Source organism: Brevundimonas sp., assembly GCF_044239655.1.
Lineage (GTDB): Bacteria > Pseudomonadota > Alphaproteobacteria > Caulobacterales > Caulobacteraceae > Brevundimonas.
The window spans coordinates 1-42,502 of the sequence record NZ_JBIIAY010000010.1 but is presented as its reverse complement, the minus strand read 5'-3'; the positions used below and the strand labels follow the sequence as shown (position 1 = coordinate 42,502).

General features: G+C 67.8%; 32 protein-coding genes and 1 pseudogene. 15 read left to right on the top strand and 18 right to left on the bottom strand.

Going from position 1 to position 42,502, the window contains the following annotated elements:
• Positions 1-130, top strand: a 130-nt coding sequence (locus ACILQR_RS02730; RefSeq protein ID WP_395649978.1) for a DNA-3-methyladenine glycosylase I, incomplete at its 5' end; no start/stop codon positions are given.
• Between the two features lie 59 nt (positions 131-189).
• Positions 190-810, top strand: coding sequence for a ribonuclease HII (locus ACILQR_RS02725; RefSeq protein ID WP_395649975.1), 621 nt, complete (start codon positions 190-192; stop codon positions 808-810).
• An 8-nt stretch (positions 811-818) separates the two neighbouring features.
• On the opposite strand, the gene ACILQR_RS02720 is transcribed toward ACILQR_RS02725, so the two are convergent.
• Positions 819-3,830 (bottom strand): DUF6298 domain-containing protein, encoded by a 3,012-nt coding sequence (locus tag ACILQR_RS02720; RefSeq protein ID WP_395649974.1) that lies wholly within the window; start codon positions 3,828-3,830, stop codon positions 819-821.
• 140 nt (positions 3,831-3,970) lie between these two features.
• Between ACILQR_RS02720 and ACILQR_RS02715 the strand changes: the two genes are divergently transcribed.
• The 3 genes from ACILQR_RS02715 (at position 3,971) to ACILQR_RS02705 (ending at position 7,965) form a co-directional block, all read left to right on the top strand.
• Positions 3,971-5,593, top strand: a complete 1,623-nt coding sequence (locus ACILQR_RS02715; RefSeq protein WP_395649973.1) for a family 43 glycosylhydrolase — start codon at positions 3,971-3,973, stop codon at positions 5,591-5,593.
• Between the two features lies 1 nt (position 5,594).
• Positions 5,595-7,190, top strand: coding sequence for a pectate lyase (locus ACILQR_RS02710; RefSeq protein WP_395649972.1), 1,596 nt, complete (start codon positions 5,595-5,597; stop codon positions 7,188-7,190).
• A 109-nt stretch (positions 7,191-7,299) separates the two neighbouring features.
• Positions 7,300-7,965: a hemolysin III family protein gene (locus ACILQR_RS02705; RefSeq protein WP_395649971.1), complete on the top strand. Its 666-nt coding sequence runs from the start codon at positions 7,300-7,302 to the stop codon at positions 7,963-7,965.
• An 18-nt stretch (positions 7,966-7,983) separates the two neighbouring features.
• Here ACILQR_RS02705 and hflX read toward each other — a convergent pair whose 3' ends face one another.
• The 7 genes from hflX to ACILQR_RS02670 form a co-directional block, all read right to left on the bottom strand.
• Entirely contained in the window at positions 7,984-9,291 is a 1,308-nt protein-coding gene (hflX, locus tag ACILQR_RS02700) for a GTPase HflX (protein WP_395649970.1), read from the bottom strand.
• A gap of 300 nt (positions 9,292-9,591) precedes the next feature.
• Positions 9,592-9,837: an RNA chaperone Hfq gene (hfq, locus tag ACILQR_RS02695; RefSeq protein ID WP_013269198.1), complete on the bottom strand. Its 246-nt coding sequence runs from the start codon at positions 9,835-9,837 to the stop codon at positions 9,592-9,594.
• A 140-nt stretch (positions 9,838-9,977) separates the two neighbouring features.
• Positions 9,978-10,838 (bottom strand): D-amino-acid transaminase, encoded by an 861-nt coding sequence (locus ACILQR_RS02690; RefSeq protein WP_395649969.1) that lies wholly within the window; start codon positions 10,836-10,838, stop codon positions 9,978-9,980.
• Entirely contained in the window at positions 10,838-12,247 is a 1,410-nt protein-coding gene (locus tag ACILQR_RS02685) for a sigma-54-dependent transcriptional regulator (protein WP_395649968.1), read from the bottom strand. The genes ACILQR_RS02690 and ACILQR_RS02685 overlap by 1 nt, the downstream gene beginning before the upstream one ends.
• Before the next feature lie 11 nt (positions 12,248-12,258).
• Positions 12,259-14,526 carry an ATP-binding protein gene (locus tag ACILQR_RS02680; protein ID WP_395649967.1) on the bottom strand — a complete coding sequence of 756 codons (2,268 nt, stop codon included), beginning with the start codon at positions 14,524-14,526 and terminating at the stop codon, positions 12,259-12,261.
• A complete protein-coding gene (dusB, locus tag ACILQR_RS02675; protein WP_395649966.1) occupies positions 14,523-15,578 on the bottom strand; it encodes a tRNA dihydrouridine synthase DusB in 1,056 nt (351 codons plus the stop codon). The genes ACILQR_RS02680 and dusB overlap by 4 nt, the downstream gene beginning before the upstream one ends.
• A 64-nt stretch (positions 15,579-15,642) precedes the next feature.
• Entirely contained in the window at positions 15,643-16,062 is a 420-nt protein-coding gene (locus ACILQR_RS02670; protein WP_395649965.1) for an MAPEG family protein, read from the bottom strand.
• A 110-nt stretch (positions 16,063-16,172) separates the two neighbouring features.
• Between ACILQR_RS02670 and ACILQR_RS02665 the strand changes: the two genes are divergently transcribed.
• Positions 16,173-17,327 (top strand): bifunctional 2-C-methyl-D-erythritol 4-phosphate cytidylyltransferase/2-C-methyl-D-erythritol 2,4-cyclodiphosphate synthase, encoded by a 1,155-nt coding sequence (locus ACILQR_RS02665; RefSeq protein WP_395649964.1) that lies wholly within the window; start codon positions 16,173-16,175, stop codon positions 17,325-17,327.
• 44 nt (positions 17,328-17,371) lie between these two features.
• Here ACILQR_RS02665 and ACILQR_RS02660 read toward each other — a convergent pair whose 3' ends face one another.
• Both ACILQR_RS02660 and ACILQR_RS02655 read right to left on the bottom strand, forming a co-directional pair.
• A complete protein-coding gene (locus ACILQR_RS02660) occupies positions 17,372-17,581 on the bottom strand; it encodes a hypothetical protein (protein WP_395649963.1) in 210 nt (69 codons plus the stop codon).
• 4 nt (positions 17,582-17,585) lie between these two features.
• Positions 17,586-19,889 (bottom strand): fused MFS/spermidine synthase, encoded by a 2,304-nt coding sequence (locus ACILQR_RS02655; RefSeq protein WP_395649962.1) that lies wholly within the window; start codon positions 19,887-19,889, stop codon positions 17,586-17,588.
• Between the two features lie 98 nt (positions 19,890-19,987).
• Here ACILQR_RS02655 and ACILQR_RS02650 point away from each other — a divergent pair, with 98 nt between their 5' ends.
• Both ACILQR_RS02650 and ACILQR_RS02645 read left to right on the top strand, forming a co-directional pair.
• The gene (locus tag ACILQR_RS02650) at positions 19,988-20,476 is read left to right on the top strand and encodes a CinA family protein (protein WP_395649961.1); all 489 of its coding nucleotides are present in this window, start codon (positions 19,988-19,990) and stop codon (positions 20,474-20,476) included.
• Positions 20,473-20,703 (top strand): sulfurtransferase TusA family protein, encoded by a 231-nt coding sequence (locus tag ACILQR_RS02645; protein WP_395649960.1) that lies wholly within the window; start codon positions 20,473-20,475, stop codon positions 20,701-20,703. The genes ACILQR_RS02650 and ACILQR_RS02645 overlap by 4 nt, the downstream gene beginning before the upstream one ends.
• Here ACILQR_RS02645 and ACILQR_RS02640 read toward each other — a convergent pair.
• Positions 20,663-21,520 carry a YihY/virulence factor BrkB family protein gene (locus ACILQR_RS02640; protein WP_395649977.1) on the bottom strand — a complete coding sequence of 286 codons (858 nt, stop codon included), beginning with the start codon at positions 21,518-21,520 and terminating at the stop codon, positions 20,663-20,665. The two genes, ACILQR_RS02645 and ACILQR_RS02640, sit on opposite strands and share 41 nt — an antisense overlap.
• 290 nt (positions 21,521-21,810) lie before the next feature.
• On the opposite strand from ACILQR_RS02640, the gene ACILQR_RS02635 reads away from it, so the two are divergent.
• Positions 21,811-23,148, top strand: a complete 1,338-nt coding sequence (locus ACILQR_RS02635; protein WP_395649959.1) for a diguanylate cyclase domain-containing protein — start codon at positions 21,811-21,813, stop codon at positions 23,146-23,148.
• Between the two features lie 15 nt (positions 23,149-23,163).
• On the opposite strand, the gene ACILQR_RS02630 is transcribed toward ACILQR_RS02635, so the two are convergent.
• From ACILQR_RS02630 to ACILQR_RS02605, 6 genes are all read right to left on the bottom strand, one after another.
• Positions 23,164-25,197, bottom strand: a complete 2,034-nt coding sequence (locus ACILQR_RS02630) for a TonB-dependent receptor (protein ID WP_395649958.1) — start codon at positions 25,195-25,197, stop codon at positions 23,164-23,166.
• Positions 25,194-25,841, bottom strand: a complete 648-nt coding sequence (locus ACILQR_RS02625) for an ATP-binding cassette domain-containing protein (protein WP_395649957.1) — start codon at positions 25,839-25,841, stop codon at positions 25,194-25,196. Before ACILQR_RS02625 ends, ACILQR_RS02630 begins: the two co-directional genes overlap by 4 nt.
• Positions 25,838-26,524 carry a molybdate ABC transporter permease subunit gene (gene modB / locus ACILQR_RS02620; RefSeq protein ID WP_395649976.1) on the bottom strand — a complete coding sequence of 229 codons (687 nt, stop codon included), beginning with the start codon at positions 26,522-26,524 and terminating at the stop codon, positions 25,838-25,840. Before modB ends, ACILQR_RS02625 begins: the two co-directional genes overlap by 4 nt.
• A gap of 4 nt (positions 26,525-26,528) precedes the next feature.
• Positions 26,529-27,329 carry a molybdate ABC transporter substrate-binding protein gene (gene modA / locus ACILQR_RS02615; RefSeq protein WP_395649956.1) on the bottom strand — a complete coding sequence of 267 codons (801 nt, stop codon included), beginning with the start codon at positions 27,327-27,329 and terminating at the stop codon, positions 26,529-26,531.
• Between the two features lie 57 nt (positions 27,330-27,386).
• Positions 27,387-28,898 carry a tryptophan halogenase family protein gene (locus ACILQR_RS02610; RefSeq protein WP_395649955.1) on the bottom strand — a complete coding sequence of 504 codons (1,512 nt, stop codon included), beginning with the start codon at positions 28,896-28,898 and terminating at the stop codon, positions 27,387-27,389.
• 157 nt (positions 28,899-29,055) lie between these two features.
• Positions 29,056-31,830 (bottom strand): TonB-dependent receptor, encoded by a 2,775-nt coding sequence (locus ACILQR_RS02605; RefSeq protein WP_395649954.1) that lies wholly within the window; start codon positions 31,828-31,830, stop codon positions 29,056-29,058.
• A gap of 283 nt (positions 31,831-32,113) precedes the next feature.
• On the opposite strand from ACILQR_RS02605, the gene ACILQR_RS02600 reads away from it, so the two are divergent.
• A complete protein-coding gene (locus ACILQR_RS02600; protein WP_395649953.1) occupies positions 32,114-33,925 on the top strand; it encodes an alpha-amylase family glycosyl hydrolase in 1,812 nt (603 codons plus the stop codon).
• On the top strand, positions 33,922-35,553 hold the full coding sequence (locus ACILQR_RS02595) for an alpha-glucosidase (protein ID WP_395649952.1): 1,632 nt from the start codon (positions 33,922-33,924) through the stop codon (positions 35,551-35,553). Before ACILQR_RS02600 ends, ACILQR_RS02595 begins: the two co-directional genes overlap by 4 nt.
• A 176-nt stretch (positions 35,554-35,729) precedes the next feature.
• On the opposite strand, the gene ACILQR_RS02590 is transcribed toward ACILQR_RS02595, so the two are convergent.
• Positions 35,730-36,788, bottom strand: coding sequence for a LacI family DNA-binding transcriptional regulator (locus ACILQR_RS02590; protein ID WP_292151906.1), 1,059 nt, complete (start codon positions 36,786-36,788; stop codon positions 35,730-35,732).
• 64 nt (positions 36,789-36,852) lie between these two features.
• On the opposite strand from ACILQR_RS02590, the gene ACILQR_RS02585 reads away from it, so the two are divergent.
• From ACILQR_RS02585 to ACILQR_RS02570, 4 genes and pseudogenes are all read left to right on the top strand, one after another.
• On the top strand, positions 36,853-38,925 hold the full coding sequence (locus tag ACILQR_RS02585; protein WP_395649951.1) for a glycoside hydrolase family 97 catalytic domain-containing protein: 2,073 nt from the start codon (positions 36,853-36,855) through the stop codon (positions 38,923-38,925).
• Positions 38,922-40,442, top strand: a complete 1,521-nt coding sequence (locus tag ACILQR_RS02580; protein ID WP_395649950.1) for an MFS transporter — start codon at positions 38,922-38,924, stop codon at positions 40,440-40,442. The genes ACILQR_RS02585 and ACILQR_RS02580 overlap by 4 nt, the downstream gene beginning before the upstream one ends.
• Complete coding sequence (locus ACILQR_RS02575) at positions 40,442-41,368, top strand: alpha/beta hydrolase (protein ID WP_395649949.1); 927 nt, start codon at positions 40,442-40,444, stop codon at positions 41,366-41,368. The genes ACILQR_RS02580 and ACILQR_RS02575 overlap by 1 nt, the downstream gene beginning before the upstream one ends.
• Before the next feature lie 17 nt (positions 41,369-41,385).
• Positions 41,386-42,502, top strand: a pseudogene (locus ACILQR_RS02570) (glucan 1,4-alpha-glucosidase); the annotation flags it as partial.

Below are 42,502 nucleotides of genomic sequence, written 5' to 3'. Positions count from 1 at the left end.
GAAAAAGCGGGGGTTCAGTTTCTGCGGGCCGGTGATCGTCTATGCGTTCATGCAGGCGACCGGCATGGTCAACGATCACGTCCCGTCCTGCTTTCGCTGTGACGAGGTTCGTGCGATGGGCGCACCATGACGGCCCCGAAGACTCCGACACCCCGAAAGGCGAAGCCGCCTGCGCGACCATTTCCGACGATGGCGCTCGAAACCCTGCTGGCCCGGTCGGCGGGCGGGCTGGTCTGTGGGGTGGACGAGGCCGGTCGGGGGCCGTGGGCCGGGCCGCTGTCGGCGGCGGCGGTGATTCTGAACCCCGAGGACGTGCCCCCGGGCATCGACGATTCCAAGGCCCTGACCCACGCCAAACGAGAGACGCTGGAGGTCGAGATCAAGGCCCGCGCCGTCGCCTGGGCCGTAGGGTTTGCCTCGGTCGAGGAGATCGCGGAGCTGAACATCCTGCACGCCACGGGCCTGGCCATGTGCCGGGCGGTCGAGGGGCTCGGCGTCCCGGTCGCGGCGGCCCTGGTGGACGGCAACTACCGGTTCAAACTGCCGTGCGAGGTCCAGACCGTGATCGGCGGCGACGGCCTGTCCTTGTCGATCGCGGCGGCCTCGATCCTGGCCAAGACGGCGCGCGACCGGCTGATGGTCGAGCTGGATGCGACCTATCCCGGCTACGGCTTCGCCAGCCACAAGGGATACAATGCGCCGATCCATCAGGCGGCGCTGAAGGCCATGGGCCCCTGCCCGGCCCACCGGGGTGCCTGGGCTCCGATCCGGGCCTTGCTCGAGGCCGACCGGGCCGATGCTTCGGCCTGAGCGACGGATCAGGTTTCCGGCCGGATCCACACCGCAGCGGGCTGTCCCGCCATGGCCGGCGGCGGCGTCAGCGTCGTCGTCCCGGATGCCAGGGCTACCTCGACCGGAGCGACGTCCTCACCGGTCCAGACGGCTCTCACCGCGCCCCCGAGCGGTTGCGAGAGGGTGACGACGCCACCGTCCAGGCTGTAGGTCAACGACGCCCCGCCTGCCGTGCCGAGGCTCCATGCCTTTGCGGTGTCAGCGACCGGGCCTGATCCTGACCGCATCGTCCCGCGAACAGCGGCCGGGACGATCTGCTCCACGGCACGGCTAAGGCCCGGCCAGACATCCTCGGCCCCGACGACCACAAGGCCGCCGCGCCGGTCGCGGTACTCGCGATACAGCCGATAGCGCATCTCGGGCGTCGATCGCCAAAGCGCCTGACGCGCGGCACCGACATCCGCCTCGGCCACCCCGACGAGGTCTTCGGGCCTTGCCATGGCGTCCACCTGCTCGCGCGGTGCCTTGTTGATCCCGCCGACGACGGCGAACAGGCTGCCGTCGGGGCGATAGGCCCAGTGATGGATCTCGATCCCGTCGACGATGCGCGACCGGACAGGATCATCAAGGACGGCGTCGACCTGATCCTTCGGCGCTTCCAGCACGACGTGAAGCGCCGTTCCGGTCTCGGTCTCCCACGCGGCGATGGTGTCCAGCCAGAACCGGGTGAACGCGAGCGGCCCCGTGTATTCGGGGTCCAGACCGATGACGACGTTGGGGCGACCCTTCAGCACGTCCAGGGTGTGGCGGATGTAGAGGCGGTGCAGGTCGCGGCGCACGGGGTCGGACACGTCCCAGAATGCGTTGGCGGCCGGGACCTCCATCGGCATGCCGGTCGCCTGGATCGCGTTCATCGGCCGCCACGGAAAGTCGACATAGTGCGACCGGCTCTCCAGCAGCCAGTGCTGCATATACATCTGGTGATACAGGACCACGCCCCGCTGTTCCGCCAGGTCGGCGAAGGTCCGGATGCGGTCGAAGAACCAGGGATTGAAGCGGGTCAGGTCGTACCGGCTGAGCCCGTCCCAGGCCCGGCCCGTCCCGCTGCGGGCCCAGGGAAGCTCCATGAACGGGCCCCAGACCTCTCCGTCCTTCTGGTCCGGCGAGCCGTAGAAGTCATGATCGACGCGCCGCCGATCGTACCAGAGACCATAGTTGTGGGCGACGACGTCGCCGGTGTTCAGACCGGCCGCAAGGGCCGGCAGGTCGTCGGTCAGGCCGACCCCCTCCAGCCCCGGAGCGAACCGGGTCAGGGCGGGGCCGAAGGCAGGGGCAAGCGCCGGCACCATCTGGGCCTGGAAGAAGGAGAAGCCGAGGACGCGGCGCCAGGCCGGCACGCCGTCGATCGTGAACTGGCCATCGACGATGGTGAGCGGGTGACTCTCGGGGGTCGGGTGGGCCGTGCGGGCATAGGTCGCGACCTCGGCCTCGGTCAGGAGCCGGGTATTCGCGGGTGCCGGGGGCAAGGCGACGGGCGCGAGCGCGGCCAGGGCTTCGGTCCCCAGCCGGGCCTCCAGCTGGGCGCGATACAGGCTGGGCGGCTGTTGCGGGGTGGCGCGGTAGAAGTCGCGGCCGGGCTGGACGCGCGGATCCTCGATCACGCCGTCACCCGAGACCTCGCCGCGACAGCCGACGGCGGCGTTGAGAGCGCCCGGCGGGCTGCGGACCTCGACCTCGGTCGCCTCGCAGTTCCACAACAGGGCGTTAGACGCAGACCAGCCCGCGCCCTGGGCATCGCGACCCCGGTGGGTAAGGTTGAGCCCGCCGCCGCGCACCTTGACCCCGTCAAACAGGGCACCCGAGGCCCAGCTTTCGAGCGGGCCGGAATCGCCGTGGGCGTCGATGGCCGTGCAGTCGAGGAAGACGTTGGGCCCGGCCGCGACGTGCCCAAGGGCGAAGTCGTGGATGCCGTCGCGGCTGTCGCAGCGAACGAAAAGCGCCTGTTGCCCGGCGGTGTAGAATACGCGGCGACGCAGGCCGCCGAGTTCGGACACTGGGCGGGAGGCCGAGACGTCCTGGACCGTCACCCGGCGGCTGGTCGCGCCGAGATCGACGACGTAGCTTGCAAAGCCCTCTGCCGCGACATTGCGGATCCAGACGTCCTCGGCGCGGTCCACGGCGATGGCGAACCAGCTGTGGTCCTCGTCCAGCGGGCGGGCGGGATCTGAGGCGGAGATCAATTTCAGCCCCTCGATCCCGACCTCGTTCAGGCGTTCGACGGACGCACCCTTGCGCAGCACGCCACCGCCCCAGACCGTCTCGATGGCCGTGGTCAGGGGGGCGTCGAGCGTCACCGTCAGGCCGTCGATGGCCATGATCCGGCGATCCCAGACGATGTCGCGAGACCCCGGCTTCCAGTTCAGCCGCCCCTCGGGCCGCCAGCCCTGAAACGCGTCCATGCCCAGGCTGGAGATCCAGTCGGCGGTACTGGGTCGCGTCACGGTGACGGCATCCCCGAGCCGCAGGCCGGCGGTGCTGTCGAGGGTGACGGACAGGCTTCCGACCGGTGCGTCCGCGATGGTGTAGACGACACCCTCGGCCGCCACGGGCTGGCCCGGTGCCGCGATGGCGATCAGGGCGCGGCGGTCATGGCCGGTCGCGACCAGCACGGTGCCGCCCTCGCCCGCGCCGGCCCCGCGCAGCACGACGCCGCCTGTCCCGAAGCGGAGCTGGCCGTTGATCTCGAAGTCCCCGGAGGCCAGTTGGACCACGCCTCTGTGGCCTGCGGAATCAGCCGGCGACTGCTCGACGATTCGGATCGCGGCCATGATCCGGTCGGTGTCGTCGCCGGGGCCCGGCTCGACGATCAGGGTCGCGGGCCGCACCGGCGGGGCCACGCCGCCGCCCCGATATCCGGCATGCGAAAAGTCGATCTGAGGCGCGCGCCAACCGGCCAGAATCCCGCTCTCGGCGGCTTGCGCGCCCCCCGCCAGCACGGTCGCCAGACCCGCGATGATCGCCACAAAACTCAGACGCATCTAGCTTTCCCAACCCCGGTCATGTTTACTCGCTCCATCCGCCGGGCTCGCCCGCGCCTAGAGACCGCCGCAGAGTGGTCAGAGGAAATCCAGTGATCCCGATGCCCAGTACCGCAGTGTCAGACCAGTTTCGCACCAAAATGACACCGCTTACCAGACGTTCGTCGCTCTCCCTTTTTCTGGGGGGCGTGGCCATGTCGGCGGTGTCCTCGGGACGTGCCTTTGCGCAGACAAATGAGGAGGCTGCGCCGCTGGGACGCGAGTGGTCCCACATGAAATGGTCGCGCGGGATCGAGAACCAGAGGAAGGCCGATCTGGGGAACGGAACCTTCCTGAACCCCATCCTGGCCGGCGATCACCCCGACCCGTCGATCCTGAAGGACGGCGACGACTACTACATGACCTTCTCGTCGTTCGAGTCGGTGCCGGGCATCCACATCTGGCACTCGAAGGACCTCGTGAACTGGCAGCCGGTCGTGGCGGCCCTGACGAAGAACATCGGCTCGGTCTGGGCACCGGAGCTGTGCAAGCATGACGGGCGCTATTTCGTCTACATCCCCGCCCGATTCCCCGACTATCGCTCCAGCTATGTGATCTGGGCCGACCGGATCGAGGGGCCGTGGTCGGAGCCGGTCGATCTGAAACTGCCCGCCCACATCGATCCGGGCCATATCGTCGGCGAGGACGGCAAACGCTACCTGTTCCTGTCAGGTGGCGACATGGTCGAACTGACCGACGACGGCATGGCCACGGTCGGCGAGATCAAGCACATCTATGACCCTTGGCACTATCCGGAGAACTGGATCGTCGAGAGCTTCTCGCCCGAAGGCCCCAAGGTCATGCGGCACGGCGAATATTTCTACATGATCACCGCCGTGGGCGGCACCTCGGGCCCGCCCACCGGCCATATGGTCATCGTGGCGCGTTCGAAATCGATCCATGGTCCGTGGGAGGACGACCCCGCCAACCCGATCGTGCGCACCGCTTCGGGAGCCGAGAAGTGGTGGTCGCGCGGCCATGCGACCCTGGTCGAGGGCCCGGCCGGTGACTGGTGGATGGTCTATCACGGCTATGAAAACGCCTACTGGACCCTGGGGCGGCAGGCCCTGCTGGATCCTATCGAATGGACCGAGGACGGCTGGTTCCGGGCCAAGGGCGGCGACCTTGCCACGCCGCTGCCCAAGCCTGCGGGCGGCGAGGCCGTGCCGCACGGGATGGCGCTGTCGGACGACTTCTCGACCGACAAGTTCGGCCTGCAATGGAGCTTCTACGCCCCCGAAGGCGACGAGAAATCCCGGCTGCGTCGCGAGAACGGCGTCCTTCACATGCGGGCCAAGGGCACGGCACCGTCGTCGTGTTCGCCCTTGACCTTCGTGCAGGGGGACCAGGCCTATGAGATCACCTGCGAGATCGAGGTCGATCCGGGCGTCACGGCCGGGCTGATCATGTTCTATGACCGCGAACTCTATGCCGGCGTCGGCTTCGACAAGGACCGGTTCGTGACACACCAGTACGGCATCGAGCGCGGCCGCCCGGTCAATCCGTTCGGTACGAAGATGCATCTGCGGATGACCAACGCCTACAATGTGCTGTTCTTCGACAGCAGCGCGGACGGGGTGACCTGGCGGCGGTTCGACCGGCATATGGAGGTGTCCGGCTATAACCAGAACGTCAGGAACGGCTTCATGATGCTGAGGCCCGGAATCTATTCGGCCGGGAACGGCGAGGCGCGGTTCAGGAACTTCACCTTCAGGGCGCTCTGAGATGCTGAACCGTCGCACCTGGCTGCTGTCCGCCGCCGCCCTGCCCCTGCTGCCCGGCACATCGGCGTTCGCCGCCGAGGCGACGCCGGAAACGGTCAAGGCCGCGATGGCGAAGGCGACCCGCTTCATGACCGACAAGGTGGCGGTCGGGGGCGGCTATGTCTGGTCCTACCTGGCCGATTTCTCGCGGCGGTGGGGTGAGATGGAGGCGTTTCCGTCGATGATCTGGACCCAGGCGCCGGGCACGCCCGAGATGGGCCAGACCTTCCTCGACGCCTGGCACGCCACCGGCGACGATATGTACTATGCGGCGGCCGAGAGTACGGCGGCCGCCCTGATCGCCGGCCAGCATCCGTCCGGCGGCTGGAACTACATCATCGACACGGCGGGCGAGGCCTCCCTCAAGCGATGGTACGAGACGATTGGCAAGAACGGATGGCGGCTGGAGGAATTCCAGCACTACTATGGCAACGCCACCTTCGACGATCACGCGACGGTCGAATGCGGGCGGTTCCTGCTTCGCCTGCACCTCGAAAAGGGCGATCCGAAATACCGTGCCGCGACCGACAAGGCCGTCGATTTCATCCTCGAGAGCCAGTATCCGAACGGCGGTTGGCCCCAGCGTTACCCGCGCATGGGTGCCTTCTCGAACCACGGCCGTCCCGATTATACCGGCTTCATCACCCTGAACGACGAGGTCGCCGAGGAGAACATCAGCTTCTTGTTGCTGGTGCTCCAGCAGCTGAAGGACGAGCGGGTGCGGGCGCCCGTGGTCAAGGCGATGGAACTGATCATCGCCCTGCAACAGCCGGCGCCGACGCCAGGCTGGGCCATGCAGTACACGCTCGACCTGAAGCCCTCGGGGGCCCGGACCTATGAGCCGGCGGCGATCACGCCGCACGGCACGGCGGCGGCGATCGGCCAGCTGCTCGACTACTATGGCCAGACCGGCGAGCGGAAATATCTGGCGCGCATCCCCGAAGCCATCGACTGGCTGGCCAGTGTCGAGATTCCCGCAGATCAGCGGGTCGCCAACGGCCTGAACTTCTATCGCAACTATGAGCCCGGCACCGGCCGGTTGATCGGGACGCACCGGCGGGGTTCGAACGTGCAGAACGGCGAATACTGGTCGGATTTCGACACGAGTGACACCCGTGCCGAGAAACGGGTCGACGTGGCGGCCCTGCGCGCACGGTTCGAGCGGACGGCCTCTCTGTCCACCGACGAAGCCACGCTGGCATCCGTGCTCATGGGCCGTGGACCGTCCCTACTGCCCCGCTATGTGGTCACGCGCGCGGTCGGCGGGTCGGACTTGAACATCACGGCGGCCCGGACCCAGGCGGCCAACGATGCGGCGGTGCTGATCGGGGAGTTGAACACCGAGGGCTACTGGCCGCTGGAACTGCGCACCACCAGCCATCCCTACCGGGGGGACGGCCCGCCCGCGCCGCCGCCCGGCTTCGTCGATCGTGGTCAGGTCGGCGACGAATGGGATACCTCACCGTTCACCGAAGCGACCGGACCGATCGGGATATCAACGGGACTTTACATCAACAACATGAGCCGGTTGATCGGATATCTTGAGGCGCACAAATAGGACGCCCCCGGCCGGACGACGCGTCGGGTGACATCGTGACGCCTTGATCGAACGCCATCCGGTCTTAGGTTCACGCACACCTTCCAACGACCGGCTCGACATGGCGGACATGAGAGACATCTTCCGGATCTCGGCCCACTATCCGACGTCGGGAGCGCGGCTGGCCGACCTGATCGTCCACCTGACCGGCCTGACCCTGGCCCTGTTCGGGGGCGGCGTGCTGCTGGGGCTGTCGGTGTCGCGCGGCGATGTCGGCCTGATCGCGGCGACCAGCGTCTATGCCGCCGGATTGCTGGCCATGCTGGGCTTCTCGACCGCCTATAATTTCGCAGCGCCGCGCTTTCAGCCGATCATGCGACGCTTGGACCACGCGGGCATCTTTCTGATGATCGCGGGCTCCTACACCCCCTTTACCACCCACACCCTGACCGGGGCCTGGGCCTGGGCGATGACGGGGGCGGTGTGGGGGCTGGCGACGCTGGGGGCCCTGGGCAAGCTGTTCCTGCCGGGCCTCGGCAAGGGCTTCTGGGTCGCCATCTACATCGCGCTGAGCTGGCTGGTGCTGATCGCCTTCCAACCGATGCTGGCGCACGGATCCTGGGTCGCCCTGCTGCTGCTGGGCATCGGTGGGCTGGTCTACACGACCGGCGTCCTCTTCTACGTCCAGAAGCGGCTCAAGTATTTCCGCGCCATCTGGCACGGACACGTGGTCGCCGCCGCCAGCGTCCACTGGGTCGCGGTTCTGGTCGGTGTGGTGCTGGCCGCCAAGGCGTGAGCCTCAAGACGCGCTGAATCAGACTCTCTGGAACTGGCGCTCGAACCGACCCAGGGCCTGTGGCGCAAGACGAACCGTCAGGTGCGTCCGCCCCTCCTCGTCCGTATCCCGTCCCGTGACCCGGCCGTGCTCGTAGAGCCAGGCCAGGGCCTCGCCCTGTGACGGATCGAGGGTCAGTTCGGTCTCGGGGTCGTCGTCGATCAGGCCGGTGATGATCTGGCGCAGCGCCTCGACCCCCTCCCCGGTCCAGGCCGAGACGGCGGCGGCCTTGCCCTCGGCGGACAGCCGTTCGGCCTGGCCCAGCACGGCCTCGCGCAGGTCGGCGTCGAGCAGGTCGGTCTTGTTCCAGACCTCGAGGATGCGGCGGGTCTTGCCCTCGGGGATCTCGATCTGTTTCAGCACCGCCTCGACGTCCTTCGACTGGGCGTCGGAATCGGGGCTGGCGATGTCCCGGACGTGCAGGATCAGGTCGGCCTCGCCCACCTCTTCCAGGGTGGCGCGGAAGCTCTCGACCAGTTCGTGCGGCAGGTCGGAGATGAAGCCGACGGTATCGGCGACGATGGCCGGCCGCCCTTGGGGCAGGCGGATGGTGCGCTGGGTCGTGTCCAAGGTGGCGAACAGCAGGTCCTTGGCCAGGACCTCGGACCCCGTCAGCCGGTTGAACAGGGTCGACTTGCCAGCGTTGGTATAGCCGACCAGGGCGATGGTCGGGAACGGCACCTTCTGGCGCTGTTTCCTGTGCAGGCCACGCGTGCGGCGGACCTCTTCCAGCTCGCCCTTCAGCTTGACGATCCGGTCGGCGATCAGGCGGCGGTCGAGCTCGATCTGGGTCTCGCCGGGGCCGCCGGTCGAGCCGGTGCCGCCGCGTTGGCGCTCCAGGTGGGTCCAGGTGCGGACGAGGCGGGATTTCTCATAGTCGAGCCGGGCCAGTTCGACCTGCAACCGGCCTTCCTTGGTGCGGGCGCGGCGGCCGAAGATTTCGAGGATCAGGCCCGTGCGGTCGATGACCTTGCACTCCCATTCCTTCTCCAGATTGCGCTGCTGGACCGGCGTCAGGTCGTCATCGACGACGACAGCCTCGGCCTCTGCGGCGCGGACGAGGGCGGCCAGTTCCTCGACCTTGCCCGAACCGAACAGGGTGGCGGGCGTGATCTTGCGTATCCGCACGATCTCTTCGGCGCGGACGTCGAGGTCAAGCGCCCGGGCCAGGCCCACGGCCTCTTGCAGCCGTTCCTCAGCGAGGCGCGAGCTTTCGCTGCGGCCGTCCGGATGGATGACGATGGCCCGGATGAGGGGGACGGAATGGTCGATCAGTTTTGAGGTCAAGAAGGCTCGTGGGTTTGGGACGGAGGCAGTGAATAGATGGGCCGCTTCGCCACGCGTTCAAGCTTGTCATCCCGGCCGGAGCGAAGCGAAGAGCCGGGACGGAAAGGCGTTCCCTCATTTCCCCCGGAAGACGCGAAGCGGCTATCCGGGAAAATGCTGAGGGCGGGCAAGTGGTCTCCCGGACAATCGCTGGCGCGATTTCCGGGAGGCCTTCATTTGTGCGTCAGCGTCCCGGCTCTACGCTTCGCTGCGGCCGGGATGACAAGCGCTTTCCTACGGCTTCGAGGACAGTGACCGGCCTCAATCCTCGTCGGCTTCGGGCTCGTAGAGCTGGACCGGGGCCGAGGGCATGATGGTCGAGATGGCGTGCTTGTAGACCAGTTGCGACTGGCCGTCGCGACGCAGCAGCACGCAGAAATTATCGAACCAGGTCACGATGCCCTGGAGCTTGACGCCATTGACCAGGAAGATGGTCAGGGGGGTCTTGGTCTTGCGGACCGAGTTGAGGAAGGTGTCCTGAAGGTTCTGACGCTTGTCTTGCGACATGGCAGGTTTGTCCTGTTCTTGCTTGTTACGCCGCGTCGGGGAGAGCGCGGGTCCGGATCGATTGCCCGGCCCGCCCACCCTAGACGAGGGTTCGCGACCGCCGCAACCGTCCCGGCAGCTTATTCAGGGACTTGCCGGACCTACAGCGCGTCGCGGCGAGTGTCGTCGACGTAGCGTTCGCGCAGGCGGGTCGCGATCGGGCCGGGCTTGCCGTCGCCGATCTTCGTGCCGTCCAGCGACACCAGCGGCATGACGAAGGTGGACGAGGCGGTGACGAACACCTCGCGCGCCCGCTTGGCCTCCTCGACCGAGAAGGGGCGCTCGTCCAGCTCGACGCCTTCCTCGGCGATCATGGCCAGAAGCTGGGTCCGGGTGACGCCGCGCAGGATGTTGGCCTGGGTGTCGCGGGTCCGCAGCTTGCCGTTCTCGTCGACGATCCAGGCGTTGGTCGAGGAGCCCTCGGTGACCAGGCCCATCTCGTCGTACATCAGACACTCATAGGCACCCGCCTCGCGCGCGGCCTGTTTGGCCAGGACGTTGGGCAGCAGGCCCACGGTCTTGATGTCGCAACGGCCCCAGCGGATGTCGGGACGGGTCACGCCGGCGGCGCCCTTGGCGGCCAGGGCCTCGCCCTTGCGCAGATCGACACGTTTGGCGGTGACGACGACGCTGGGCGGGGTGTCGATGGGAAAGGCGTGGTCGCGAGGCGCGGTGCCCCGGCTGACCTGAAGATAGAGGATGCCGTTGGTCACCCGGTTGCGCCGGATGGTCTCGTCCAGCACCCGCTTGAGCGCCTGTTTCGTCATCGGAATCGGGATCTTCAGCTCGGTCAGGCTGCGATGCAGCCGGGTCATGTGACCGTCTAGGTCGCCCAGACGGCCGTCGAACACCGACCAGACCTCATAGACGGCGTCGGCGAACTGATAGCCCCGATCCTCGATATGGACCGTGGCCTGGCTGTGCGGCAGATAGTTTCCGTTGACGTAGGCGACCCGCGACATCAGTCGATACTTCCTTCTTCGTCGTCGCCGCCGCGCGAGGGCGACACGCCCAGCGACTTCAGCTTTCTGTGCAGCGCGGAACGCTCCATGCCGATGAATGCGGCCGTGCGCGAGATATTTCCGCCGAAACGCATGATCTGGGCCGCCAGATATTCGCGCTCGAACACCTCACGCGCCTCGCGCAGCGGCAGGGCGATGGTGCGTTCGGCGCCCGCGCCGCCGCCCGACGACCCCGAGGCGACTTCCTGAGGCAGCATTTCGGCCGAGATCGGGTCGTTGATGTCGCCTGTGGCCAGGATCAGCAGCCGTTCGACATTGTTCCTCAACTGACGCACGTTGCCGGGCCAGGGATTGACCTGAAGCACCGCGATGGCGTCGTCGCCCAGGGTCCGGCGCGGCAGCCCCTGCGAGGCGCTGAGGGTGTCGATGAAATATTCGACCAGTTCCTGGATGTCCTCGCGGCGTTCGGACAGGGCCGGGACCCGGATCGGCACGACGTTCAGCCGGTGGAACAGGTCCTCGCGGAACCGTCCCTCGGTGATCTCGATCTTGAGGTCGCGCGAGGTCGAGGTCACGACGCGGACATCGACCTGGACGTCCTGTTCTCCGCCGACCCGACGGAACCGCTGTTCGACCAAGACGCGCAGGATACGGCTCTGGCTTTCGCGCGGCATGTCGCCGACGTCGTCCAGATAAAGGGTGCCGTTGTGGGCGCGCTCGAACACGCCGATCTTGCGCGGGCGGCCGTCGTGGCCCTCCTCGCCGAACAGTTCGAGGTCGAGGCGTTCCGGTGTCATCCCGGCGGCCGAGATGGCGACGAACTCGCCCCGCGAACGGGGGCTGGCCTCGTGGATCTGGCGCGCGACCAGTTCCTTGCCCGATCCGGGCGGGCCCGAGATCAGGACGCGACTGTTGGCCGGCGCGACCTTGGAGATCGTGGTGCGCAGGATCTGGGCGGCGGCGGATCGACCGATCAGGCCGGTCGGCACCGAGGCCTGGGCCCGCAGGCGGCGGTTCTCGCGCTTCAGGCTGGCCGCTTCCAGCGCGCGCTGGATGACCACGACCAGCCGGTCCGACTTGAACGGCTTTTCGATGAAGTCATAGGCGCCGCGCTTCAGGGCGCTGACGGCCGTTTCGATATTGCCGTGGCCCGAGATCATGACGACGGGCAGGTCGGCGTCCAGCGCCTTGACCATGTCGAGCAGCTCCAGCCCGTCCATGCCCCCGCCCTGCATCCAGATGTCGAGCACCAGCAGGGTGGGTTTGCGCGCCCGGATCCCGGCCAGCGCCTCTTCGGCGTTGGAGGCGACGCGGACGGCGTGGCCCTCGTCTTCCAGCAGGCCGGAAACCAGCTCGCGGATGTCCGCCTCGTCGTCGACGACCAGGATGTCTGCGCCAGTGGATCGCATATCGCCTCGCTCTATTCAGCTGCGACCACGCCGGTCGGGAGAGCGCCCGCCGTGGTCCTTGCATTGGGGTTGAGGGGGAAGATCAGACAGATTTTCGCGCCGTTCAGCGTGTCGGCATCTGACAGTTTCAGCTCGCCGCCATGGTCCTCGCAGATGCGTTTGACGATGGCGAGGCCGAGGCCGGTGCCCTTTTCGCGGGTCGTGACATAGGGCTCGGTCAAGCGGTCGCGGTCGCGGGTGGGCAGGCCCTTGCCGTCATCCTCGATGATGAAGGTCGCGATCGCGCTTTCGACGGTCAGCCGCGCACGGATGGCGACGGCACCCGCCTCGGCCGGCGTGGCCAGACGCCGCGCCGCCACGGCCTCGCCGGCGTTCTTGAGAATGTTGGCCAGGGCCTGGCCGATCATCCGGCCGTCGGCACGCCCCTTTGCGGCCGGCAGGGGCTCGACCAGCTCGACTTCCAGATCGGGCGCCGCCACGCGCTGGGCGAAGACGGCTTCGTGCAACAGTTCAGCCATGTTGACGGCCGTGAAGCGCGGGGTCGGCATCCGGGCGAAGGACGAGAACTCGTCCACCATCCGGCCGATGTCGCCGACCTGGCGGATGATGGTGTCGGTGCAGCGGTCGAAGATCTCGACATCCTCGGTGATACCGGGCCGGAATTTGCGCTTCAGCCGCTCGGCCGACAGCTGGATGGGCGTCAGCGGGTTCTTGATCTCGTGGGCGATGCGGCGGGCGACGTCGCGCCAGGCGGCGTTTCTCTGGGCCACGACCAGCCGGGTGATGTCGTCGAAGGTCAGGACCATCTCGCCGCCCTGCCCGCCCTCGATGCGGACACGCAGCCGCCGGGTCTCGCCCTCGCGCGCGACGTCGAGGTCTTCCTCGATATGGGCCTCGACCCGACCGACCAGGTCGGACAGTTCGGGCGCCACTTCACGCAGCAGCTTGCCGTGGACGTCTGCCTCGGCGACCGAGAGCAGTTGCAGGGCACTGTCGTTGATCGCGGAAATCCGGCCGCGCTTGTCCAGGCCGATGACCCCGGCCGAGACGCCCGACAGCACGGTCTCGATGAACAGGCTGCGCGCCTGGGCATCCTCACTGGCGGTCTTCAGCGCGGCCTGCTGGTGCTGCAGGTCGCCGGTCATGCGGTTGAAGGCCTCGGACAGGTCGGCGATCTCGCCGGGCGCGCCGTCCGAGTCGACCCGCACGGTGAAGTCCCCAGCCGCGACCTGATCCGCCGCCTTGACCAGCCGGCCGATGGGGGCCGAGATCGCGCTGGCCGCCGACATCCCCAACCACACCGCCCCGACCAGGACCAGCAGTGCCGTCTCCAGATAGCTGAGCGCAAAGGCCGCCTGGATGCGCGCCCGGCTCTCCTCGGCCTGGCGGTAACCTGCGATGGACTCGGTCGAGGTCCGCATCCGCTCGACCAGGCCGGGAGCGAGCGGGCGCACGATATAGAGGTAGGCGTCGCCGTATTCCGGCAGCGGATAGATGGCGCGGATGACGTCGGGATTCTCGGTGACCGCGACCGGGATTTCCTCGCCCGCAGCGGCGCGCTCCAGTGCGTCACGGGATGGGGCGACATAGGGCGGGGCGTCGGGAGCCACGCCTTGCGCCATCACCTCGCCGTCGGCGTTCAGGACATAGACGGCCGGATAACCGAAGAAATCGGCCATCTGACCCAGGGCGCTGGAGAACTCGATCCGGTTGTCGAAGACCTCCCGAACACCGCCCAGTTCGTTGGCCATACTGCCCAGGTCGCGCTGCATGCCCGAGCCGACGTCGGCGACATAGGCCTTGCCGATCGCAGCACCGTTCTGCACCGCCGAACTGACATTGTCGCTGAACCACTGGTCGACCCCGCGATTGACCAGCACGCCGAACACCAGGGCGATCAGAATGGCGGGGACCACGGCGACCAGTGAGAAGAGCGCAACGAATCGAAGATGCAGCCGCGCGCCTGGATCGGACCGACGCTCGGCCGACAGCCGCATCACCCTGGCCCCGATGATCACGGCCATGCCGCCGATCAGGACCAGATTGGCCAGCAGGATGTAGAGGACCGCCTGACCCGCGACAGCCCTCGCCCCGCCGTCGATCGCGGCACCCGGTGCCACGGCGACCAGCCAGATCGCGGCGGCGGCGATGATGACGGCCAGACCATAGACAGCCCCGAACAGGGCGCGGGCGCGTCCTTCCGAGAACCGGGTCCAGGCGGACGTCCGGTCGGCAGGCTCGCGATCGTGTTCACCGGTCGTGGCGGGTGTGTCCGTCATGCCGCATGGTTGTCCGCCAACTGTGGCGAAAAATCAACATTTGAGTTGCGCAAATGCGGCAGGTCCGTGCGCCAGAGCGCCGTCAGACCCAGGGCGACCTCTACAGGGTCGTCCAGTCGGCACAGCCGGGCCTTGGCCGCACGGCGCTCCACCGGATCGGCGGGCCAGGGGGCCTGTTCGACGTACCAGCCCAGATGTTTCTTGAACGTCTTCAATCCGAGGGACGGGCCATAGAAGTCAATCGACGCCTGCATATGCTCCAGCACGATCGCCAGCCGTTCATCGGCGTCGGGTTCCGCCAGTTGCGTGCCGTCGGCGAGGGCCCGGTCCAGATGGGCCGCCAGCCACGGCCGGCCATAGACCCCTCGCCCCAGCATCAGGGCGTCGGCCCCGGACTGGTCCAGCGCCTCTCGCGCCTCTTCGGCGGTGATGATGTCGCCGTTGACGATGACCGGGATCGACAGGGCCGCCTTGACCTCACCCACCGCCGCCCAGTCGGCGACGCCGGTGTAGAACTGCTGGCGCGTCCGGCCGTGGACGGTCACCGCCGCGACGCCGAGGCTTTCGGCCCGGCGCGCGATATCGACCGCGTTGCGGTGGGCGTCGTCCCAGCCCAGCCGCATCTTGACCGTGACCGGTCGCGTCGTCGCGCCGACCGCCGCCGCGATCAGGCGCGCCGCCAGTTCGGGGGTCCGCATCAGGGCCGAGCCAGAGGCCGAGCCGGTGACCTCCTTGGCCGGACAGCCGAAATTCAGGTCGATGATGTCGGCCCCCGCCGCCTCGGCCATGCGACAGCCCTGCGCCATCGCCTCCGGATCGCGCCCGACCAGCTGGATCACGGTCAGGGGCAGGCCCTCGCCCACGGCCGCGCGCCGCACCACATCGGGGCGGGCGCGCGCCAGTTCCGCCGCCGCCACCATCTCGGTCGCCACATAGGCCGCGCCCAGCCGCGACGCGAGCTGACGGAACGGCAGGTCGGTGACACCGGTCATCGGCGCCATCAGCACCCGCCCGGCGATCGTGACGTCTCCGATGGTGAGGGTGTGGGCCATGGGCGGCCAGATAGAGGCTTTGCCCCCGGCGGTCCATGTGCGGCCCTCGATCAGCGCATGGCGATCAGAACACCGCGATCGCCGCATGCAGCGCCAGGGCGAACAGGCACAGACTGCTCAGCACGAAGACCGAGAACCGCAGGATGATCACATTGACCGTCGTCTGGATCAGACTGTGCAACACCCTCAGACCCACATAGGCCCAGGCGATGGCGGCGTTGATGCCATGCCCCTGATCCAGCACCGCCAGGGCCAGGGCGATCGCATAGAACAGCGTCGGCTGTTCCATCAGGTGGTTGTAGTTGTCGGCCTTCCACCGCACCCCGGCGGGCAGACCGGACAGCAGGTTCGCGGGCGGAATGGTCGGGTCCAGCCTGATCCTGGCCTTCAGCATGGCCGGGATGCGGGTGGCGTACATCCACAGCCAGATCACCAGCGACCAGCAGACCAGCGCCACCACCGGCGCGATAATTCCCGACGACATGGATTTCCCCTCCTCCAAGCTTGGCCGTGGATGGGGCCCCGGTGCCGCGCGAATGTCAAATCCTGTGGCCCGGGGTCGTCAGACCGGCAGCCGCCGACTAGAACCGCCCCATGACCTTCGCCGCCATCGTCGTCGCCGCCGGAACCGGCTCCCGTGCGGGAGGGGACAAGCAATGGCGGACGCTGGGCGGCAAGCCCGTGCTGCGCTGGTCGGTCGAGGCGCTGCGGGACGCGGGTGCCGAGGTCGTGGTGGTCACCGCACCGGGCGAAGGCGAACGCGCGGCCGAGGCCCTGGCCGGGCTGACCGGCTGGCGAGCGGTCGACGGGGGTGAGACGCGGGCGGTTTCGGTGCGGAACGGTCTGGCGACGCTGAACGGTCCCGACGATCAGGTCGTCATGATCCACGACGCCGCCCGTCCGGGGCTCAGCCGGGCCGTGATCGAGCGACTGCTGGAGGCCGTCGCGCTGGCTTCGGGTGCCGGAGCGGACGGCGCCCTGCCCGCCCTGCCGGTCGCCGACACCCTGAAGCGCGGTATGGGCGGTGCCGTGGCGGGCACGGTGGATCGCGCCGACCTGTGGCGTGCCCAGACGCCCCAGGCGTTTAGGCTGGGTCGCCTGCGTGCGGCCTGGGCGAACTGGCCAAAGGACGAGACCCCCACCGACGACTGCGCTGTGGTCGAGCGCGACGGTGGCCGGATCGTGCTGGTCGAGGGCGAGGCGCGGCTGATGAAACTGACCTACCCCGAGGATTTCGAGATGGCCGAGGCCTTGATGGCACCCCGTATGCAGACCCGTGTCGGCATGGGCTTCGACGCCCACCGTTGGGGACCGGGAACGTCGGTCTGGCTGTGCGGGGTCGAGATCCCCCACGACCAGACCCTGATCGGCCATTCCGACGCCGACGCCGGCCTGCACGCCCTGACCGACGCCATTCTGGGCGCGATCGGGGAAGGCGACATCGGCGACCACTTCCCTCCGACCGACCCGCAGTGGAGGGGCGCGCCGTCGGACGTCTTCCTGAAACACGCGGCCGGACTGGTGACCGCGCGCGGCGGCCGGATCGTCCACCTCGACCTCACCCTGATCTGCGAACGCCCCAAGGTGAAACCGCACCGTCAGGCGATGCGCGAACGTCTGGCGGAGATCCTGGACCTGCCGCTGGACGCCGTGTCGGTGAAGGCCACGACAACCGAGGCCATGGGCTTCACCGGCCGAGGGGAGGGCCTGGCAGCGCAGGCGGTGGCGACGGTGGAGGTTCCGGGATGAGGCACGAGCCGAAGCCGATTTGACCGGTGCGGCTCATGACGTGGTCACGATCTGGAATGTGACCTCAACAGTCTGGCGACGGCCAGGGCCACGATGGTGTGCCCCTGATCGGCGCCGACATCGGTCATCTGGTCGATGAAGGCGGCGACGATGTCTCGGGCTTCGGCGTCGGTCTGAGGCCAGCCCGTCCAGCCTTCGATGTCTTCGACGTCCGAAATCACCTCGTCCAGATAGTCACTCACGGCGTCTTCCACGTCATTATCCCTGCCCCCGGACATGCCGCCACAGCGAACCGAACAGGTTCACATAGTCGTCGGTCCACGGCCGCACTCCCGGATCGGGCAGGGTCTGCCAGCGCGGATCGGCCCGGAACTCGGCCAGACCCGCCTCGGTCGGCGACAGGATGATGGCCTCGGTCGAGGCCTCGGCCATGTCGGGGGAGTCCTGGTTCTCGTAGTAGATCTGGTGCAGGTGCGGGGCGTTCAAGGCCCGCGCCGCCGCCTCGGCCGGACCGGTGATGTCTAGGTTGCGGTTGGACAGGTGCAGGACCACCACCCCCGTGGGTTTGAGCAGCTTCAGATAGCCGGCGATGGCTTCGCGCGTCAGCAGATGGGTCGGCACCGAGTCCGACGAGAAGGCATCGATCAGCAGCAGGTCATAGGTCCCCGCCGGCTGATCCGCCATGGTCAGGCGCGCATCGCCCAGCACCGTGTCGATCGCCCCGCCGGGCCCCGAGGTCTGGGCGCAACCGTTGATGTAGGTGAACCATTTCGGGTCGCGGGACAGTTCGTCTACCATCGGATCGATCTCGAAGAAGGTCATCCGGTCCTCGCCGCGCTTGTAGGCGGCCATGGCCCCGGACCCCTGCCCCACCACCCCGATGCGGACGCCGGGGGCCCGGTTGCGGACCGCCAGCATCGTCTGTCCGATCGGCGAGACCGGGGCGTAATACAGGGTGGGCGTACAGGCGAAGCGCGGGTCGCGGGCCTGGGCCCCATGCAGGGTCGTGCCGTGGGTCAGGACGTGGACCGAGCCGCCCAGACGTTCATCCTGCCGATCCGCCACCCGCATCACGCCGAAGAAGCTGCGATCGACCAGCGACCAGTCATAGCCCCGCGCGATATATTGGGCCGACAGGGTCATGGCCGCCAGCAGGGCCACATAGGCATAAGACCGGTCGCGCAGGATGAAGGCGATGATGGCGACGATGCCCAGCACCAGCATGGTCACCTGTTCCATCCGCAGCGGGACGTTGCGGCTGAAGGCCCAGGCCAGGTCCCAGTCCGCCGCGAACATGGCCGACATCAGGGGCGGTATCCCGCAGACCAGCAGCGCCGCGACCCAGGCGATGACCTCCCAAGGCTTGATCTCGCCCCCCTTCCACGGCCGCGCGAACCCGACCAGCACCAGGACCAGCGGATACTCCCAGACGAAGTCGAAGATCACCGGGGCCAGCAGGGCCGTGAAGGCACCCCCGACGACGCCGCCCAGCGACATCAGCAGATAGAACTCGGTCAGCCGGTCCGGTGCGGGTCTCCGGGCCGCCAGCCTCTGGTGACACAGCAGGGCCAGCAGGAAGAAGGCCGCCAGATGGATGCCGAACATCGCCGGCCAGGACCCCGAGTGAAAGGCCGTGAACACCACCACGATCGCTCCGACCGCGCCGCTGAGCGCCAGGGTGACGGGCAGCGGGATCCACGGCCGGTCCTGGAAGGCGATCACGAAGGTCAACAGGTACAGGGCCAGCGGAATGACCCACAGGAAGGGTGCCGAGGCCACGTCGGTCGACAGATGGGCCGTAACCCCCAGCATCAGGCTGGACGGGGCGGCCGCGAGCAGGACCAGGATCCCTTTGTCCTTCCAGGCGATCGGGGCGCTGACGGCCAGGGGCGCGGGCTCTGCGGTCTGGTCCAGACGCCTGCGCCAGACGATGACGGCCAGGGCCACGACCATCAGCAGGAAGGCCCCGTAGCCGCCGCTCCAGCCGAAACGCTGGCCCGACAGGGACATCAGCGGCTCGATGACGACCGGATAGGCCAGCAGGGCCAGGAAGCTGCCCAGGTTCGACGCCGCATAGAGGACATAGGGGTTCTGGCCGTCCGCATGGCCGACCCGAACCCGGGCGTACCAGGCCTGAAGCAGGGGCGCGGTCGCCGACAGCACGCCGAACGGGGCCCCGACCGACAGGGCCAGGGTCGCCAGCAGCCAGCCGATCGGCGCCGACGGTTCGGGATCACCCAACAGGCCGTTGATCTTCAGCGGCAGGAACAGGGCGGCGACCAGCAGCAGGCCCAGATGGATCGCCACCTGGACCTTCATCGCCTTCACCCGTTGCAGGGCGTGGGCATAGGCGTATCCGGCCAGCAGCGCCGCCTGGAAGAAGACCATCGCCGTGTTCCACACCGACGGCGATCCGCCCAGCATCGGCAGGATCAGCTTGGTCACCATCGGCTGGACCACGAACACCAGCGCCGCCGAGGTGAAGATGGCCACGGCGAACAGAACGGGCGTCACCCGGTCGGGCCGGACCGAGACGGCCGGGTCGAGCGTGGAATCGGTCATGGGCTCTCCGATGCGTCGCACGGCTCGACAGCCGCACGCTGGGTCGCCACGTTAGAGTGACTCGCCGTCGTGGCGAGGCGTCACAAGGCCAGTCCCGGATGTTTCCCGACGATATCCTATCCCTCGCCCAGTCCGTTGTTGAGGCCGCGACCCGGCGCGGCGTCATGGTGGCGACGGCCGAGAGCTGCACCGGGGGACTGGTCGCCGGTGCCCTGACCGCCGTCGCGGGATCGTCGGCGGCGCTGGACCGGGGATTCGTCACCTATTCCAATGCGGCCAAGGCCCAGATGATCGGGGTCTCGCCTGAACTGATCGAGGCCTGTGGCGCGGTGTCCGAGCCGGTCGCCCGAGCCATGGCGACGGGGGCGCTCGCCCATTCGGATGCCGGGATCGCCGTCTCGATCACAGGCATCGCGGGGCCCGGCGGCGGCTCCGACGACAAGCCGGTGGGGCTGGTGCATTTCGGGATCGCCGACGGCTCAGGCGTCGATCACGTCGAGCATCGATTCGGCGACCTGGGGCGCGAGGCCGTGCGGCTGGCCTCGGTCAGGGTCGCGTTGATGCTGCTGCGGGACCGGCTGGCGTGATCGTCGATGCGAGAGGGCATCTGTGCCCCGTGCCGTCGCTGAGGTTGCGCAAGGCCTTCGAAGGCCTGTCGCCCGGCACGCGCGCAACCCTGCTGGCCACCGATCCGATGGCGCGGATCGACGTGCCCTATCTGATGGCGGAACTGGGCGGCCGGGTGGTGGAAACGTCCGAGGTGGACGGCGTCCTCACCCTCGTCGTCGAGACTGGCGACGCTCCGACAGGCTGACGACCGATCCGTTGCCGGACGGGGTCTCCAGCAGGGGCGCGCCTCGGGCGCGTCCGGCAATCTCCATCTCGGTGGCGAAGGCCCCGCCGTAGAAGACCGCGTTGATGTTCCACGACAGCCAGATCAGCAGAACGACCACGGCACCGACCGAGCCATAGGTCGCGCCCAGCGACGCGATCTGTTCGACATAGATGGCGCAGAGCCAGGACGAGATCATCGACATCACCGTGGCCACCACGCCCCCCGCCACCGACGGAACCCACGCCACCGGCGTCCGATGCGACATGGCATAGCGATAGAGCAGGGTCAGGCCGAGACACAGGCCGAGTGCGGGCCACAGGGTGTCGAACTGAAAGCTCCAGCCGCGCGCGGCCGCCTTGGCCTGGGCCGCCGCCGTGTGTTCCAGCAGTCGCGAGGTGACCACCGCCCCCGACACCACGGTGAACAGGGCGAAGGCGAACAGGGCGACGATGAAGGCCAGAAGGTTGAACTTGAAGAAGCCGTGCGGCTCCTTCTCGTCGTGGATCAGGTTCAGACCAGCCAGCAGGGCCTTGAAGCCGCGATGCGCGGCATAGGCACCGATGACGAGGGCGAAGGCCGACTGGGCAGACACGGTGCGGGCCCCGACGCTGGCCAGGCGCTCGACCTCGGCGCGAAAGATGGTCCGCGCGGCGTGGGGCAGCATGTCGGCCAGGGCCACGGCCTGTTCCGAAACCTGGCTGATCGACAGGACCGCCTTATAGAAGCCGATCAGGATGGCGATGGCCGGAAACACGGCCAGGAGGGCAAAGAAGGACACCCCGCCCGTGTAGAGCATGACGTCCCGGCCCCAACTGCGCGCGAAGGCCCGCACGGCCAGCTTCCCCCAGAACGCAGGATTGAGACCCCGCGCGCCGTCCTCGTTCGTCTGTCCGCTCAATACGGTCCCCACCGCAGCCAAGCCGGGACACTAGCGGATTTCCCGCGCGGGGGAAGCCGGCCCTTCCGAACGAAGTTTTCCCGTGCAAACACAGCAGGGGCGTTGCGTCGCCACAGGGGCCGTCGCTATGGTCCGCGCGCCGCGAGGGGCCGCTGCGAGCGGTGGCCGTCGCGTCTGGAGACGTCTGGTTGGGCCCCGATCCGCGCGTATTGATTGTCGCCGAAACCGACGACCGGCTCGGTGCCCTGTGCCGGGGGCTGGACGCCGTCGGCTGGCGCACCCTGACCGCACGGTCGGGCGCGGCGGCCGAGGCGGCGCTGAACGATTTCGTGCTGGAAGCCGCGATCCTGGACACCGCCCACCCCGACTATCCGGCCCTGGCCGAGCGGTTGCGTCAGGCCGCAGGCGATCGGCGGCTGTCGATCATCGCGATCGGAGAGGCCACGGCCGCGCCGGGCGTCGATCTGGCCATGTCCGAGCCGCCCCATCCGGCCCAGGCGGCGCTGCGGCTCGAACAGCTGGTCCGCGCCGCCATCGCGGAGGAGGAATTCCGGCTGCGTCAGGCGACCTTCGCCCTGCGTGGGGCGTCGCTGGACCTGACCGACGACGAAGCCCGGCCGCTCAAGGTCCTGGTCGCGGGCGGGGTCGATTCGCGCTTTCTGGCCCTGTCCAACGCCCTGTCTGACGGTGGAGCCGAGGTGGTGGCCGCGCCGACCCCCTATACGGCCTTCGATTACCTGCATGAGACGGCGTTCGATGCGGCCGTCCTGTGGGGCTCGCCCGACCATGCCCCGGCCCTGTCGATCGCTTCGGGGATGAAGCGGAACACGCGGCTGTATCACATCCCGCTGACCCTCTATCTGCGCCATCCCGGCGAGATCAACCTGGCCGAGCTGTTCAACCGGGGCTTCGCCGACGTCGCCTCGGCCGAGACGCCCGAGGCCGAGATCGCGGCGCGGGTGCTGGCCCTCGCCGACGCCCACCGCCGCCACGTCAATGTTCGCAGGGCGCTGGAGGCCGCGCGCGGTTCGGGGCTGATGGACCCGTCCACGGGCCTGTTCACGCCCGAGCTGTTCGCCGCCCATCTGGCTCGGCTGGCCGAAGGCGCGAGGAACCGGCGACGTCCGCTGTCGGTCTGTGTGCTTCGTGTCGCCGAGACCGATGTGCTGGCCCATGCAAGGGTCGGCGGCTGGCTGGACCGCGCCATGCCCCAGATCGGAGCGATGGTATCGCGTCTGGTGCGGGTCGAGGATACGGCGGCGCGTCTGGCCCCCGAGGTCTTCGCCCTGGCCCTGCCCGCCACGGCAGGTCCCGCCGCACGTCTGGCCGCCGAACGGATCGCCGCCGTGGTCGGCTGCACCGCCTTCGACGCCGGGCCTGAACGGTCACCCTTCGTGGTCGAGTTCGACATCGGCTCGGCCGAGGTGGCCCCCGGCGAAAGTCCCGCCTCGGTGCTGGAGCGGGCCTCCGCCGACCTCGCCACCCGCCGCGCCCAGGCTATCGTCGCGGCACGGTCTGCGGGCTGAGCCGCCGAACGAGGATCACCAGTCGAGCGTGATCCCGACCCTGGCCATGCGCGGCGCAGCGTATCCGGCGACGCCGTCCCCGGTCAGGGACACCTCGACGTCCCGATCGAACAGATTGTCGACGGCCGCATACAGGCTGACGCCCTGCCCCACCCGGTACCCGGCACGCGCATCGGCCGTCACGGCCGCATCGAGCGTGCGGCTGTTCAGGTCGTCGTCGAACCGGGCGCTCTCGTAGCGCGCATTGAGCGACAGATTCAACCGGTCGGTCGCCTGCCAGTCGATCCCGCCGGTGACGCTCCACTCCGGGGCCTGGGCAGGACGCAGGCCGGTCAGTTGCGCCGCCGCCGTGCCGCCATCGATCGTCGCGTCCGTCCAGGCCAGGGCGGCCGAGAGGGTGATCTGGTCCAGCCGATGCTCGGCGTTCAGCTCCAGCCCGGTCGCCGCGATGGTCCCGGCATTCTGACGCTGCCTCAGCACGCCGCCGGCCGGGACGAAGCCTCCGCGCGGCAGGGCGGCGATCACGCCGGGGCCGGTCCCCACGGTGAGATTGACGATGGCGTCCCGGATCCGGTTCCAGAACAGGGTGGCCCCCAGCCGCGTGGAGGAACCCTCCCAACTCAAGCCAATCTCGATCCCCTGCAATCGCTCGGGCTCCAGCGCCGCATTGGCCTCGGTGATATCGTTGCCGACGCGAAACGGCCGATGCAGTTCGTTGATCGTCGCAGGCCGGAACCCGGAATAGGCGGCGGCGCGAGCGGCAAATCCCTGCCCCAGATCACGCCGGACACCCAGCCTGGCCGAGGTCACCTCGCCGGACCGGTCGGGATATGTCTCGTCCAGCAGGCGCGCGCCGGTGGCCCGATCCAGCTCCAGCCGCCGCCCCCCGGCATTGCCCCAGCGATCGACCCGCAGCCCGCCGGCCACCAGCCAGACGTCACGCGTCCACGATGCCTCGACATAGCCACCGACCACCGAGGTCTCCCCGCCCGCAAACCGGTCGCGGGTAAAGCGGTTCAGCGGCACCGACCAGCTGAAACGCTCCTGCGTCTCGCCTTCCGAAAGCCGGGCATCGGCGCCAATTTCCCACTCAAACCGCCCGCTGGAGACGTCGATGCCGGTCTGGCGCAGAGCCATGTTGCCGCCCCAGCCGATTGCGGGCGTGGCGTACTGGTCGTTCGCGGGCGTCGTGCCGGACCGGCCGGGAGCGACCGAGGCGGAGGCGTTGGCGAAGTCGCTCTCTCGCCGCCACGCCTGGAGGCGCCAGCCGAGGCGACCCCGCGCCGGGGTGCGGGCCAGGGTCGCGGAGACGCTGTGGCCGGTCGCGGTCGAGCGGGTGTTCAAAAGCCCCGAGCCCCGATCCTCGTCATAGGCCGATGCCCGCATCGACAGGGCCGTCGCGCCGTCCAGCTCGACGTCGGCGCGCAGGGCCGCGCTCCGGGTGTCGAGGTCCAGCGGCGTGTCGGCGGGCCCGGCGGCAGCGGAGCGCACCGGCGTGTACCCCTCGGAATGGTCAGCGAGGACTGAGGCGGTGAGGGCCACCCGGCCGGTCCTCAAGCCGGTGGTGGCCGCGACCCGCCGCCCGCCGTAGCCCGCGGCCGAGACGTCCAGACGCCCGTCTTCACCGTCCCGTTCGCGCAAGGCGATGACGCCCGTCAGAGCCCCTGCGCCATAGGCCCCTGCCCCCGCGCCGCGCACAAGGTCGAGACTGTCGAGGCTTTCCGGCGCGACCTGGGACCACAGCACCCAGCCGCCGAAGGGATCGTTCAGCGGCACATTGTCGAGGGTGACCAGGGCCCGGCCCGCCCCGGACGGCGCGATGGCCCGCAGTGAAATCCCCTGGGTCGTGGGATTGGCGGCGAGGCTGGATGTCCTGCGGAACAGGGACACCGCCGGAACCCGGCCCAGCGCCTCGTCCAGCCGCGTCGAACGGTCCAGATCAGTACGGTCCAGTCGCGTGACCGAAAAGGCGGCATCCCCGGCGGCGGGTGGAAGCCGGGCCCCCGTAACCACGACCTCGGGCAAGGCAGGCGGCGCATCCTGAATCATGCGGGGTAAGGTCCGTCCACGGTCCGGCCGTCCTCGATCCGCAGCACGGCCTGGCTGAGGGCCGCAACGTCGCGGGGGTCGTGCGTCACAATCACCATCGGCGTGCCGACCTCGTCTCGCAGTCTGATCAGATAGGGAATGAGGGCGTCGCGGCGGCGCGCGTCCAGACCTGCGAACGGCTCGTCCAGCAAAAGGATGCGCGGTCGGGCCGCGATGGCCCGGGCAAAGGCGACACGTCGCATCTCACCGCCCGAAAGGGTTGCCGGCCACCGGGTCTCGAACCCCTCGAGATCGACCAGGCCGAGCGCCTCCGTCACGTCCATTGGGTCGGTCGCATAGGGTCGTGCAAAGGCGACGTTGGCCCCCACGTTCAGGTGCGGGAACAGCCGCCCCTCCTGGAACAGATAGCCGACGCCCCGCCGATGCGCCGGCAGGGCGGGCCCGGTCGTGCCGTCGACCACGATCTGATCGTCGATGGCCAGATGAACCTCATCGACGGGGCCTAGGCCGGCCAGACCCTGAAGCAGGGTCGTCTTGCCCGCGCCGGACGGGCCGACCACCACCAGGCACCGGACGGCTTCCGCGAACGCCACGTCGAGCGAGAAATCGCCGCGGCGGGCGCGGACCCGGAACGACAGGCTCATGCGCGCGTCCGCCCGCGCAGGCTGCGCCGGTTGGTCCATTCGGCCAGGACCAGGGCCAGGATACAGACGGCGACCGAGACGACTGCCAGACGGATCGCGGCCGGTTCTCCGTCCGCACGCTGAAGCGAGGCATAGATGGCGACCGGCAGGGTCTGGGTCTCACCGGGAATGGCCCCGGCAAAGGTCACGGTGGCCCCGAACTCCCCGAAGGCGCGGGCGAAACCCAGCACCAGACCGGCGATCATGCCCGGCGCGGCCAACGGCAGGGTGATGCGGGCAAAGACATGCCACGGCGGCGCGCCCAGGCTGGAGGCCGCCTGTTCCAGCCCTCGATCGACACCCTCCAGCGACAGCCGCATCGGCCGCACCACGAGCGGCAGGGCCATGATCCCGGCGGCCAGGGCGGCCCCCGTCCAGTGAAAGGCCAGGGTCACGCCGAAGACGTCATGCAGCCACCCTCCGATGGGCCCCCTCACGCCGAACAGCATCAACAGGACCAGTCCGGTCACCACCGGCGGCAGAACGAGAGGCAGGTTGACCAGGGTCTCGACCAGCCACTTGCCGGGAAAGACCCCGCGCGCCAGCAACCACGCCAAACCCAGAGCCAGGGGCGCGGTCACGAGCATCGCCGCCCCCGCCACCTTCAGCGACAACAGCGCAGCCTCGATCTCGAAGGGCGACAGCGGCTCAAACAGGCGACACGCTCCCGGTGGCCGGGGCGTCGAAGCCGTAACGGTGGAAGACCGCCCTCGCCTCGGCAGATCGCAGGTGGCTGAGGAACGCCGCAGCCTCGGCCGGGGCGGTACGCGTCAGGGCGGCCGGGTAGAGGATCCGGGGCTGTTCCGACAGCGGCGGCGAGAGCACGACGCGGACCTGACCGGCCCCGACGACATCGCTGGCATAGACGATACCGAGGGGGGCCTCTCCTCGCGCGACGAAGGCCCGCACGGCCCGAACATCCGCTGCCAGCACCAGCCGCTCACGAACCGAGTCCCACCGCCCGGTCTGCTGCAGCCAGGTCCTGGCATAGGCCCCGGCGGGAACGCTGTCGGGGTCGCCAATGGCCAAGCGTCCGTCGGTGCGGGCCATCCAGTCGAAGGGGTCGCCCTGGATCGCGGCATCGGCGGCCGCGATCACCACCAGCCGGTTGCCGACCAGATCGACCCGGGTCTCGGGCACGACCCGCCCGCGCTCGATCAGCCGATCCATCCAGATCGCATCCGCCAGGACCACGATATCGGCCGGTGCCCCGGCCTCGACCTGTCGCGCCACGGCACCGCTGCCCGCGAACGACGACCTTACGGCCACGCCGGTCGCGGCCTGCCATGCGGACCCGATTTCCGTGATGGCCTCGGCCAGGGACGCCGCAGCAAAGAGCGCGACCACGCGCGGCACAGACGGCGCAGAGCCACACCCGGACACGCCCAGCAGGGTAACCACCAGGGCCGCGCGCCGTGTCGGCCGCCATGCTGCAAAGTCTTGCGCCATCCGCTCTCCTGCGCGCCGGTTAGCACAGATCGGGATGCGGGAAAGGCGCGCCTGACCCTATGTCGCAGCCCACATGCCGCGCGCCTTCAGGAAGTCGTCGTGCATGGGCATGCGCGCGACCGTATCGCGCCAACCCTTCGCGATCTGGCCAAAGCCCGCCTGGACCTGATCCAGGGCCTGAAAGTCATAGAGCGGGTTGCGCCCGACCGGGACGACGCCCTGCCCGTACATGACCGCCATCCATGAGCCCTGGCTGAAATACTCGTCGGCCCCCGACTGATACAACAGACCCCGATCGCGAAAGGCCTCGACCCGCTGGCGCAAGGTGTCGGGGATGGGCATGGCTGCGGCGTGCCGCCAGAACGGCGTGTCGTCCCTTTGGGTCGCGTGATAATGCAGGATGACGAAGTCGCGGATCAACTCGACCTCGGCCCCCAGACGGCGATTGTAGGCCTCGATATTGACCGGGCTGAACCGGCTGTCGGGGAAATGCTGCAACAGCCGATAGATGCCCGACTGGACCATGTGGATGCTGGTCGACTCCAGCGGCTCGATGAACCCGCTCGACAGGCCCAAGGCCACGACGTTCTTCGCCCAGAACGCCATCCTGCGTCCCGTCGTGAACCGCAGAGGCCGGGGCTCGGCCAAGGCCGGGCCGTCCAGATTATCGAGCAGCACCTGACGCGCTGTGTCGTCATCGACGTAATCGTTGCAATAGACGTGACCGTTTCCCGTGCGGTGCTGAAGCGCGATCCGCCACTGCCAACCGGCGTCACGCGCCGTCGATCGCGTGAAGGGCGTCGTCGGCGACACCCGCTCGCACGGCACGGCCCAGGCCCGGTTCATCGGCAGCCAGTGCGACCAGTCCTCGAAGCCGCTCTTCAGTGCGCCCTCGATCAACAGGCCGCGAAAACCGGTGCAGTCGATGAACAGGTCGGCGGTCAGCTCGCGCCCGTCCTTGAGCCGTACCCGATCGACGAACCCGTCCTCCGGCCTCTGCATCACCTCGACGATCTCGCCTTCCAGCCGTTCGACGCCCCGCCCTTCGCAGACCTTTCTCAGGTATCGCGCATAGAGGCCGGCGTCGAAATGATAGGCGGTGAACAGGGCGCTCAGGGGCGAGCGGGGGTCCGGATCACGCAATCCCGCCCTGCCCGCCTTCATGGCCTGGGCGCACAGGGAATAGGCCTCGATGTCGTCGGCGATCCGGCCCTTGGCCCTCAGCGCCAGGAAGGATTGCTGGAACTCCGCCAGCGTCGGGCCGGGGCCGAAGGTGCCGAAGGGATGCAGATAGGTCTTGCCCTTGATGCCCCAGTCGACGAACTCGATGCCCAGTTTCAGCGTCGCTTGAGTCTCGCGCATGAACTCGGCCTCGTCGAGGTCGATCAGGGCGTTGAAGTCGCGGATCGGCGGCACGGTCGCCTCCCCCACTCCGACGATGCCGATGTCGTCGCTCTCGACCAGCGACACCTTGCAGTGCGGCCCCAGCGACCGGTTCAGGGCGGCGGCCGCCATCCATCCGGCGGTCCCCCCACCGACGATGAGGATCGACTTGATCGGTTCGGCCATGCCTTGCGTTTCCTCAATACGCGGGCCCGTGTTTCCCGGGCTCCGCCTAGACCCTAGCAGCTTGCGCTGCGGCAAAGAAAACGCCGCTCGTCGGGATCGACGAGCGGCGCAAGGTTCAGTCGGCGGGACAGGGGGGGGAGCGCCCGCCGCTGTGGTCTCAGTATTTGAAGCTGACGCCGAACAGGAAGGTCCGGCCGTAGCGCTGGAAGTCGATCGTGCGGCGCTCGTCACCGTTCTCGAAGGTCTTGAACGGCTCGTCGGTCAGGTTGTTGACCTGGGCCAGGACCGACAGGTTCTCCAGTGGGCCCGACTGGAACTCATAGCCGATCTGGGCGTCGATGATGTTCTCGGCGGCGACCGAACGCAGGGTCCGGCCGTTACCGAAGCCGGCAACCTCACCCAGGAAGTCCGACCGATAGCGGTTGGACACCCGCGCCTGGAAGCCGTTCGCCTCATAGTAGACCGTGACGTTGGCGACCGTTTCCGACAGACCCGGCAGGGCCGTCGGGGCCTGGGTCGGGTCAGGCTGGATCTCGCTGTCCGTCTGGGAAACGCTGAACTGGCCACCGAAGCCTTCCAGCATCGGCGAGATGATCTCGAACGGCACGGACAGGGCAAACTCGACACCCTGGACCCAACCGCCGGAGCCGTTGTCGGGCGCGCTGACCAGACCGGTCCGCAGGGCGGGCTCGGGGCTGGTGCCGATCGGATAGCCGGTGAAGTCGAACAGCTGGTTGCGCGTGTAAACGAACGATTCCAGATGCTTGTAGAAGGCCGCGACCGAAACGTAACCGCGACGGTTGGCGAAATACTTCTCGTACGAAACGTCGAAGACATCGGCGATGTAGGGCTTCAGCTCGGGGTTACCGCCGCCACCGCCCCAGGGCGAGTTGTTGATGTCGGTCGAGGTCCGCTTGGACAGGTCGTAGCCGAAGTTCCGCGAGGCCCGCATGTCGTCCATCCGGGGCCGCGCCAGGGTGCGGGCCAGGGCAAAGCGCAGGAACTGGTTTTCACCGACCTCAAGGATGAAGTTGGAGCTCGGCAGGATCTCCAGATACTTCGCGCCGCCCTCGACGGCGACCGAAACGCGAGACGCGCCGTTGCCGCTGGCCGAGAAGCCGGACGAGCTCTGGTCGGTCATCACAGCCTGGACGCCGACGTTGCCGGTCAGGGGAATGCCGAACAGGTTATGGTCGATGTTGGCCTTGATGTAGCTGGTCGAGACCGTCTCGTTGACGGCCCAGTTGCCGGCCAGAACATCGGCGTTCGGGTTGCGGACAACATTGTAGAAGCCGCTGTTCACCAGACCCAGGGCGTCATAGCTGATTACCGAGGAAATCCCCAGGTAACCCAGGTTGGTCGGAGCCAGCAGGAAAGCCGTCGGCACCGCCACGGTCGCGCCACCGGGCACGCCAAGGAAGAACTGGTCGTTGACGAACTCCTTGTCGCGTTCGGAGTAGTTGAACCCGAAATCGATGGAGCTGAACGGCGATTGATGCAGTTCACGGCGGCCGCTGACGCGGATGGCCTTCAGTTCGTCATTGACGGTCGGGGTGTTGAAATAGCCGTCCTGGCCGCCCGGGATCACGTCGCCGCCCCACCCTTGCGGGCTCGTCAGGCGGATCAGGTTGGGATCGGCGTAGTTCAGGCGGCTGGAGAAAGTCGGGACGCCGTCGTTGTCGATCGTGAACCCGAGGGTATCCAGAGTGCCCGTCACGTCGCGGCCCGTGCCGGAATAGGTCTCCAGGATGATGTCGCTGCGTTCAACCTTGGAATAGTTGAGGTCCAGAGCGAAGCCCCAGTCGTCCGACGCCTGGAACTTCGTGTTCCAGCCCAGCGAGGTGATCGTGCTGTCGCGGGTGTTGACGTCGTTGCGGACCACGCCCTTCACGTTCGAGAACGAGCCGGCCGTAACGAAGCCGTCCTCCGTCGTGGTCGTGGTCAGAACCGGACCCGGACGGCAGGTCGCCGTCTGGACCTGCGGCGTACCGCACGTGCCCGACGATCCACCCCAGGCCAGCGGGAACTCGATGCCGCGCAGGATCTGGGTGTTCTGGAACTCGGAGTAGAAGGCGTCGATGGTCGAGGAGAAGCGATCGTTCGGACGCCATTCCAGGGTACCGGCGAAGCCGTCCCGCTCCAGCTCGCTGGACATGACGTAGGGCTTGGTCCCGCCGATCACCAGCGAGGTCGGGGTGGCGTTGGGATAGCCCCAGGCGTTGAAGCGCTCGGACTGATAGGGGCTGGTGATGTGGGCATAGCCGATGGCGACGCCGATCGTGTCGTCGGCGAACTGATCGATGTAGGACAGGCTGTAGCGGGTGCCGGTGTCGGTCGTGCCGGCGTTCAGCGCGCCGATGTCGTTCATCTCGTAGCGGACGTTGCCGGCGATGGTGCGACGGCCATAGGCCAGCGGGCGGATGGTCTGAAGATCGACCGTCCCGGCCAGACCCTGACCCACCAGGGCGCTGTCAGGGGTCTTGTAGACGGTCACGCCGCCCAGAAGTTCCGAAGGATACTGGTCGAACTCGACGCCGCGGTTGTCGCCGGTGGTGACCTGTTCACGGCCGTTCAGCAGGGCGGTGGTGAAGTCGGGGCCCAGGCCGCGGATCGAGATCAGCTGACCGCGACCGTCCAGGCGCTGGACCGTCAGACCGGGCAGACGGGCAAGTGATTCGGCGATCGAGACGTCCGGCAGCTTGCCGATGTCCTCGGCCGTGATGACCTCGACGATCGAGGTGTTGCGGGCCTTGGCGGCGATCGAGTTGGCGATCGAGGCGCGGATGCCGGTGACGACGATCTCGTCGACCTGGGTCGCGTCCTCGTCCTGTGTGGTCTGGGCGTAGGTGGGGCCGGCAAGCGCCAGCAGCAGGCCTGCGCCGACGGCGGCGCCGGTCATCAGACGCGAACGCGTGGTGAAACGATTGGTCATTGTCATCTCCCTGGGGCTGTCCGCGTTTCTGACGCTGCCGATCAAGCCTTCGCAAAAATATGCAAAGAATGACGGTTCTTGCAAGCCCGTAATGATCGGGGCGTGAAAAAGGCGCTTCTGCCGCAGCGTAACACGCACTTTCCACGCCCATATTGCGGCGCAACACGGCGATCCATGCCGAATCTTGCCGCTCCGGAAACGGTTGACAGCGGCAATCTGTTTTGCAAAATCTTGCAAAGATGCTGGGTGGACGATGTATCCCCCACACGCTTTTGAGGGACGGATGGATCATCTGACGTCAAGAACCCGGTACAGGAATGCAGCCGCCGGTCTGCTGGGTGCCCTGGCGTGCATGATCGTGCCGACCACCGGCGCGGCCCAGGCGCCGACCGACTTCCGCGCGCGCCTGCCGCAGGACGAGGTGATCTACTTCCTGCTGCCCGACCGGTTCGAGAACGGCGACCGATCCAACGACACCGGGGGGATCGCGGGCGGCAAGCTCCAGCACGGCTTCGACCCGACCGACGAGGGCTTCTATCACGGCGGTGATCTGGCCGGACTGACCGCGCGTCTGGACTATATCCAGGGCCTGGGCGCCACCGCCGTCTGGCTGGCACCGGTGTTCAGGAACAAGCCGGTCCAGGGCGAACCCGGCCGCGAGTTCTCGGGCGCGCACGGCTACTGGATCACCGACTTTACGACCGTCGATCCCCACTTCGGCACCGACGCGGAGTTCAAGGCCTTCGTCGATGCCGCCCATGCGCGCGGCATGAAGGTCTATATGGACATCATCGCCAACCACACGGCGGACGTGATCCGTTACCGCGAATGCCCGGCCAACGACTGCGCCTATCGCAGCCGCGCCGACTATCCGTACTCACGGCAAGGCGGGATCGAGGGTGCGGCGATCAACGCCGGGTTCGACGGCACGAATTTCGAGCGGCTGACCCGACCCGACTACGCCTACACCCCCTATGTGCCCGAGGCCGAGGCGACGGTGAAGGTTCCGGCCTGGCTGAACGACCCGATCTATTACCACAACCGTGGCGACACGACCTTCAAGGGCGAGAGCTCGCTGGACGGCGATTTCGCAGGACTCGACGATCTCTACACCGAGAACCCGCGCGTGGTTCAGGGGATGATCGAGATCTATGGCGACTGGATCGACCGCTACGGCATCGACGGCTTCCGCATCGACACCGCCCGCCACGTGAACTCCGAGTTCTGGCAGGCCTTTGTTCCCGCCATGCTGGAGCGCGCCCGCGCGAAGGGCATCCCCAACTTCCACATCTTCGGCGAGGTCTATGACCACGACCCGGGCATCCTGGCGCGGTTCACCCAGGTGGATCGCTATCCAGCCGTGCTCGACTTCGCCTTCCAGACCACCGCCACCGATGTCGCCAACGGGGTCAAGGGGACCGACGCCCTGGCCAAACTCTATATGGCCGACGCCCTCTATGCCGGGGGCGAGGCCGGGGCGATGCAGTTGCCGACCTTCCTCGGCAACCACGACATGGGCCGGATCGGCGGCTTCATCGCCAAGGCCCATCCGGACGCTTCGGCCGACGAACTGCTGGCCCGCACGACCCTGGCCCACGCCCTGATGATGTTCGGCCGGGGCGTGCCGACGATCTATTACGGCGACGAACAGGGCTTTGCTGGCATCGGCGGGTACGGTGCCGCGCGCGCGGACATGTTCCCGAGCGAGGTTGCCGACTATGCGACCCACCCCCGGATCGGCGGTGCTGGCGAATCCTTCTCGACACAGGCACCGATGTATCGCCGCCTCGCCGAGATGGCCCGCATCCGCGCGGCCTCCCCGGCCCTGCGCCGGGGTCGCCAGATCGTGCGCGCGACGAGCGAGACGCCCGGCCTGTTCGCCGTGTCGCGCGTCATCGACGGCGAACCCGGTGAGACCCTGATCATCTACAACTCGGCGACCACGCCGATCACCGTCAATATCGAGGTCGCGACCGCGTCACAGGACTGGAGCAGCCTGCGCGGGTCCTGCCCCGCCGCATCGGCACCCGGATCGATCCGGGTTACCGTTCCCGCCCTCGACTACATGATTTGCGTATCGAAAGACCCTGCGTGACCGTCCAGACCCTGAGCCATCCCGAAACCACGACCGAAACCGCGACCGAATGGTGGCGGGGAGCGGTGCTGTATCAGGTCTATCCGCGCAGCTTCGCCGACAGCAATGACGATGGGATCGGCGACCTGCCGGGCATCACGGCCCATCTGGATCATATCGCATCCCTTGGCGTCGATGGCGTCTGGCTGTCGCCCTTCTTCACCTCGCCGATGAAGGATTTCGGCTATGACGTCGCCGACTATACCGACGTCGATCCGATCTTCGGGACCCTGGCCGATTTCGACGCCCTGGTGACGCGCGCCCACGAACTGGGGCTCAAGGTCATCATCGACCAGGTCTATTCCCACACTTCAGACCTGCACGCCTGGTTCCAGGAAAGCCGCCAGAACAGGATCAATCCCAAGGCCGACTGGTACGTCTGGGCCGACGCCAAGCCGGACGGCTCCCCGCCCTCGAACTGGCAGTCGGTGTTTGGTGGTCCCGCCTGGACCTGGGACGCGCGCCGTCACCAGTACTACATGCACAACTTCCTGAAGGAGCAGCCGCAGCTCAATGTGGCCAATCCCGAGGTGCAGGATGCCCTGATCGACGCGATGCGGTTCTGGCTGGACCGGGGGGTGGACGGGTTCCGTCTGGATGCCATCAACTTCGCCATCCATGACCCGAAGCTGACCGACAATCCGCCCCTGACCTCGAACGGCAAGCGGACCCGACCTTTCGACTTCCAGGACAAGATCCACAACCAGTCCCAGCCGGGCATCCCGGTCTTCCTCGGCCGCCTGCGCGCCCTGGCCGACAGCTATGCCGGCGACCGGTTCCTGGTGGCAGAGGTCGGTGGCGACCGTGCCAATGCGGAAATGAAGCAGTATACCCAGGGCGACCGCCTGCTTCATTCCGCCTACGGATTTCTTTATCTGTATGCGGATCATCTGGACGCTGAGCTGGTCCAGAAGGGCCCCGCGATGTGGCCGGGCATGGATGGCGAGGGCTGGCCATCGTGGACCTTCTCCAACCATGACGCGCCGCGCGCCATCTCGCGCTGGTCCGAAGGTCGCGACGAAAAGGCCTTCGCCGAGATGGCGATGCTGCTGCTGATGTCCCTGCGCGGCAACGTCTTCGTCTATCAGGGCGAGGAACTGGGCCTGCCCCAGGCCCATGTGCCGTTCGACCGCCTCGTCGACCCCGAGGCCATCACCAACTGGCCCGAAACTCTGGGTCGCGACGGCGCCCGCACCCCGATCCCCTGGAAGGCCGACGCCGTCCAGGCGGGCTTCTCATCCGTCGAACCTTGGCTGCCGATCGACCCGCGGCACTATCCGCTGGCTGTGGATGCGCAGGAGGCCGATCCGAGCTCGATCCTGCATTTCAGCCGCCGTTTGATCGGGTTGCGGCGCCGCTATGGCGCCCTGCGGACGGGTACGATGAGGATGGTTCAGGCCGGACCGCTGCTGGCTTTCGAGCGGGATGAAGGGGACGAGACCATGTTGTGCGTCTTCAACCTGGGGCATTCGGCGGAGGCGTGGGTGATGCCGGTCGGCTGGACTGTCGTGGAGGCGGTGAATGTGACCGACCCGTTGTCGGATTCCCTGCCGCCGCTCGCCGGCCTGCTGTTGGCGAAGGATACGTGAATTCCACCGGTGACATTCCTTCTCCCCTTGCGGGAGAAGGTGGCTCGCGGAGCGAGACGGATGAGGGGTCACGCGAACCTATCCAGCCGTCGTTGACACACTCACTATTGCCGACCGTGCGACCCCTCATCCGTCAGCCTTCGGCTGCCACCTTCTCCCGCAAGGGGAGAAGGATTTTATCCCCCGCAGGTCTCCCGGACGATCAGGTCCGTCGGGATGCGTTCGGACCGGCCGGCGCGATCGCCTGTGGAATCCAGCAGCTTGGACACCATCAATCGACCGGCCTTCATCGTGTCCTGAGCTATCGTGGACAGGGCCGGGCGGCTGTAGCGGCTGAAGGGGACATTATCGAAACCGATCACGGACACATCGCCGGGCACGGTCTTGCCGTGGTGCAGCAGGGACCGCACGGCCCCGAGCGCGATCAGGTCGGACGCCGCGACGATGCCGTCGAAATCCAGGCCGCGCGCCAGCATCGAATCCACCGAGGCCTCGGCCGACTCGACCTCGAAATGGGCGGGCACGACCAGGTCGGGATCGAGCGCCAGCCCCGCGTTTTCCAGCGCCTCCGCATAGCCGCGTTGCCGCTGCATGGCCTCGGGCGGATCCAAATCGCCCAGGAAGACGATGCGCTTGCGGCCCAGACGCGCCAGGTGCGACGTCGCCCTGCGCCCGCCGTTGATGTTGTCGGATCCAACCGAGCAATAGTTCTGGTCCGGCAGTTCGGCGCCCCAGACCACGAACCGGCTCTCGGTCTCGGCCATCCGGTTGAAGGCGCCGTGCAGGGTGCTCTGGCCCAGGAAGATCACGCCGTCGGCGCGGCTCGTGGTCATGGCCACCGACAGGTCGTCCAGGTTCGCCGGGGAGACGTGGCTCATGACCAGGTCGCAGCCCCGCTCGCGCGCAGCCTCGCCGACCCCTGCCAGCAGTTCCAGGAAGAAGGGATCGCTCAACCGCCCTTCCCGCCCCTGCGGGCGCGGCGTTACCAGGGCGATCGTGCCCTGGGCCCCGATCGGGCCGGCCGGCATGTAGCGCCGGAACGGATAGTCATGCTCGCGCGCCAGCTTCCAGATCGCCTGTTTGGTGCGGTCGTTCACGGCGGGACTGTCGTTCAGGGCGCGCGACGCCGTGGCGATCGACACACCGGCCAGCCGGGCCAGGTCTTCCAGACGGGTCGTCTTGCGGCTCAAGGATCGCGGGCTCCGACAGCGGTGTCTGCAAATTTTTCTGCAAATCTTGCTTACTCATGCGACGCCTCGGCCTCGCTTGGCAAGACCCTGTAATCAAGGAAGCGTCGCCATGATGAAACGCCGTCAATTTCTGGCCCTCTCGGCCGCCGCTGCGGGCACATCGGCCCTGATCTCAGGCCCCGTGCGGGCCCAGACCCCGGCGACCCGGGCCAGCGCCTCCTCCCCCGGCGGCGTCCTGACCGTCCAGGCCTTCACAGATAACGACGGCCGTCCGATGTATGCCACCAGCCGTCAGGGTCGGCCGGTGGTCGAGGACTCCCGGCTCGGCTTCCTGCTGACCGACGCGGTGGCGCTGGAGCGCGGCATGGCCATGACGGCATCGCAGCCGATGACCTTCGACGACACCTGGGAGCAGCCCTGGGGCGAGCGCCGGTTCATCCGCAATCACTACACCGAATGGCGGGTCGCCTTCGCCGAGACCGGGGTGCTAGGTCGCCGCGTGGATGTGGTCTTCCGCCTGTACGACGACGGCCTGGGTTTCCGTTACGAATTCCCCGAACAGGCAGGACTGAAGACCGTTCGCATCGGTTCGGAGCTGACCGAGTTCAACCTGACGGAAAACGGCACGGCCTGGTGGATCCCGGCCTGGGAATGGAACCGCGAGGAATATCTCTACAACCGCTCGTCCATCGACGCGGTCGGCAGCGCCCAGACCCCGATGACGGTCAAGGGCACCTCCGGCCTGCACGTCTCGATCCACGAAGCGGCCTGCGTCGACTATGCAGGCATGAACCTGCGTCGCTCGGAGGGCACGAAGTTCCGTGCCGCCCTGACCCCCGGCCTGACCAACGCGGCGGTGGTGCGCGAGGCGCCGTTCAACACGCCCTGGCGTACCTTGCAGGTTTCGGACACGGCCGCAGGCCTGGTCGAATCCAGCCTGATCCTGAACCTCAACGAGCCCAACAAACTGGGGGATGTCTCGTGGTTCAAGCCGATGAAATACCTCGGCGTCTGGTGGGAAATGCACCTGGAACTCAAGAGCTGGAACGCCGGTCTCAAGCACGGGGCGACCACCGTGAACGCCATCAAGCACATCGATTTCGCCGCCGAGCACGGCTTCGGCGGAGTGCTGGTCGAGGGCTGGAACGTCGGCTGGGACGGCAACTGGTTCGGCAACGGCTCGGACTTCAGCTTCACGCAAACCTATCCCGATTTCGACATCGAGGCGGTGACGGCGCACGGCCGGGCCAAGGGGGTCGAACTGATCGGTCACCACGAGACTGGCGGCAACGCCTTCCACTACGAGCAACAGATGGAGGCCGGCTTTGCTCTCTACGAGCGGCTGGGGATGCATTCGGTAAAAACCGGCTATGTCGCTGACGCGGGCGGGGCCCGTGTCGCGGGACCGGACGGCACGCCGGTCATGGCCTGGAACGAGAGCCAGGCCATGAGCCAGCATCACCTGCGCGTCGCCGAGGCCGCCGCCCGTCACAAGGTCGCCGTCAACGCCCACGAACCGTTCAAGGACACGGGCCTGCGCCGCACCTATCCCAACATGATCAGCCGCGAAGGCGCGCGGGGCATGGAGTTCAGCGCCTGGGGCCAGCCCGGCAATCCGCCCGAGCATGAGGCGAACCTGGTCTTCACCCGCCTGCTGGCCGGTCCGATGGACTATACGCCCGGCATCTTCGGCATGGAGACGCGCAGCCCCGGCGGCGTCCAGACGACCTGGGCCAAGCAACTGGCCCTCTATGTCGTCATCTACAGCCCGATCCAGATGGCCGCCGACCTGCTGATCCACTACGAGGCCAACCCAGGCCCGTTCCAGTTCATCAAGGACGTGCCCGTCGACTGGGCTGAGACCCGCGTGCTGAACGGCGAGGTCGGCGACTATGTCACCATCGCGAGGAAGGACCGGGCCTCAGACGTCTGGGCCCTGGGTTCCGTCACCGACGAACACCCGCGCGTCCTGACCGCCCCGCTCGACTTCCTCGATGACGGCCGCCGCTACCGCGCCGAGATCTACCGTGACGGCCCCGACGCCGACTACAAGACCAAGCGCGAATCTATCGTCATCGAGCAGCGCGAGGTCACCTCGGCCGACGTCCTGACCCTGGCCCTTGCCCCCGGCGGCGGTCAGGCGATCCGCTTCGTGCCTTTGGGACGGGCCCGCCGCGCATGACCCTCCAGGCTTCGATCCTGTCCGTCCGACCCCGGCTGTCCCCCGCCGCCATCGTCAACATGTGCGTCGGGTTTTTCGGCATCCAGATCGGATTCGGCCTCCAGAACGTCAACACCAGCCGCATCTTCCAGACCCTGGGGGCCGAGGTCGACAGCCTGGCCATCCTGTGGATCGCCGCGCCGATGACGGGCCTGCTGGTCCAGCCGCTGATCGGCCATCTCAGCGACAAGACCTGGGGTCGGCTGGGGCGGCGCAGACCCTATTTCCTGTTCGGTGCCATCCTGACCACGATCGCCCTGATCGCCATGCCGAACTCGCCCAGCCTGTGGTTCGCCGCCCTGATGCTGTGGGTCATGGACGCCGCGATCAACATCACCATGGAGCCGTTCCGCGCCTTCGTCGGCGACAATCTGAACGAGGACCAGCGGACCGCCGGCTATGCGATGCAGAGCGTCTTCATCGGCGCGGGTGCGGTCTTCGCCTCGGTCCTGCCCTGGGTGCTGTCGAACGTGTTCGACGTCGCCTCGGTCGCGCCAGCGGGCGTTGTGCCCGACAGCGTCCGCATCGCCTTCTATGTCGGGGCGGGGTCATTGCTGGCCGCCGTCCTGTGGACCGTGGTCACCACTCGCGAATACAGCCCCGAGCAACTCGCTGCCTTCGACCGCGCCGCCACGACCACGTCGCAGGCCGACGCCGAGGCCCCGGCCCGCTCGATCCGCGCCTATCTGATCGGCGGCCTGATCTGGCTGGCGGTCGGCGCGATCGGGTTCGCAGGCGTCGCCATTTCCGGGATCGAGAAGGAGCTCTACGTCCTGTTCGGCGGTCTGGCCGTCTTCGGTCTGCTCCAGATCGCGGTCGGGCTGATGCACCGGGCCCGGACCTCGAACGGCCTGTCGGAGATCGTCGACGACATCTTCCGCATGCCCGCCACCATGCGCGACCTGGCCATCGTCCAGTTCTTCAGCTGGTTCGCCCTGTTCGCCATGTGGATCTACACCACGCCCGCCGTCACCGCCGTCCACTATGGCGCAGCGTCGCCGACCTCGACCAGCTATGGCGAGGGGGCGGACTGGGTCGGCGTCCTGATGGGGGTCTATAACGGGGTCGCGGCGCTGGCGGCCTTCATGATCCCGGTCCTGGCCAAGCGGATCGGCCGACGCGGGGCCCATGCCCTGAACCTGGCGCTCGGCGGTCTCGGCCTGATCGGCATCTTCCTGGTCCGCGATCCGGCCCTGCTGTGGCTGCCGATGATCGGGGTCGGCTTCGCCTGGGCCTCGATCGTGTCCATGCCCTACGCCATCCTGTCCGGCGCGGTGCCGTCCAGAAAGATGGGCGTCTATATGGGCATCTTCAACATCTTCATCGTGGTGCCACAGCTGGTCGCCGCCACCCTGCTGGGCCTGATCCTCAAGAGTGTGTTCGACGGCCAGGCCATCTGGGCCCTGGTTATCGGCGGCGTCAGCTTCTTCATCGCCGCGCTCGCGGCACTGCGGGTCAAGGAAGCGGTGCGCGCCTGATGTCGGTGGACCGTCGCACCCTGATCGGCCTTCTCGCCGCCCTGCCCTTCGCGGGCACGGCTCGGGCCGACATCCCGACTGCCGGTCGTCTGGTCGAGCACCCCGACATGGCCTCGGCCCATGCGGCGACCCGCAACGTCACCGTCTGGCTCCCCCCCGGCTATGACGCGACCGACGCCCGCTATCCGGTCCTCTACATGCACGACGGCCAGAACCTGTTCGACGCGTCGAAAGCCGCCTTCGGCGAATGGGGCGTGGACGAGCATCTGGCGCGGCTGGGGCAGACGGGACAGGTCCGCCTGCCCATCGTCGTCGGGGTCTGGAACACGCCGCGGCGCCTGCGCGAATACGTCCCCGCCGACCTGATCGCCGCCCTGCCTGCCGAGGTCCGCGACAGCCTGCTGACGATGTACGGCGGCGCGCCCCTGTCCGACGGCTATCTGAGGTTCCTCGTCGGCGACCTGAAGCCGATGATCGACGCGACCTATCGCACCCTGTCCGGCCGCGACGACACCTTGATTGCCGGATCCAGCATGGGCGGGCTGATCTCGCTCCATGCGATGATGAAATACCCCGCAGTGTTCGGTTCGGCCGGATGCCTGTCCACCCACTGGCCGCTGCGGCTCGAGCGGCTGGAGGGCGACGCCCTGGAGCGGTGGCGCGAGACGGTCGTCGATGCCTGGTCCCGCGTCATCGCCGCCGGCCTGCCGGACCCTGCGACCCACCGCCTGTATTTCGATCGCGGCGACGAGACGCTGGATCAGTTCTACGCCTTCTTCCAGAGCCGCATCGACGCGGTGGTCCGCGCCGCCGGCTGGGGCCCCGACCGGTTCCGCACCCTCGTCTTCCCCGGTGCCGAGCATAACGAAAAGAGCTGGAACAGCCGGCTCGACGCCCCCCTGACCTTCCTGCTGCCCCCCTCCTGATGTTCGCGAGTATCCCGATGACCCTGTCCCGCCGCCTCGCCGCCTCCGCCGCCGTCTGCGCCCTGCTCGCCACCGGAGCCTGCGCCTCGATGGGCGAAGAGGCCTTTCTCATGCCGGACGTCGCCCCTCCCCTCGGCAGCGCCGTCGCTCCGGGCGCGCCGGGTGTCGCCCCGACCTGGTCCAGTGCCGCCAAACAGGGCGCAGGCGCGTCGTACGAAGCCTATGTCGGCGGCCAGTATCGCGACGGCGGTACGACCGGCAACGTCTCGCGCGTCTGGTTCTCCATCGCCGACGGCATCCTGACCGAGACCATGTATGGCCTGATCCACGAGGCGCAGATCAAGTCGATGCGCTTCGCCGTCATGACCGAGACCGGGCTTTCCGTCGAAGGGACCGACACGACCTCGCAGGTGTCCTACACTCATGCGGACGCCGAGGGGCGGCCCCTGTCCCCGGCCTATTCCGTCGTCACGACCGACAAGCAGGGCCGGTTCGAGATCACAAAGACGATCTACACCGACCCCGACAACCAGACCCTGATCGTCCGCGCCGAGTTCCGCGCCCTGAAAGGCCGCATCACCCCCTATGCCCTGCTCGAGCCGCACATGGCTAACACCGGGGTCGGTGACAGGGGTTCGGTCGGAACGCTGAAGGCGCCGCGCTACGACGACGCGACCGGTCCCTACGGCGTGCTGCGGGCGTCAGAAGGCGACGTCCATCTGGCCGCCGTGACCTATGAGCCGTTCGTCGCCGCCAGCGTTGGCTTCGTCGGCGCTTCGGACGGTCTGACAGATCTCGCGGACGGACGGCTGGACCACGCCTACCAAAGTACGGGCAATGCCACCGGCAACATCATGCTGACGGGCGGGCTGCCCTCTATCGAGCAAGGGTCCGTCGGTTCTCGGACCTTCGCCATCGGCTTCGGCGCAACGGAGCAGGCGGCCGCCGCCGCCGCCATCGCCAGCTACCGGACCGGATTCGACAATGTGCTGGCAAACTACAATGGTCAGGGCGACCGCGTCGGCTGGCAGGACTGGCTCGGCACCCTGAGCGAACTGCCCCGCATGGCTGAACAATCGACCGACGGCGGTAAGCTGGCCTATGCCTCGGCCCTGATGCTCAAGGTACAGGAGG

Coding starts and splice junctions, on each gene's coding strand:
- ACILQR_RS02605 (WP_395649954.1), bottom strand. CDS start 31,830: ATGACCAATCGTTTCACCACGCGTTCGCGTCTGATGACCGGCGCCGCC.
- ACILQR_RS02640 (WP_395649977.1), bottom strand. CDS start 21,520: ATGCTCTACACGGGCGGGGTGTCCTTCTTTGCCCTCCTGGCCGTGTTT.
- ACILQR_RS02655 (WP_395649962.1), bottom strand. CDS start 19,889: ATGACCGATTCCACGCTCGACCCGGCCGTCTCGGTCCGGCCCGACCGG.
- ACILQR_RS02625 (WP_395649957.1), bottom strand. CDS start 25,841: ATGAGCCTGTCGTTCCGGGTCCGCGCCCGCCGCGGCGATTTCTCGCTC.
- ACILQR_RS02725 (WP_395649975.1), top strand. CDS start 190: ATGGCGCTCGAAACCCTGCTGGCCCGGTCGGCGGGCGGGCTGGTCTGT.
- ACILQR_RS02610 (WP_395649955.1), bottom strand. CDS start 28,898: ATGGCCGAACCGATCAAGTCGATCCTCATCGTCGGTGGGGGGACCGCC.
- ACILQR_RS02720 (WP_395649974.1), bottom strand. CDS start 3,830: ATGCGTCTGAGTTTTGTGGCGATCATCGCGGGTCTGGCGACCGTGCTG.
- ACILQR_RS02650 (WP_395649961.1), top strand. CDS start 19,988: ATGTTTCCCGACGATATCCTATCCCTCGCCCAGTCCGTTGTTGAGGCC.
- ACILQR_RS02715 (WP_395649973.1), top strand. CDS start 3,971: ATGACACCGCTTACCAGACGTTCGTCGCTCTCCCTTTTTCTGGGGGGC.
- ACILQR_RS02600 (WP_395649953.1), top strand. CDS start 32,114: ATGGATCATCTGACGTCAAGAACCCGGTACAGGAATGCAGCCGCCGGT.
- ACILQR_RS02680 (WP_395649967.1), bottom strand. CDS start 14,526: ATGACGGACACACCCGCCACGACCGGTGAACACGATCGCGAGCCTGCC.
- ACILQR_RS02575 (WP_395649949.1), top strand. CDS start 40,442: ATGTCGGTGGACCGTCGCACCCTGATCGGCCTTCTCGCCGCCCTGCCC.
- hfq (WP_013269198.1), bottom strand. CDS start 9,837: ATGTCGCAAGACAAGCGTCAGAACCTTCAGGACACCTTCCTCAACTCG.
- ACILQR_RS02670 (WP_395649965.1), bottom strand. CDS start 16,062: ATGTCGTCGGGAATTATCGCGCCGGTGGTGGCGCTGGTCTGCTGGTCG.
- ACILQR_RS02685 (WP_395649968.1), bottom strand. CDS start 12,247: ATGCGATCCACTGGCGCAGACATCCTGGTCGTCGACGACGAGGCGGAC.
- dusB (WP_395649966.1), bottom strand. CDS start 15,578: ATGGCCCACACCCTCACCATCGGAGACGTCACGATCGCCGGGCGGGTG.
- ACILQR_RS02690 (WP_395649969.1), bottom strand. CDS start 10,838: ATGTCGCGGGTCGCCTACGTCAACGGAAACTATCTGCCGCACAGCCAG.
- ACILQR_RS02665 (WP_395649964.1), top strand. CDS start 16,173: ATGACCTTCGCCGCCATCGTCGTCGCCGCCGGAACCGGCTCCCGTGCG.
- modA (WP_395649956.1), bottom strand. CDS start 27,329: ATGGCGCAAGACTTTGCAGCATGGCGGCCGACACGGCGCGCGGCCCTG.
- ACILQR_RS02585 (WP_395649951.1), top strand. CDS start 36,853: ATGATGAAACGCCGTCAATTTCTGGCCCTCTCGGCCGCCGCTGCGGGC.
- ACILQR_RS02580 (WP_395649950.1), top strand. CDS start 38,922: ATGACCCTCCAGGCTTCGATCCTGTCCGTCCGACCCCGGCTGTCCCCC.
- ACILQR_RS02710 (WP_395649972.1), top strand. CDS start 5,595: ATGCTGAACCGTCGCACCTGGCTGCTGTCCGCCGCCGCCCTGCCCCTG.
- ACILQR_RS02630 (WP_395649958.1), bottom strand. CDS start 25,197: ATGATTCAGGATGCGCCGCCTGCCTTGCCCGAGGTCGTGGTTACGGGG.
- ACILQR_RS02705 (WP_395649971.1), top strand. CDS start 7,300: ATGAGAGACATCTTCCGGATCTCGGCCCACTATCCGACGTCGGGAGCG.